This is a genomic window from Azovibrio restrictus DSM 23866 (genome assembly GCF_000429665.1).
Classification (GTDB): Bacteria; Pseudomonadota; Gammaproteobacteria; order Burkholderiales; family Rhodocyclaceae; genus Azovibrio; species Azovibrio restrictus.
On record NZ_AUCH01000002.1, the window covers coordinates 108,990 to 165,397 of the forward strand.

The 56,408-nt window shown below is 66.7% G+C and carries 51 protein-coding genes (2 of these 51 cut by a window edge); 20 read left to right on the forward strand and 31 right to left on the reverse strand.

The genetic code is table 11. From position 1 onward, the window contains the following. The 3 genes from G474_RS0102570 to G474_RS22370 all read left to right on the forward strand — a co-directional run. Positions 1-463: the 3' end of a FecR family protein gene (locus G474_RS0102570; RefSeq protein ID WP_169729484.1), read on the forward strand. The gene continues 479 nt to the left of window position 1, outside the view; only the last 463 of its 942 coding nucleotides appear in the window; its start codon lies off the left edge, out of view; its stop codon occupies positions 461-463. Positions 464-727: 264 nt separating this feature from the next. Beyond that, positions 728-1,132 (forward strand): RidA family protein, encoded by a 405-nt coding sequence (locus G474_RS22365; RefSeq protein WP_084513527.1) that lies wholly within the window; start codon positions 728-730, stop codon positions 1,130-1,132. 28 nt (positions 1,133-1,160) lie between these two features. After that, positions 1,161-1,868, forward strand: coding sequence for a class I SAM-dependent methyltransferase (locus G474_RS22370; RefSeq protein WP_084513528.1), 708 nt, complete (start codon positions 1,161-1,163; stop codon positions 1,866-1,868). 132 nt (positions 1,869-2,000) lie between these two features. Here G474_RS22370 and G474_RS23115 read toward each other — a convergent pair whose 3' ends face one another. The 17 genes from G474_RS23115 to G474_RS0102640 form a co-directional block, all read right to left on the reverse strand. Continuing rightward, positions 2,001-2,900: a hypothetical protein gene (locus G474_RS23115; protein ID WP_156919118.1), complete on the reverse strand. Its 900-nt coding sequence runs from the start codon at positions 2,898-2,900 to the stop codon at positions 2,001-2,003. Positions 2,901-3,096: 196 nt separating this feature from the next. Next, positions 3,097-3,597, reverse strand: a complete 501-nt coding sequence (locus tag G474_RS22375; protein ID WP_156919119.1) for a pilus assembly protein PilP — start codon at positions 3,595-3,597, stop codon at positions 3,097-3,099. Positions 3,598-3,833: 236 nt separating this feature from the next. Then, on the reverse strand, positions 3,834-4,397 hold the full coding sequence (locus G474_RS23120) for a hypothetical protein (RefSeq protein WP_156919120.1): 564 nt from the start codon (positions 4,395-4,397) through the stop codon (positions 3,834-3,836). A gap of 25 nt (positions 4,398-4,422) precedes the next feature. After that, positions 4,423-4,593, reverse strand: coding sequence for a hypothetical protein (locus G474_RS23125; RefSeq protein WP_156919121.1), 171 nt, complete (start codon positions 4,591-4,593; stop codon positions 4,423-4,425). A 79-nt stretch (positions 4,594-4,672) separates the two neighbouring features. Beyond that, positions 4,673-5,104 carry a tetratricopeptide repeat protein gene (locus G474_RS23740; protein ID WP_169729485.1) on the reverse strand — a complete coding sequence of 144 codons (432 nt, stop codon included), beginning with the start codon at positions 5,102-5,104 and terminating at the stop codon, positions 4,673-4,675. A gap of 369 nt (positions 5,105-5,473) precedes the next feature. Beyond that, positions 5,474-9,229 (reverse strand): translocation/assembly module TamB domain-containing protein, encoded by a 3,756-nt coding sequence (locus tag G474_RS24370; protein ID WP_026685617.1) that lies wholly within the window; start codon positions 9,227-9,229, stop codon positions 5,474-5,476. A gap of 9 nt (positions 9,230-9,238) precedes the next feature. Further along, complete coding sequence (locus tag G474_RS0102590) at positions 9,239-10,939, reverse strand: autotransporter assembly complex protein TamA (RefSeq protein ID WP_026685618.1); 1,701 nt, start codon at positions 10,937-10,939, stop codon at positions 9,239-9,241. Positions 10,940-10,993: 54 nt separating this feature from the next. Continuing rightward, positions 10,994-11,179, reverse strand: coding sequence for a hypothetical protein (locus G474_RS0102595; RefSeq protein ID WP_026685619.1), 186 nt, complete (start codon positions 11,177-11,179; stop codon positions 10,994-10,996). A gap of 25 nt (positions 11,180-11,204) precedes the next feature. Continuing rightward, entirely contained in the window at positions 11,205-11,582 is a 378-nt protein-coding gene (locus tag G474_RS0102600) for a ProQ/FINO family protein (RefSeq protein WP_245589290.1), read from the reverse strand. A gap of 226 nt (positions 11,583-11,808) precedes the next feature. Then, on the reverse strand, positions 11,809-12,498 hold the full coding sequence (locus G474_RS19200) for a hypothetical protein (protein ID WP_051281720.1): 690 nt from the start codon (positions 12,496-12,498) through the stop codon (positions 11,809-11,811). Positions 12,499-12,504: 6 nt separating this feature from the next. Then, positions 12,505-13,701, reverse strand: coding sequence for an ABC transporter substrate-binding protein (locus G474_RS0102610; RefSeq protein ID WP_026685621.1), 1,197 nt, complete (start codon positions 13,699-13,701; stop codon positions 12,505-12,507). Positions 13,702-13,866: 165 nt separating this feature from the next. Beyond that, on the reverse strand, positions 13,867-14,889 hold the full coding sequence (locus G474_RS0102615; RefSeq protein ID WP_026685622.1) for a hypothetical protein: 1,023 nt from the start codon (positions 14,887-14,889) through the stop codon (positions 13,867-13,869). 26 nt (positions 14,890-14,915) lie between these two features. Further along, entirely contained in the window at positions 14,916-15,818 is a 903-nt protein-coding gene (locus tag G474_RS19205) for a DMT family transporter (protein ID WP_051281722.1), read from the reverse strand. Positions 15,819-15,820: 2 nt separating this feature from the next. After that, the gene (locus tag G474_RS0102625) at positions 15,821-17,317 is read right to left on the reverse strand and encodes a bifunctional ADP-dependent NAD(P)H-hydrate dehydratase/NAD(P)H-hydrate epimerase (protein WP_026685623.1); all 1,497 of its coding nucleotides are present in this window, start codon (positions 17,315-17,317) and stop codon (positions 15,821-15,823) included. A gap of 81 nt (positions 17,318-17,398) precedes the next feature. Then, positions 17,399-17,902 (reverse strand): OmpA family protein, encoded by a 504-nt coding sequence (locus G474_RS21795; RefSeq protein ID WP_026685624.1) that lies wholly within the window; start codon positions 17,900-17,902, stop codon positions 17,399-17,401. A 199-nt stretch (positions 17,903-18,101) separates the two neighbouring features. Then, the gene (locus G474_RS0102635; RefSeq protein WP_026685625.1) at positions 18,102-18,584 is read right to left on the reverse strand and encodes a MarR family winged helix-turn-helix transcriptional regulator; all 483 of its coding nucleotides are present in this window, start codon (positions 18,582-18,584) and stop codon (positions 18,102-18,104) included. 66 nt (positions 18,585-18,650) lie between these two features. Then, positions 18,651-19,514 (reverse strand): thioredoxin family protein, encoded by an 864-nt coding sequence (locus G474_RS0102640; protein WP_026685626.1) that lies wholly within the window; start codon positions 19,512-19,514, stop codon positions 18,651-18,653. 123 nt (positions 19,515-19,637) lie between these two features. Here G474_RS0102640 and purL point away from each other — a divergent pair, with 123 nt between their 5' ends. Genes purL through G474_RS19220 form a run of 4 tightly spaced genes read left to right on the forward strand, consistent with a single transcriptional unit; the run spans position 19,638 to position 27,541 of the window. Continuing rightward, positions 19,638-23,576, forward strand: coding sequence for a phosphoribosylformylglycinamidine synthase (gene purL, locus G474_RS0102645; protein ID WP_026685627.1), 3,939 nt, complete (start codon positions 19,638-19,640; stop codon positions 23,574-23,576). Beyond that, positions 23,576-24,904, forward strand: a complete 1,329-nt coding sequence (locus G474_RS0102650) for an EAL and HDOD domain-containing protein (protein ID WP_026685628.1) — start codon at positions 23,576-23,578, stop codon at positions 24,902-24,904. The genes purL and G474_RS0102650 overlap by 1 nt, the downstream gene beginning before the upstream one ends. 16 nt (positions 24,905-24,920) lie before the next feature. Continuing rightward, positions 24,921-26,201, forward strand: coding sequence for a GGDEF domain-containing protein (locus tag G474_RS21800; RefSeq protein WP_026685629.1), 1,281 nt, complete (start codon positions 24,921-24,923; stop codon positions 26,199-26,201). 53 nt (positions 26,202-26,254) lie between these two features. Continuing rightward, entirely contained in the window at positions 26,255-27,541 is a 1,287-nt protein-coding gene (locus tag G474_RS19220; protein WP_245589291.1) for a DUF1615 domain-containing protein, read from the forward strand. Between the two features lie 27 nt (positions 27,542-27,568). Here G474_RS19220 and G474_RS19225 read toward each other — a convergent pair whose 3' ends face one another. Next, positions 27,569-28,291, reverse strand: coding sequence for a cysteine hydrolase family protein (locus G474_RS19225; RefSeq protein WP_051281726.1), 723 nt, complete (start codon positions 28,289-28,291; stop codon positions 27,569-27,571). A 187-nt stretch (positions 28,292-28,478) separates the two neighbouring features. Continuing rightward, a complete protein-coding gene (locus G474_RS0102670) occupies positions 28,479-29,501 on the reverse strand; it encodes a YeiH family protein (RefSeq protein ID WP_026685630.1) in 1,023 nt (340 codons plus the stop codon). A gap of 130 nt (positions 29,502-29,631) precedes the next feature. On the opposite strand from G474_RS0102670, the gene G474_RS19230 reads away from it, so the two are divergent. The 4 genes from G474_RS19230 to G474_RS0102690 all read left to right on the forward strand — a co-directional run bounded on the left by G474_RS19230 (position 29,632) and on the right by G474_RS0102690 (position 33,242). Next, positions 29,632-30,510, forward strand: coding sequence for a LysR family transcriptional regulator (locus G474_RS19230; protein WP_043462990.1), 879 nt, complete (start codon positions 29,632-29,634; stop codon positions 30,508-30,510). Between the two features lie 146 nt (positions 30,511-30,656). Then, complete coding sequence (locus G474_RS0102680; protein WP_026685631.1) at positions 30,657-31,163, forward strand: DUF2242 domain-containing protein; 507 nt, start codon at positions 30,657-30,659, stop codon at positions 31,161-31,163. A 65-nt stretch (positions 31,164-31,228) separates the two neighbouring features. After that, positions 31,229-32,053, forward strand: coding sequence for a hypothetical protein (locus tag G474_RS0102685; RefSeq protein ID WP_156919124.1), 825 nt, complete (start codon positions 31,229-31,231; stop codon positions 32,051-32,053). A 43-nt stretch (positions 32,054-32,096) separates the two neighbouring features. After that, complete coding sequence (locus tag G474_RS0102690) at positions 32,097-33,242, forward strand: DUF748 domain-containing protein (protein WP_051281728.1); 1,146 nt, start codon at positions 32,097-32,099, stop codon at positions 33,240-33,242. 24 nt (positions 33,243-33,266) lie between these two features. Here the strand turns inward: G474_RS0102690 and G474_RS0102695 are convergent, their stop codons facing one another. The 4 genes from G474_RS0102695 to G474_RS19240 are packed head-to-tail and all read right to left on the reverse strand — an operon-like array spanning position 33,267 to position 36,215. Further along, a complete protein-coding gene (locus G474_RS0102695) occupies positions 33,267-34,529 on the reverse strand; it encodes an ABC transporter permease (RefSeq protein ID WP_026685634.1) in 1,263 nt (420 codons plus the stop codon). Then, positions 34,526-35,227 carry an ABC transporter ATP-binding protein gene (locus tag G474_RS0102700; RefSeq protein ID WP_043462992.1) on the reverse strand — a complete coding sequence of 234 codons (702 nt, stop codon included), beginning with the start codon at positions 35,225-35,227 and terminating at the stop codon, positions 34,526-34,528. Before G474_RS0102700 ends, G474_RS0102695 begins: the two co-directional genes overlap by 4 nt. Then, positions 35,227-35,796, reverse strand: a complete 570-nt coding sequence (locus tag G474_RS19235; protein WP_051281730.1) for a ZrgA family zinc uptake protein — start codon at positions 35,794-35,796, stop codon at positions 35,227-35,229. The genes G474_RS0102700 and G474_RS19235 overlap by 1 nt, the downstream gene beginning before the upstream one ends. After that, positions 35,793-36,215, reverse strand: a complete 423-nt coding sequence (locus G474_RS19240) for a 6-pyruvoyl trahydropterin synthase family protein (RefSeq protein WP_051281731.1) — start codon at positions 36,213-36,215, stop codon at positions 35,793-35,795. The genes G474_RS19235 and G474_RS19240 overlap by 4 nt, the downstream gene beginning before the upstream one ends. Positions 36,216-36,293: 78 nt before the next feature. On the opposite strand from G474_RS19240, the gene G474_RS19245 reads away from it, so the two are divergent. Then, the gene (locus tag G474_RS19245) at positions 36,294-36,809 is read left to right on the forward strand and encodes a transcriptional repressor (RefSeq protein WP_051281733.1); all 516 of its coding nucleotides are present in this window, start codon (positions 36,294-36,296) and stop codon (positions 36,807-36,809) included. A 9-nt stretch (positions 36,810-36,818) separates the two neighbouring features. On the opposite strand, the gene G474_RS0102720 is transcribed toward G474_RS19245, so the two are convergent. Then, positions 36,819-37,127, reverse strand: a complete 309-nt coding sequence (locus G474_RS0102720) for a c-type cytochrome (RefSeq protein ID WP_043462994.1) — start codon at positions 37,125-37,127, stop codon at positions 36,819-36,821. 154 nt (positions 37,128-37,281) lie between these two features. Here G474_RS0102720 and G474_RS0102725 point away from each other — a divergent pair, with 154 nt between their 5' ends. Continuing rightward, positions 37,282-37,680, forward strand: coding sequence for a bacteriohemerythrin (locus G474_RS0102725; RefSeq protein WP_245589292.1), 399 nt, complete (start codon positions 37,282-37,284; stop codon positions 37,678-37,680). Here the strand turns inward: G474_RS0102725 and G474_RS19250 are convergent. The 3 genes from G474_RS19250 to G474_RS0102740 all read right to left on the reverse strand — a co-directional run bounded on the left by G474_RS19250 (position 37,644) and on the right by G474_RS0102740 (position 40,261). After that, positions 37,644-38,513 carry a UDP-2,3-diacylglucosamine diphosphatase gene (locus G474_RS19250; RefSeq protein WP_051281735.1) on the reverse strand — a complete coding sequence of 290 codons (870 nt, stop codon included), beginning with the start codon at positions 38,511-38,513 and terminating at the stop codon, positions 37,644-37,646. The two genes, G474_RS0102725 and G474_RS19250, sit on opposite strands and share 37 nt — an antisense overlap. Positions 38,514-38,518: 5 nt before the next feature. Next, entirely contained in the window at positions 38,519-39,748 is a 1,230-nt protein-coding gene (locus G474_RS19255) for a glycosyltransferase family 4 protein (RefSeq protein ID WP_051281737.1), read from the reverse strand. A 99-nt stretch (positions 39,749-39,847) separates the two neighbouring features. Then, positions 39,848-40,261, reverse strand: coding sequence for a diacylglycerol kinase (locus tag G474_RS0102740; RefSeq protein ID WP_051281739.1), 414 nt, complete (start codon positions 40,259-40,261; stop codon positions 39,848-39,850). A gap of 316 nt (positions 40,262-40,577) precedes the next feature. Here G474_RS0102740 and G474_RS0102745 point away from each other — a divergent pair, with 316 nt between their 5' ends. Further along, a complete protein-coding gene (locus G474_RS0102745) occupies positions 40,578-41,081 on the forward strand; it encodes a Dps family protein (RefSeq protein WP_026685639.1) in 504 nt (167 codons plus the stop codon). A 71-nt stretch (positions 41,082-41,152) separates the two neighbouring features. Here the strand turns inward: G474_RS0102745 and tpx are convergent, their stop codons facing one another. The 3 genes from tpx to G474_RS0102760 all read right to left on the reverse strand — a co-directional run bounded on the left by tpx (position 41,153) and on the right by G474_RS0102760 (position 43,375). After that, complete coding sequence (gene tpx, locus G474_RS0102750; RefSeq protein ID WP_026685640.1) at positions 41,153-41,656, reverse strand: thiol peroxidase; 504 nt, start codon at positions 41,654-41,656, stop codon at positions 41,153-41,155. A 103-nt stretch (positions 41,657-41,759) separates the two neighbouring features. Continuing rightward, positions 41,760-41,894 carry a hypothetical protein gene (locus G474_RS24375; RefSeq protein WP_281171695.1) on the reverse strand — a complete coding sequence of 45 codons (135 nt, stop codon included), beginning with the start codon at positions 41,892-41,894 and terminating at the stop codon, positions 41,760-41,762. Between the two features lie 272 nt (positions 41,895-42,166). Then, the gene (locus G474_RS0102760) at positions 42,167-43,375 is read right to left on the reverse strand and encodes a glycosyltransferase (RefSeq protein ID WP_425386866.1); all 1,209 of its coding nucleotides are present in this window, start codon (positions 43,373-43,375) and stop codon (positions 42,167-42,169) included. Between the two features lie 223 nt (positions 43,376-43,598). On the opposite strand from G474_RS0102760, the gene G474_RS21805 reads away from it, so the two are divergent. The 6 genes from G474_RS21805 to G474_RS19265 all read left to right on the forward strand — a co-directional run bounded on the left by G474_RS21805 (position 43,599) and on the right by G474_RS19265 (position 53,933). Continuing rightward, complete coding sequence (locus G474_RS21805; RefSeq protein ID WP_051281741.1) at positions 43,599-45,068, forward strand: CHAD domain-containing protein; 1,470 nt, start codon at positions 43,599-43,601, stop codon at positions 45,066-45,068. 126 nt (positions 45,069-45,194) lie between these two features. Continuing rightward, complete coding sequence (locus G474_RS0102770) at positions 45,195-48,866, forward strand: DUF2339 domain-containing protein (RefSeq protein WP_043462998.1); 3,672 nt, start codon at positions 45,195-45,197, stop codon at positions 48,864-48,866. Next, positions 48,863-50,257 carry a DUF3999 family protein gene (locus tag G474_RS0102775; RefSeq protein ID WP_026685643.1) on the forward strand — a complete coding sequence of 465 codons (1,395 nt, stop codon included), beginning with the start codon at positions 48,863-48,865 and terminating at the stop codon, positions 50,255-50,257. Before G474_RS0102770 ends, G474_RS0102775 begins: the two co-directional genes overlap by 4 nt. A 145-nt stretch (positions 50,258-50,402) precedes the next feature. Further along, the gene (locus tag G474_RS0102780) at positions 50,403-51,008 is read left to right on the forward strand and encodes a hypothetical protein (protein WP_026685644.1); all 606 of its coding nucleotides are present in this window, start codon (positions 50,403-50,405) and stop codon (positions 51,006-51,008) included. A gap of 190 nt (positions 51,009-51,198) precedes the next feature. Continuing rightward, entirely contained in the window at positions 51,199-52,224 is a 1,026-nt protein-coding gene (locus G474_RS0102785) for an extracellular solute-binding protein (protein ID WP_156919126.1), read from the forward strand. Next, complete coding sequence (locus G474_RS19265; protein WP_051281743.1) at positions 52,224-53,933, forward strand: sensor domain-containing diguanylate cyclase; 1,710 nt, start codon at positions 52,224-52,226, stop codon at positions 53,931-53,933. The genes G474_RS0102785 and G474_RS19265 overlap by 1 nt, the downstream gene beginning before the upstream one ends. An 80-nt stretch (positions 53,934-54,013) precedes the next feature. Here the strand turns inward: G474_RS19265 and G474_RS19270 are convergent, their stop codons facing one another. Continuing rightward, positions 54,014-56,408, reverse strand: the 3' portion of a protein-coding gene (locus G474_RS19270; protein ID WP_084513535.1) for a M48 family metallopeptidase. The gene runs 461 nt beyond the window's last position; 2,395 of the gene's 2,856 nt are visible here — the last part of the coding sequence; its start codon lies off the right edge, out of view — the gene reads right to left on this strand; the stop codon is at positions 54,014-54,016.

The following is a 56,408-nucleotide window of genomic DNA, read 5'->3' on the forward strand; positions in this document are numbered from 1 at the left end:
CTTCGAGGTGCTGGCCGGGGGCGGGGTGGTGCGCGACATCGGCACCCGCTTTGCCGTACGGACCGATGTCGGCGGCACCCGGGTGACCGTGGCCGAAGGCCGGGTGGAAGTGGAGCTGCCCGCCCTGGGCCTGCGCTCCCCCGTCATCGGGGCCGGGCAGCAGCTGGAATTCGACGCCCGGGGCCTGAGTCCGGCCCACCCGGTGGACGCGACGGCGGCCCTGGCCTGGAGCCGGGGCCAGCTGCTGTTTGATGCCGCCCCCCTGGCCCAGGTGGTGCAGGAACTGAACCGTTACCGCCGCCAGCCCATAGGCCCCCTGGACCCCACCCTGGCCCATATCCGCATCAGCGGCGTGTTCCTCCTGGATGACGAAGCCGGAATGCTACGGGCCCTCGAACAGGTGGCCCCAGTCCGGTTCGTGTTCCGGGAGGGAAGGCTGGAGGGGCGGCTGGGGGGACGCTGAAGCGCACCGCCACCGTCAGTCCCCCCGGGCACTGCCAGGCCCGGCCTTAGCTTATTCCTGCCCGGTGGCTGTCCAAACGACCGGGACCATCGCATTTCAAGGCGCTCAAGACACAAGCCTTTTGACATTACAATCCAGCGCAATCCACCGGCCCTCCAGCAACCTTCAATGCAAGGGTTTCCCTGGGTTTTCCTCTTTCCCGCAGCCGACGTTCTGTGGTTTATCGTTTCATTCGCTAGATCATTACCTTTCAGAGAAAGTACGATGAATTCAATTGTCCGCCTTAATCCCTCGACATTACCAAACGCTGGCGAAATGGGTTATTCGCAAATTTCAATCGTTGAGCCTGGGCGGATGGCATACATCTCAGGGCAGGTCGCTTGGCGGCCTGATGGTCAGGTGGTTCCCAATAACTTGGCCGAGCAAATGAGCATCGTCTCGCTCAACGCAAAAGCTGCCCTGGATGCAGTCGGAGCGGCTCCGCATGATGTGGTGATTGCACGTGTTTATGTGGTCAACCTCACACCTGAAAGACTGGAAGAGCTCATGCCACCGTTTCTGGCAACTTTTTCAGGAGCGCAACCTTGTATTACTGGTGTTGGCGTAGCGGCGCTGGCGGCGCCAGATCTTCAAGTCGAAATGGAACTGGTTGTCAGACTACCTGACTAACTGCACAGTTCACCGGAGCTACTGTTACATGAATCAGGAAGAACTCAAGGCCGTTTTTGACAAACAAGCGTCAGGCTATGAGGCGCAGCAAAAGAAACTCGCACCAATTCACGAAGGGCTCTACTTTCAACTCGAATGGATTTTTTCAGAGCTGCCACAGGATGCCCGCATACTTTGTGTTGGATTAGGCGCTGGCGCGGAGCTTTCCTATTTGGCCAAAAGGTTTCCGAACTGGAAATTTACTGCGGTAGAACCCTCTGGTGCGATGCTTGATGTATGCCGCCAAAGAGCCAAAAGCGAGGGCTTCATCTCTCGCTGTGACTTTTATGAAGCTTACGTGGAGTCATTGCCAGACATAGAACTTCATGATGCCGCGACTTGTTTTATGGTCTCGCAGTTCCTACTCGACCAGCAGGAACGATCCAGATTCTTTCGCGCCATTTCGGCGAGACTGAAACCCAAAGGAATATTGGTGAGTGCGGATTTGTCATCGACGGTCGGTTCACCGGAATATCAAGCACTGCTGAAAGCATGGGTAACGATGCTGCATGCCGCAAACGTCCCCGCTGATGCCATCGATAAAGTACATTCAGCGTGGGAAAAAGATGTGGCGATTCTTCCGCCTGATGAGCTTAAACAAATCATCAAGCGCGGCGGCTTCGAATCACCGGTTCAGTTTTACCAGGCAGGTTTTGTTCATGCTTGGTTTTCCGTACGCTCATCCGGTATTTCTTGAGCGGTTTTTCTACAACGCCGTTAGCGCATCGCTACCCATCGTGTCCGGAATGTGCCGAGTGATCAGTTGAAGCGACGCAGCGATGGCACAGTTTTGTTCGCGATTGATAGTTAAATGTGGCTTGATGGATGACTATGTTTTGGTGTGTTTGTTGTTCTGGTTTTCGCTAATTAAATACTGAAGTAGCGTCATGGCTAGGGTCTCCTGTTGTTTCAAGAGATTGTTTATCGTGGTGTTTTGTTCTTTTTCTGTGCCTCCATCTTTGCTGTCAGTGAGCCATCTGCCAACGCCATTGATGGATACATAATCAGGCTTGAATGAGGTGTAGTAGGTATTTACTTCGGTCGATACACGGGTAACAATTTCATTGGGTCCGCCAATGTAGGATTTGAAATCTTCGCCGGAATAAGTGTTGCTTTTGGCTTCATTGGCGGGTAGCTCGTGTACCATGAGTTCAAGGAATTCAAACTTAACTGCGTGGTTAGGTTTTGAGCTGTCTAAAACCCACTCAAGGAATCCGCGGTCAATTCGTGTTTCGTTTGCTGCGGCGCTATTTTTGATTCTGTCTGCAATATTTCTTTCAGCATCAGTAAAGTCAAATGTTACTTTGTGTCCTTCCAGATCGTAGATATCTCCGCGAGTAACAGATTTTGTATATCGGTACATGGCCATGTCGCTGGCAAGGTCGTCTACATACCGTAAGTCGATTCCGTTCGCGTTGGCATACTCGTATGCTTTTTCTAGGGTGGTGCGATCTTCGTTTGTCAGCCAGTGAACGATGCTTTTGCTTCCAGTTATTGCAGAGTCTGTTGTGTTGGTCTCAACAGGAATTTCCGTGTTTTCATTGTTTTGGTTAAAGAGCCGGGAGAGCATCAAGGCTCGGCCACTGATTTTTATGCTCGGAATGCTTTCGGCATCTGCTTGGTGCTCTACTTCTCTTGAGCCTGCCTTTTCTTTGGTGATTGTATTGTATTTTGCTGCGGTTATCTGGCTGCTCTGGCTTTTTGGGGGTGATGTGTTGATGTTTGTCATGTTAATCACCAGGCTTAGGATGTTTGCTCACTTGTATGTAACGGCAGTTTTTTAGCAAAGTTTAGTGAATTATTTTGTGCCATGGGCGCTTTGGTCTGATGGTCTGTCGCGATGAATCCGAAGACCGCAGGACGCCGGCAGCGGGCAAGTCACGATTTCCGGGCGTTGGATCACAAGCAGTTCGAAGTCTTCTTTCTTAATTTATTTTTTGGAATTTGTCGTTGCTCCAGTCGCAGGGGGATTGGGGGGGTTCTTTTGATTTTGGCCAGATGAATTTGTATTCAATCCAGTCGCCGCCGTTTACTTGGCGTAGCTGGTTTATGGTTATACTGTTTTTTCCGATTGAGGTTATTATTGCTGAATCTTCTCCTACCCCTTGTCCAGCTTTTGCGATCAATTTTTTCCCATCTGGTGTTTCGATGCAGGCAAGCCATGATTTCCTGGTTTTTGTTGTTTCCAATAACGTGAGTTCGCGTATTTCATATCGTTGTAATTGATATTTTTCCTGGTCGGCGCCTGAGGGAGGTGGCGCAAAAAAAAGTAAAATAATAAGCAGGGCTTTTATGTGTTTTTGTGATTTTTTGCTGCTGAAATTTTGCTGCATTCTATATGTTGTGGTGCTTGGGGTTTGTTGGCTGCTGGTTTTTTGAAGTATTTTAGAGCCGGTGGTGTGAAATGACTTGTGGTCTGCTTTCAAGAGATTTTTGCAATATGTCTCGTTTTGTCTCTTGGTGAGTTTTTGGGGCTTCTGTTTTTTTGTTGGGCTTTTAAGTACTCCAGTATTTTAGAACGAATATCCCGCCGACGATCAGTGCTATTCCCCAGAAATTTGACTCCCACCGACTCATCGGTGTTGTCTCTTTGGAGCTGAATATAGCACACCCCTTGAAGAGGTAAAATATCCCAAGAGTGGGGCGGCTTTTTTGAGGTGCTCTAAAAAATAGCTGGCACTTTCTCACTCCTGAGCAATATTTTCGAGATATTTTTCCGCAGCCCTTCAATGAAACTCACCACCACTGTGGTTTCACGGCTGGTTAATACAGTGGGCAGCAATTCATCTGGAGCAGTACTATCCAACACATCGGCGCCATAGAAAACATTTTCATATGCTTTTTGTATTGCTCGCCCCTCTCCTCGAGATAGCAAGTCATTTCGGATGCCAAATGTTCGCGCAAAATCCTCCATTACATTCCAACCATTTAATATGGCTCTACAAGCTTCTTTTGAAAGAGGCTCCCCATTTTTCAAGTGCATAAGATGCCGCCAAAAATCATCAAAGTCGATTACTACCGGTTCCTCAGGAGCGACCGTCAGTTTCATCTCTTCAGCAAATGATAATAGTTCCTCATGTTTTTCGGTTATCAATAATGCTCGGTCGGGTTTTGACAGAACAAATCGATCCCCAAACTCAGCACTCGGCTGCCATAACAAATAATATCGAACTCGATTGAAAACAAGACATGATGCATAACAAATTGTGGTTATACTGTTGACCATAAGCGATGCCTCCTGTAAGCCTTTTCTAGTTGACTATACGGCGCCCCTCCTCTTTGGGTAATTCGGGAGCTGAAGCTAAAACCCATGAATTCAAACTTGCTGCCTCTGACAGTTTTGTTTCCACCAAAAAAATCAAGCCCGCACCAAAAACGATCATGGCAAGGCTGATAAATTTTGATTCTGTTGCATCGCTCATTGATGAACCTCCGCTCTGCTAGTGGATATCTTGGGCTTGTTCTGTTTCATATCTATGCAGTTCAATGATTCTGTACGGGTCATTCCTGGCAACCCAGGTCTTCGCATTGGCGTTTTGCTTCACCATTCCCATGCTGGGCTGCTGCGCGGAACCAAGCTTTTGCTGTCGTGATGTCTTTAGGGGCTCGCGTGCCATATAGGTAGTCGTTGCCGATATCCAGCATTTGTTTTCCCGCGTCATGATAATTAAGTTTGCTTAGCCATTTTTTGGCTAGCTCAAAGTCCGGTGCGGTACCTATTCCGTAGGCGTAGATTGCTCCTAGCATTTCTTGTGCATCGGTGTCTCCTAAATGCGCAGGAATAAAAAGGCAGTTGATGGCAGTTGCCGCGTCCTCTGCCTTGATTGAGCTGCCGCCGCAATCAATTAGTGCTTGTCGTGTTATTACCGATATTAAAGATGCCATCAAGGCGAGCAATAAAATAATGGTTGTCCGGATGGTTGTTCTGCTCACGCAATTTCCTTCAAGTGATTGTTGCCTTATTCGCTGCGCAATAAATTGTCGATGGCTTCCTGTTTCGGCAGCGTAGTTGGATCGTGCTTGTCTGCAATGATGCATCCCCGGGAATCCGCTCCCGGAACCTTTGCACTCGGACGTCATATTACAGGCAGATCGTGCCTCGATGAACTCCTGGACCTGCGGGAGGCTGGCAACGGCACACGGGACGATTTTCGGGAGATGTGAGGGATCGCCAGCTGCGCCAGCCTTTGCGGCATGGATATCAACGATCAACGGGCTCCCTATCGTCCGTTTCAGCCATTACCCTGCTGCCGCCAGGCGGGCGAGCCTGTCGGCAGAGGAGGGCTCTTTCCTGGCGGGTTCTCAGTCTGCCCTGGCCTCTGGCCGGGGTGTTCGATCCGTGCCCCCGAAGCGGAAGTTGTAGAACAGGTCGATGGCGTTGTCGGTGCCGGCCTGGCCTACCAGGGAGAGGCGGCGGCCCAGGGCCAGGGTGAGTTTGACCACGCTCTCGGTGCCCGCCAGGGATTGTTCGTAGGACAGGGTGAGGCCGCTGCCCAGGCGGGTGCCGACCCGGAGCACCTGGCCCGTGGCGGTGCCGTCGCTGCTGCTGGAGCCGAAGCCGGCGCTGCTGGCCACCTGGCTGGTGGCGGCTGGGCCGTTGCTGCCCCGGGCCAGGCTGACATTGACTCCCAGGGCCTTCTGCAGCTCGGCCAGGATGCTGCCGGGGCCCCGCTCCTGGCCGCCCAGGATGGCGTTGGCGGCGGTCAGCAGGGTGCCGTAATCGGTGCCGCTGCGCTGCTCCGGCGCTTCTCCCAGGACCAGCCAGGAGAGCTTTTCCGCGTCCGGTACGTTGGGGGTGGAGACCAGCTTGATCACCGGCTTCCGGGCCGTGCCGGTGATGCTTACCCCGGCTTCCACCGCCTGGTTGCGGCGCATGGCGCGGATGTTCAAGCCCGGGTTCTGCACCAGGCCGTTGAAGCTGAGGATGCCCTGGTCGATGTCCAGCTGCTGGCCGTAGGCGTCGAAACGGCCGTCCACGGTGCGGATGGTGCCCGTGGCCCGGGGCGGTTCCTGACCCTTGCCCTGGAGCCGCAGGGCGCCGCGCAGCCGGCTCTTGACCCCGGCCCCGGCGAAGTGGAAGGCCCGGCCCAGGTCCACGCTCAGGTCCAGGCTGGTGTTGAAGCTGCGGGGCACCGGGGCCGGGGCGGAGGCGCGCCGCACCACCACATCGTCGGAAAGCTGGGGTGCCCCCGCGTCGGCCAGCTGCCAGTAGGCGCCGTCCACCTGCAGTTGGGCTCCGGCTTCCAGGGCCTGTCCCGTCAGGCGCAGCTGGCCCTGGCCCGAGAGGGCCACCCACTGATCGGGCTTTTGCACCACCCCCAGGCGTTCCAACCGGAATTCCAGCTCTCCCCCGGTGTCGCCGCCGAAGCGCAGCTGGCCTTGGCCGGTGATCCGGCCCGGGCGGGCGCTGATGGCTTCCAGGGCCTGCTGCTGGTCCCGGTCCAGGGCCCGGGGCAGGGGGCCGTGGGGGCTGGCGAAGGCGAATTGTTCCAGGCGCAGCTGTTGTTCATCGAAGACCAGGTGCAGCTGGCCGGATTCCAGCCGCAGGCCCTGGTCCAGGGCACGCAGGTGCAGGGCCTCGCCGCGCAAGCTGCCCTGCAGGCGCGGCTGCCGGGGCGTGCCGGCCAGGGTGGCGGCGGCCTCCAGCCGGCCGCCCAGCTGGAAGGCCGGCCCCAGGAGCGGGGAGAGCCAAGCTAGGTCGGCCATGCGGGCGTCCACCCGGCCGCTCCAGGGGCCGCCCAGGGGGTCCGTGGCGGCGAGCCGGGCGCTGGCCTGCAGCTGGCCCAGGCGTTCTCCGCTGGCCTGGAGCTCCAGCCGGGGCTGGCCTTCCAGGTTCAGGCCCAGCTGCAGCCGGCTGAGGCCCAGGGCGGTGCCGGGGCCGGCGCCCAGCTGCAGGTCCCCGTCCCTGCGGCTCAGGCGCAGGCTGCCCTGGGGCTTGCCGCCCAGGGCCAGGTCCCATTCCCCGTCCAGGCGCAGGCTGGTCCGGGCTGGCGGCGGCAGGACTCGGGCCAGGAGCGAGCCCAGGGGCAGGGCCTGGAGCTGGCCGGCGCTCTGCCAGCGCTGGCCCTGGCGCTCCAGGCGGGTGAGCCGGGCCTGCCAGGCGGCGCCTTCGAGCTGGCCGTTCAAGAGTGCCGGGCCGAGGCTGAAGCGGCCGGGGCCCAGGCTCAGGGGGGCGGGGGCCGCGAGCTGCGCCAGAGGCGGCTGGCCCGCTGGAGTGAGACGGAGCTGTTCCAGCTGGCCCTGCCAGCTGGTTTCCTTGAGGTTTTCCCTGAAGCTGCCGCTCGCCGCGGCCTGGAGCCTGGCTGCGCTGAGCGGGGATTTACCTTCCAGTTGCAGGTCCGCCGCCAGCTCCAGCCGGTGCTGGCGGCGTTGGCCGCTCAGGTTCAGCTGCAGCTGGCGCAGACGCCCCTGGGGGCTCTCCAGGCTGTCGAGCTGCAGCCGGGCTTCGAAGGGATCGCCGGGCTGGCTGCCCAGGCGGGTTTCCAGACTCAGTTCCCGGGTCTGCAGGCCTCCGGGCAGGGTGAGCCGGTGGCTGCGGGCGCTGCCGTTTGCCAGGGGGGCGGCGAGGGCGCCGCTCAGTTGCAGCCGGGCTTGCAGGTCGCCGCCCAGTTGCCCGGGTAGCCCCAGACTGTCCAGGCGGGGGGCCAGGATGTCCAGCTGCAGCCGGTCTTCCCGCCGGCCCAGGTCGCCCCGGGCGGTGGCCCGGTTGGGGCCGGCCGCCAACTGCAGGTCCACGCCCTGGAGCCGCTCCCCGGCCAGTTCCAGGCGGCCCTGGCCGCTGCAGGCCTGGCCCGCCAGGCGGCTGTTCTGGAGCTGGAATTCCAGGGCCAGCCGGCTTTCTGCCCAGCTCGGGGCCAGCTGCATGCGGCTCGCGAAACTGCCTTCCAGGCGGCCCCGGGGCCAGGCGGCGGACAGCCGGGCCGGGTCCAGCCCTGCCAGCTGGCCGCTCAGGCTGAGGGTGCGCTCCTGTTCCGGAGGCTTGCCCAGGTCCAGGGCGAGCTGGCCCCGGTAGCTGCCCTGGCCGGGGAAGCGGACTTCCAGGTCCTGCAGCGCCAGTTGCCGGCCCTGCCAGTGGAAGCCGGCGCGCAGGCTGCTCAGGGGCAGGCCCTGGCGGTCCAGGCCGGCGGGCTGCTGGTTTTCCAGGCGGATTTCGCCGCCCAGGGCGAGCTCTGCGCCGTTCCCCTGCCGGGGTTGCAGGTCCGCCTCCAGGTCCAGGCGGGCTTGAGGCGCGCCGGCCTGCCAGCGGGCCGGGTCCAGGCCCCGGAGGCTGAGCTTGAGGCGCTCCAGGGGCTGGGGGGCAAAGGGGGTGAGCAGGGCTTCCAGCCGGCCGGTTTGCAGTTCTTTGCCGTCGGCCTGGAGTTCGCCCTGGAGGGGCAGCCGGGCCAGGGGGCCGGCCGCAGTCAGGGTGAGCCCCAGGGGATGTTCCGCCAGCTGGCCCGTGAGCCGGGCCTGGGCCTGGAGTTGCATGGGCGCCTGGCCTTCCAGCTGGCCCGAGGCGCTGAGGGCCAGGCTGCCCGCCTGGAATTCCAGCTGCGCCAGATGGTGTTGCTGGCCGTCGCTTTCCAGCCGGGCCTCCAGGGCGGTGATCAGGGGTGTTTCGTCTTCGCCCAGGTACAGGGCGCCCAGTTCCAGGCTATCTACCTGCAGGCCCAGGGGCAGTGTGAGCTGTTCCGGCGGTGGCGCATTGCTGGCGGGGCCCGGGGTCAGCCGCAGGGCGCCCAGGCCCAGGCGCTGGATTTGGACCTGGCCGGCCAGCAGGGCCTCCGGGCGCCAGTCCAGTTCCAGTGCTTGCAGCTGGACCTGGTCCTGACCGTGCCAGCGCAGCTGCTCCAGCTGCAGGGGACCCCGGAGCCGCCCCCGGGCGCCCTCAACCTGCAGCTGCCCGCCGCTCAGCTGGCTGGCGGCGCCCAGGGCCGCCTGCAAGCCGCTTTCCGTGCCCAGCAGCCAGGCGCCGCCGCCGGCCAGGGCCAGGCTGCCCAAACCCAGGGCGGCGGCCAGCCGGGGCAGGAGGCGGCGCTTCTGGGGCGGGGTGGGGGGAGCGTTGGGGGTCTGGTCCATGGGCGTGCTTCAGAAGGGAATGGCCAGGGCGAAGTGCAGGTGCCAGTCTTCCCCGTAGGCCAGGTCCACTCCCAGGGGGCCGGCGGGGCTCTTCCAGCGGGCTCCCAGGCCGTAGCCGACCTTGAGCTTGAAGGTTTCCTTGTCGTCCCCGGCGTTGCCGGCATCCACGAAAGCGGCGATGCCCCAGGGGCTGTCGGCCAGCCAGTGGGTGAATTCGCCGCTCACGGTGAGCAGGTAGCGTCCCCCCAGGGTGGTTTCCCCCTCCTGAACCCCCAGGCTCTGGTAGGAGTAGCCGCGCACGGAGCCCGTGCCCCCGGCCCGGAACAGGAAGTTCTGGGGAATGCCCTGGCGGGAGTCGGCCAGGACGATCCCCCCTTCCGCCCGCAGGTTCAGGGTGTTGCGGGGCCCCAGGGCGAAGGCCTGCTGATGGCGGCCGTAGAGACGCACGAAGTTCTGGTCGGACACGGGCTTGATGGAGCCGCCCAGCTGGATCTGGCTGGCATAGCCCTGGCTCAGGTCGCTCTGGCCCCGGAACGGGGTCCAGGTCCAGCTGCCGTTCATGGTCAGGGCCCGGGTGCGGCGGCTGTCCTGGTCCTTGGGGGTCTGCTTTTCGGCGATGTAGCCCAGGCTCAGGGTCATGTCGATGCTACCCCGCTGGTGGCTGCGGCTCAGTCCCAGGGACTGGGTCTGCAGCTTCAGGTTCTGGATGTCCGAATTCTCGAACAGCACCCCGAAGGCATGCTGGTACTGGTCCCGGGTAGGCGGCAGGAAGATGTCGGCGTAGAGGGACTGCTTCAGCTGCTCCAGGCGCAGGCCGCTGTGCAGCTGCCAGGCCCGGCGGAACAGGTCGGCGCTGCGGTAGTTGAGCTCCACCCGGGCGCCGGTGTTGGAACTGGCCCCGACCCCCAGGCCCAGCTGGTGCGGTGCCTGCTCCCGCAGTTGCACCCGCACCGGGGCCACCAGGCTGCCTTCCGGCCCGGGTTCCAGGGCTTCCTGGTCCAGGCTGACGAACACGGAGCCGAAATAGGGGGTGTTCTCCAGGCGGCTCTGCAGGCCCAGGAGCCGGCCTTCCTCGTAGTGTTCGCCGGGTTCCACCTGGGTGTTGTAGCGCGCCACCAGCTCCGGGGAATAGCGCAGCAGGCCGTCGATCTTCAGCTCCCCGAAGCGGTAGGGCGGACCGCTATGGACGGTGACTTCCAGGCGCACCTGCTGTCGGTCCGCGTCCACCTGGGCCGCGCTGTGGGTCAGGCGGGCGGCGGGGAAATCCCGCTCCAGCAGGTCCAGCAGCAGCTGTTCCTTGGCCTGGCTCCAGTCCGCCTGGCGAAAAGGCTGGCCCGCCTTCAGGGACCAGGCCTGCTGCAAGGCCTGGCGGCGGGCTTCGGGCACCGGGCCGTCCAGGGTCAGCTGCACCGTCTCCACCAGGCTGCGGGGCCCCGGCTCCACCTCCAGGACGAGCTGGTCCAGGGATGCTCCCGCCAGGTTCAGGCGGGCATCGAAATAGCCCTCGGTGGCCAGCAGCTCGCCCCCCTCCCGGCTCAGGCGGCTTTCCAGGGCCTGGCGCTCCACCTCATCCCGGGGCTCCTCCAGCTTCAGGTAGCGCTGCAGCAGGGCATCCAGGGGCGCCGGGGCGGCGATGCGCGGGGGCGCCGCCTGGGTCGGCAGGCTGAGGACCAGCAGCAGGGCGAGCGGGACAAGACGGGACCGGCGCATGGGGCCGATTGTAGCCGCAGCCCCGGGGCGGCTGTGTGCGCGAGCGTGACGGGGTCAGGCCCCGGGGCGGGGCGGCTTGGGCTGGAAGGCGAGGCAGGGGGCGCCGCTGGCTTCCAGCACGTCCAGGGCCGGCTGGCGCCGGCTCTTGAAATCCATGGCGCGGCAGCCGTAGGGAAAACTCACATCGTGGGTGATGTAGTAATGGATGCAGTCCCGGCAGTTGGGGCTTGATTCCGGCATGGGGAATCCGGCGGGGCCGGGGGAATTACTTGCGCGAGAACTTCTCGGCCAGGGCCGTCAGCTTCTCGGTCCGGACCCGGGCCGCCTCGGCTTCCTGCTCCGCCTTCTGCTGGGCCCGACGCTCCTCGGCCTGTTTCTTCAGCCGTTCGCGGATGGTGTCGGAAGCATGCTTGCGGTGTTCCTCGGTGAGCGCCTCAGCCTGGTTGCCATCCAGATCGAAGCGGTGGCTGGCCTTTTCCGTGGCGCGCAGGTAGCGCATGGAATGGGTGTGCAGGGACAGGGCGATGCGCAGGACCTTCTTCTCGATCTCCGGCATGCGGGCCAGCAGGGCCTTGTCGATGCCGATGGCCAGGGGCAGGCAATCGCGGAAAACCGGAAACTGCTCCTGCAGGGATTTCAGCAAGGCGCGGGGGCTTTGGGCGGGACTGGCAGGGGCATTCATCGGCGGTAGAACGGAAACGGGTATCGGGGCGGGAAGGGTATCACAGAGTTTGTCCAGGGGAGCGGAGGGTGATCAGGAATCTCCGTTGCTGGAGCGGGAAACGTGGTGTGGATGCCAATGGTAATTGGCATTCGATGATTTGGGCCGGCTGATCAGGGCGGCAGTATGGCTTTGCTGCCTTTCGCCCCTAGCGCTGTCGCTTCCCCAGTGCCCTGGCGATTTCCCCGTCGCAGCTGGCGGCGACCCGGGTGTATTCCTCGGGGGTGTCGATGGCCCGCTGGATGGGTTCCACCTGGTCCAGCATCAGTTTCACGTAGGGGACCCAGCGTTGTTCCAGTTCCTGGCGCAGCTGCTCGGGGATCTGGTGGGCCGGGCCGCGCCAGGGGCCCTGGCCGGCAAAGCGGCTTTGCAGGGTGGCCCGGATTTCCGCTTCGATGCGCCGGGCGTGGGCCTGGTAGGCCTCCACGTGGCGCTGTTCGTGGGCGAGGATTTCCTTGTGGGCGCAGCTTCCCGGGGGGAATTCCCGGGCCACGTAGATGGTGATGGGGCGGTAGCCGTAGCGCAGGGTGAGCTGGGGGCTGGCGCATTCCCAGCGGCCGCTGGCGTCCAGGAGCCGTGGCAGTTTCACTTCGTAGCTGACCACGGCCTGCCCCCGGGTCAGGCCCAGTACCAGGTGTCCGGGGCGGCTGGCCTGAGCGCCCAGTTTCTGCAGGGCTTCCAGGCCGTGGCGGTGGTGGCTGCTGGCCGGCACTTCCAGCCGCTCCAGGGTGACGCTGGCGGGGGGCAGGTCGGCGCAGGGATCGGCCTGGGCCGCTCCAGCCAGGACGCCCAGGAGCAGGGCGGCGAGGCCGGGGGCGGGCAGGGGGCGGCGGCCCACGGGGCCTTACCGGGCTCGCCGGGCGGCCTGGGCGGCTTGTTCCTCGTCCTTGTAGGCGTAGACGATCTTGCCCTTGCGGATTTCGCCCATGACCACCATTTCGGCGGTGATGGCCTCATGGTTGGTGGCGCTGAAGGGGTGGTTGAAGCGGGCGATGACCGTGGATTGGCTGGGCTGGTCTATGCGTTCCAGGGCTTTCTGGAGCTCCTCGCTCTTGCTGCAGTTGCACAGGGTGAGGGCCATGTAGAGCAGGCGCAGGGCGTCGTAGGTCTGGGCGGCGGCAACGCCGGAGGGAATGAAGCGGGTGTTGTTGATGCGCTGGTAGTTGCGGCTGAATTCGTGGCTGACGCCGCCCAGTTCGTTCTCGATGTAGGTCACCGCCATGCGGGTGCCTTCCACGGCGCTGCCGCCCAGTTCCAGGAAGGAGCGCTGGGAGGCGGTCCAGGTGGCCACCACCGGCACCTTCCAGTTCATGCGGGCCAAGCTTTTCATGACCATGGCGCCTTCCGCCGCCAGGCCGTACATGGCGATGGCTTCGGCGCCGGCCTGCTGGGCCCGGGCCAGCTGTTCGCTCATGTCCGTGTCGCCCACCTTGAAGGCTTCCACGGCCACCGGATTCATTTGCCGCTGTTTCAGGTCGTCCAGGGCGTTCTGCCGGCCGGCTTCGCCGTAGGGGGAGGTGTCGTGCAGGATGGCGATTTTCTTGTATTTGTGGCGGTCCACCAGGTCCTTGAACATGGCCCGGGTCTGCAGGGCATCCCGGCCCACCAGGCGGAAGATGTAGTTGGGGGTGCCGGGGGCCAGTTTCTGCTGGCGAGTGATGTCGCCGCCGGCCGAGGCGGAGACGATCAGGGGAATCCGGGCGTTCTGGAACAGGGGGGCCGCCTGGGCGAGGACGCCGTAGTTGGCGAAGCCCACCACGGCCACCACCTTCTCCTGTTCGATCAGTTCCTTGCTGCGGGCTACGCCCACGTCGGGCTTGGCCTGGTCGTCCTTCTCCACCAGGACGATCTTCTTGCCGAGCAGCATGCTCAGCTGGTTGGCTTCTTCCGCGAAGACGCGGGCGCCGCCCTTGATGCTTTCGCCCATGTCCACCGAGGACTGGCCCGAGAAGGGGCCGATGACGCCGATGCGGATGGTGTCTTCCTGGGCGCCGGCCACGCCGGCCGCGGCCAGGAGCAGTGCTAGCAGGTATTGCTTCATGGATGTCTCCCCCTGAGGTAACTGTTTACGTTCCTGTTGGTGTGCTGTTGTGTGTCGGGGCGGGAGGTAAAGCAGGCCGCCCGCCGGGTGATTGTGGGGCGTCAGGCCCCGGCGGGCAAGGGGGGAGTTGTTTCTTTTCAAGCACCTGGCCGGAACGGCCAGGGCTCAGCCGTAGAGGCGTTCGATTTCCCGGGTCAGGACGCTGCGGGGCAGCACCTCGGCCACCGGGTAGCTGACCCGCAGGATGACCCCCTGGCGGGGGTGGGGGGCGGTGAAGCGGAAGTGGCAGAAATGCAGGTCTTCCCCGGGCTGGCCGGGGCCCACCAGCTGGTTGACGCTGTCTACCCGGTAGTCGAGCACATCTACGTCTACTAGGTCCTCGGGTTCGGCCAGGGTGTCGGCGATCCAGGCCAGGGTGTCGTCCAGGGTCAGCAGCTGACGGCGGGACTGGCTCAGGGCCTCCTGTCTGGCCTTGAGCCGGTCGGCCAGGCGGGCGGCCAGATGGGCACAGCTTTCCCCCTGGGGTTCGCCGCCGTCGCCGCAGAACACCTGGCCCAGGCCCTGGTGTTCCAGGTGGGCCAGCTGGGTGCGCAGCAGGGCGATCTCTTCTTGCAGATCGGCCTGGTTTTCCTTCATGGCCGAGAGCCGGGCCAGGATTTCCAGGCCCAGCTGGTCGAACAGGGCCCAGACCAGGTCATGTTCCAGCTGCGCCGCTCCGCTGCTGGGCAGGTACAGGCGGTGATTTTCGAAATTCAGGGTGGTGACGGCCACGTCGTGTTGCAGGGCGTCGCCGTTCAGTGCGACCCCGAAGCCCTTCTTTTCCTGCAGCACGGCGCCGAGGATGGCGTACAGCATGGGCTCGCCGGGATGCTGTTCCAGGTGTTCCTGGACTAGGGCCTGGCGGCTGAACACCTGCTGCAGCTCGTCGGCCCGGGCGAACAGGGCGCGCAGCTGGGGCGATTCCCGCCAGTGTTCGGGGGAGGCATCCAGGGGGCCGGGCAGGTCGGCCACGCTGCGGCGGCAGAATTCCAGGGCCCGGGTGACGCTCGGACCCAAGCGGGCGGCGGTGCCCGAGAGGGCTTTCAGGCGCGGGTCTATGGCCTGGACCAGGCGCTCGATGCCGGCCTCCTGGTCCGGGTCTTCGGGGGGGCGGGCTTTGCCCGGTAGCAGCCAGTCAAACAGGCCCATGTGGGGTACTCCAGAGTGCCAGGGGGCTATCTTAGTCCAGCCCGGAGCCGGCGGAAATGCTGACGCAGGTGCGCGCCGAAGGCTAGCCAGGCGCCGCTGGCGACGATGATGCCCATGCCCAGGAAGGAAAGGCCGTCGGGCCAGTGGCCGAAAAAGGCGGCCCCGAGCAGGGTGGCCCAGAGGAGCTGCACGTAGAGGAAGGGCGAGAGCAGGCTGGCAGGGGCGTTGCGGAAGGCATGGATGAGCAGCAGGTGGCCGCTGCCGCCGAGGATGCCCAGGGCGATGGTGGCCAGGATCACCCAGAGGGGAGGCCAGCTGCCCGGCCAGAACCAGGGCAGGCCCACGGAGGCGCCCAAGGTGCCCACCAGGGCGGTGTAGAACAGCAGGGTCAGGGGCGGGGTGCGGCCTGCCAGCTGCCGGGTGAGCAGCTGGTAACAGGCGTAGCAGACGGCGCCCCCCAGGGCCAGGGCGATGCCGGCACTGGTGAGGCCCGCGTGGGGCCGGGCGATCAGCAGGATGCCGGCAAAGCCGGCCAGGGCCGTGAGCCAGCGCTCCCGGGTCAGGCGTTCCCCCAGCCAGGGGCCGGCCAGCAGGGCGACCAGGAGCGGCGCCGTGAAGAAGATGGCGGTGGTTTCCGCCACCGGCATGCGCGCCAAGGCGGCAAAGCCGAAACCGGTGCAGCCCAGGAGCAGCAGGCCGCGCAGGATCTGCAGCGGCAGCTGGGGCGCGCGCACCAGGGCCAGGCCCTGACGGGGCGCCAGGAACAGCAGCATCAGGGCCAGGTGGGCGCTGTAGCGGCCCCAGACCAGCAGGGGAATCGGGGCGTGGCTGGAGAGGTGCTTGACGGTGGTGTCGAGCACGGCGAACAGGAGGATGGCGCCGAGCAGGAACAGGATGCCCCGGCCCGGGTGCTGGCTGGTCGGTGGCAAGGTCAGCGCAGGTTGCCCAGCCAGCGGTTGTAGCGGGAACGGGCGGCGTCGGCCAGTTCCCCGGCGCAGAGGCCCACGGGGCCGATGCCGGCCACCACCAGGTCGTCGGCGGCCTGGCCGTGCAGGTGGCAGGCCGCCAGCAGGGCCTCGCAGGGAGGCCAGCCCTGGCCGAGCAGGGCGGTGAGAAAGCCGGTGAGCACATCGCCGGAGCCGGCGCTGGCCAGGCCAGGGTTGCCCGTGGTGTTGATCCACCAGCGTCCTTCCGGGTCGGCGATCACGGTGCCGCAGCCCTTCAGGGCCACCCAGGCCCGGTAGCGGCGCGCCAGTTCCAGGGCCATGTGAATCCGGTCCTGCTGGATGTCTACCGCCTGCAGGTCCAGGAGCCGGGCGGCTTCTGCCGGATGGGGGGTGAGCAGCACCGGCGCGGGGCGACGGCGGGTGACGGTCTGCAGGGCTTCTTCAAAGGCCAGGATGTTGAGGGCGTCCGCATCCAGCACCAGGGGCAGTTCCGTGGCCAGGGCCCGCTCCAGGAGCTCCGCCGCATGGACGCTGCGCCCCAGGCCGGGGCCGCAGGCCAGGGCCGAGAGCTCCGCATCGAAAATCCCTTCGGGCTTGCGCAGCATCAGTTCCGGCTGGGCGAAATCAACGCCGGGGGCCTGGGGGTCGAGCAGACCCAGGAACACCCGGCCGGCCCCCAGCTTCAAGGCGGCGCGGCCGGCCAGCAAGGGGGCGCCGAGCATGGAGTGGGCGCCGCCGATGACGCCGATGCTGCCGTGGCTGCCCTTGTGGCTGTTGTGGCGCCGGGGCTTCAGGTATTGGGCAAAGCTTTCCCGGGAAACCAGCCGGCCGTTAGGGGGGGTATCCAGGGGGTAGCCCAGGCCCAGGTCATGGACCCGGATCAGGCCGCAGTGGTCGGGGCCTTCGGCCGTGTACAGGCCGGGCTTGCCGCCCAGGAAGGTGAGGGTGTGGCTGGCATTGATGGTGGGGCCGTGACAGAAGCCCGAGTCCGCATCCAGGCCCGAGGGACAGTCCAGGGCCAGCAGGGGGCAGTGCAGGTGCCGGGCCAGGATGTTGGCGGCCTGGACCAGCTCGGCGTAATGCCCTTCCAGGGGGCGGTTGAGGCCGATGCCGAACAGGCCATCCACGATCAGGCCCCAGGCGGTGGCCGGGGGAATGGCCTCCAGCAGGCGGCCTCCTTCGGCCAGGAAATGGTGGTGGGCTTGGGCCGCGTCCACCGGCAGCTGTTCCAGCTGGCCCCGGAATACCACTTCCACAGGGATGTCCCGGGTGCGCAGCAGGCTGGCCATTTCCAGGGCATCGCCGCCATTGTTGCCGGGGCCTGCCAGGACCAGTACCGGTGCGGGCCGGGGGGCCAGCAGTTCCATGGCCCATTCGGCCGCTGCTGCGCCGGCCCGGATCATCAGGCCGGCATCGGCGTGAGTCTGCTCCACCTGGCGCAGGGCGGCGGCAAAGTAAAGGGTGTTGTCAGGGCTGTCCATGGCCGGATTCTATGCCCGATTGCCGCTTTGATGATGCTTTTTGGATGGACGGCCATGGGGCCGGAATCAGTGGTGCCGGGCTCAGCGGGGCAGGGGGATCAGGAACAGTTCCACCCGCCGGTTGTTGAGCTGGGGCGAGTCCGGATGCTCTTCTCCCAGAGGGGCCTGCTTGATGCGGTAGGAGGGGACCCCCAGCTCCACCAGCCGGCGCCGCACCCGTTCCACGGCGGAGCTGGAGAGGCTGACATTCATTTCCCGGCTGCCGCCGCTGGGGACGTAGCTTTCCAGGCGGATCACCAGGTCCCGGTTGGCCTTCATGCGGGCGGCGAATTCCTGCAGGGACTGATTCACCGGGGAGGGCAGGCTGTCGCTGCCCGGCTCCAGGGTGTAGACCGCATCGGGCGTGGCCCGGCTGGATGCGGCGGGCTTGTGGCTGGCCGGGGGCTTGCTCTGGGCCCGGGGGGGGGCGGGAGCCGGCGGCTCCTGGCGGATCAGGGGCAGCTGCACACTGGTACAGCCGCCCAGGAACGTCAGGGACATCAGGGTGAGCAGGGAAAGTTTTTTGAAAACAGCAGCTTGTCTCATGGTTGCAACCGGGGTCTCCAGCCCTTGGTGAAAGTTTTGTTTCATCAAAGATTTATAGAAATGTATAATCGCCTACCCTCGCTCCTGGAGCGAGGGGTTTTTGCTCATCTTGTTGGGAAGACGAAAACACCCCAATTTTCATGGCGCCTGGCGATCCCGGGCGCCATTTTTTTGCCTGCCGGGGTGCCTGGCAGCACGTTCAGATTTCCGAAAGGGGAACGTGCTTGCCCGATTCCTTGGCCTGCAGGATGGCCAGCAGTTCGTCCAGAAGGTCGTGAAGCTGGGATAAATTTTCCGGCGAGAGCTGGGTCAGGGCTTCGGGCAGGACCCCTTCCACCGGCTGTGGCGCCTGGCCGATCAGGTTCACCCCGGCGGCCAGGGGGAACAGGTGCACCACCCGCTGGTCGTTCTCGGAGCGGCGCTTTTCCACCATCTTCAGTTCCACCAGCCGTTCCACCAGGTTGCTGGTGGTGGATTGGTGTACGGCCATGGCCTTGGCCAGTTCCGAAACCCGCAGCCCCGGTTGCCGGACGATCACGGCCAGGGCCCAGAGCTGGGCGCCGCTGACCCGGCAGGCAGCTTCCACCTGCTGGAAATGCTGCTTGACGGTGTTGAAGATGGAGCGGAACTGCTTGAGTACGTCCATGGGGGCCGGAGAGGGGCGACTGTCGCTGGCGGTCATTTTTCAGGTTCGGTTTGTCCAGGGGATGCACGGCAGGGGGCTGCCGTGAATCCTTGGTCAACGCACTCAATTCAAAGTGGCTGACAGGGTGCGCCGATATTTTCGTACCAAGTCATCGTAGTGTTCGTTGCCGCCCAGGGCCTCGAAGAATTCCAGCAGCACCCGGCGACCGGCGCCGCTGTCGAAGAAGCGGTCCCGACGCACCACTTCCAGGGCGGCTTCCATGGCGGCTTCGTACTGGCCGTTGCCGGCCAGGGCCTTGGCCAGTTCCAGGCGGGCGGCGTGGTCGTCCGGGTTGGCATCCACCTTGGCCTGCAGGGGGGCGGTATCGACGGCATTGGCGGCCAGGGCCAGGCGGGCCTTGAGGGATTGGGCCCGGTCGGCTTCGGCGCTGTATTCGAGGCCCAGAAGCTGTTCGGCTTCTTCCTTGCGCTCCAGTTCCAGCAGGGCTTCCACCGCGTCCAGGCGGGCCCCTTCGTCGTTGGGGTTTTCCTGGGTGGCCTGGATCAGGATCTGCAGGGCGCCGTTCCAGTCGCCGGTCTGGGCCAGGGCGGCGGCCTCGGCGCGCAGGTCGGCGGCCGGCGGGGGGACAAAACGGTCGATGAAGGCCCTGAGTTCGGATTCGGGCAGGGCGCCGGTGAAGCCGTCCTGGGGCTGGCCGCCCACCAGCATCACCACGGTGGGAATGCTGCGCACGCCGAAGTACTGGGACAGCTCCGGGTTGGTGTCCGCATTGACCTTGGCGAGCAGGAAACGGCCCTGGTATTCCTCGGCCAGCTTTTCCAGCATGGGTTTGAGGGTCTGGCAGGGGCCGCACCATTCGGCCCAGAAATCCACCAGCACGGGAATTTCCAGGGAGGGTTGCAGGACCCGGGCTTCGAAATCCTGCAGGGAAACGTCAAAGTGGAAGGCGGGAGTGGCGTCGGACATGGGATTCGGCGAGTGGTTGAATAGTCTGCCATTTTAGCCCAGCCCGGGTCTTGAAACGGCCCCTGAATCAGGCAGATGTACCGGTATAATGCGCGATTCCCGTTTTCCCGGTTTTTTCCCGCCATGGCCGATTTCCTTTTCCTGCGCGGCGCTGCCGCCTTTTCCGCTTTCCGCCTGCAACGCCTGGAGGCCCGCCTGGCCGCCAGCCTGCCGGAGCTGGCCGCCGTCACTGCCGAGCACTGGCACGTGGCCGCCCTGAAGGCGCCGCTCACGGAAAAGGAACGGGTCCAGCTGGCCCAGCTGCTGGAAGAGCAGCCCGTGACGGCTGCCGAGGGCGAACTCTTTTTCGTGGTGCCCCGCATCGGCACCATCTCCCCCTGGTCCTCCAAGGCCACCGACATCGCCCATAACTGCGGCCTCACGAGCATCGAGCGCATCGAGCGGGGCGTGGCCTTCCGCATCGCCTTGAAGGGTGGCAAGGCCCTGAGCGCCGAGCAGAAGCAGGCCGTCGCGGCCCTGATCCACGACCGCATGACCGAATCGGTGCTGGATTCCCTGGAAGCTTCCGCCGCCCTGTTCCAGCACTTCTCACCCAAGCCCCTCACCACCGTGGACATCCTGGCCGGTGGCCGGCCTGCCCTGGTGGAGGCCAACGGCAGCCTGGGCCTGGCCCTTTCCGAAGACGAAATCGACTACCTGGTGCAGATCTTCACGGATGCGGGCCGCAACCCCACCGACGTGGAACTGATGATGTTCGCCCAGGCCAACTCCGAGCACTGCCGCCACAAGATCTTCAACGCCTCCTGGGTGGTGGACGGGGAAGCCAAGGACAAGACCCTGTTCGGCATGATCCGCGACACCCACAAGGCTCACCCGGAAGGTACGGTGATGGCCTATGCGGATAACGCTTCCATTATCGAAGGGGCCACCATTCCCCGCTTCTACCCGAATGGCGAAGGCACCTACGGCTACACCGAGGAACTGACCCACATCCTCACCAAGGTGGAAACCCACAACCACCCCACGGCCATTTCTCCCTTCCCCGGTGCTGCCACTGGCTCCGGTGGCGAAATCCGCGACGAGGGGGCCACCGGCAAGGGTTCCAAGCCCAAGGCTGGCCTGTGCGGCTTCTCCGTCTCCAACCTGAACATCCCCGAAGCCGTGCAGCCCTGGGAAACCGACGCGGGCCGTCCCGGCCGCATCGCTTCTGCGCTCGACATCATGATCGAGGGGCCCATCGGCGCCGCCGCCTTCAACAACGAATTCGGCCGCCCCAACCTGACCGGCTACTTCCGCGCCTATGAGCAGCCCGTGGGTAGTGACGAAAATGCGATCGTGCGCGGCTACCACAAGCCCATCATGATCGCTGGCGGCCTGGGCAACATCCAGGCCGAGCAGTCCTTCAAGGAGCCCGTGTTCCCCCCTGGCACCAAGCTGGTCCAGCTGGGCGGTCCCGGCATGCTGATCGGCCTGGGTGGCGGTGCCGCTTCCTCCATGAGCGCCGGGGTGAATACGGAAGACCTGGACTTCGCCTCCGTGCAGCGGGGCAATCCGGAAATTCAGCGTCGCGCCCAGGAGGTCATCGACCGCTGCTGGCAGATGGGCAAGCACAATCCCATCCTCTCCATCCACGACGTGGGGGCGGGCGGCGTCTCCAACGCCTTCCCGGAACTGGCCCATTCCGGCGAGGCCGGCGCCTGGTTCGAACTGCGCCAGGTGCCCACCGAAGAGCCGGGCATGAGCCCCGCCGAAATCTGGTCCAACGAGGCCCAGGAACGCTATGTGCTGGCCATCCCCGCCGAGCGCATCGCTGACTTCGCCGCCTTCTGCGAGCGGGAGCGCTGCCCCTACGCGGTGGTGGGCGAGACCACCGCCGACGGCCACCTGACCGTGGCCGACAGCCACTTCGGCAACAAGCCCGTGGACATGTCCATGGACGCCCTGCTGGGCAAGCCGCCGCGCATGACCCGGGAAGTGACCCACCAGAGCGTCGAAGCCCTGCCTTTCGACCCGGCTTCCATCGACCTGAAGGATGCCGCCTACCGGCTCCTGAAGCTGCCCACCATCGCCGACAAGACCTTCCTGATCTCCATCGGCGACCGTTCCGTGGGCGGCATGACCGCCCGGGACCAGATGGTGGGCCCCTGGCAGGTGCCCGTGGCCGACGTGGCCGTCACCTGCATGGGCTACCAGGGCTACCTGGGTGAAGCCTTCGCCATGGGCGAGCGCACCCCCGTGGCCGTGCTCGACGCCCCCGCCTCCGGCCGCATGGCCATCGCCGAATCCATCACCAACCTGGCCGCCGCCGACATCGGCGACCTGGGCAAGGTCAAGCTCTCCGCCAACTGGATGGCCGCCTGCGGCTTCCCCGGCGAGGATGCCCGCCTGTTCGACACGGTGGAAGGCATCTCCCAGCTTTGCCAGGCCGTGGGCCTCTCCATCCCCGTGGGCAAGGATTCCCTCTCCATGCGCACTGCTTGGGAAGAGGGCGGCCAGCAGAAGCAGGTGGTTTCCCCCCTGTCCCTGATCGTCACCGCCTTCGCCCCCGTGGCCGATGTGAGGAAGACCCTGACCCCGCAACTGCAACTGGACCAGGGCGAAACCGAACTGCTGCTCCTGGACCTGGGCAAGAACCGCCTGGGCGGCTCCGCCCTGGCCCAGGTGTACAACGCCACCGGCGATGACGCTCCGGACGTGGATGATCCCGCTCAGCTGAAAGCCCTGTTCGACGCCGTTCAGCAACTGAACCGGGACGGCCTGCTCCTGGCCTACCACGACCGTTCCGACGGGGGCCTCTTTGCCGCCGCCGCTGAAATGGCCTTCGCCTCCCACGTGGGCGTGACCCTGGACATGGACGGTATCTGCTTCGACGAGCAGGCCCTGGATACGGATGGCGCCGAGAAGCGTCCCGACCTGATGGCCGGCCGCAGTCAGGAAACCCTGGTGCGCGCCCTGTTCAATGAAGAAGTGGGCGCCCTGATCCAGATCCGCCGGGCCGACCGGGAAAAGATCACCCCGGTGCTGCGCAGCCTGGGTGTGCCTTACTTCTTCGTGGGCTACCCCAATACCAGCGACGAAATCCGTGTGGTCAGGAACGCCAAGAAGGTGCTGCGCGAAAGCCGCATCGACCTGCACCGGGCCTGGTCCGAGACCAGCTTCCGCATGCAGTCCCTGCGCGACAACCCGGAATGCGCCCAGCAGGAATACGACCGTATCCTGGACAAGGAAGACCCGGGCCTCAGCCCCAAGCTCACCTTCGACCCCGCCGACGACTTCACCAAGGTGTATCTCTCCCTGGGTGCCAAGCCCAAGATGGCCATCCTGCGCGAGCAGGGGGTGAACAGCCACTACGAAATGGCCGCCGCCTTCGACAAGGCCGGCTTCGAGTCGGTGGATGTGCACATGAGCGACATCATCGCCGGGCGCCGTAGCCTCAAGGACTTCAAGGGCCTGGTGGCCTGCGGCGGCTTCTCCTACGGGGATGTGCTGGGCGCCGGCCTGGGCTGGGCCCGCACCATCCTGATGAACGAGCGCTGCCGGGACGAGTTCTCCGCCTTCTTCCACCGGGCCGACAGCTTCGCCCTGGGGGTCTGCAACGGCTGCCAGATGATGAGCGCCCTCAAGGACTTGATCCCCGGTGCCTCCGCCTGGCCCGCCTTCCGCCGCAATCTGGTGGAGCAGTTCGAAGCCCGCTTCGTGCAGGTGGAAGTGCTGGATTCCCCGTCGCTGTTCTTCCAGGGCATGGAAGGCTCGGTGCTGCCCATTGTGGTGTCCCACGGCGAAGGCCGCGCGGTATTTGAAAACAGCACACCGGATCAGGTGGCCGCGTCGTTGCGCTACGTGGATCACCGGGGCCAGCCCACCCAGGTCTATCCCTTGAACCCCAACGGTTCCCCGGACGGCCTCACCGGCGTCACCACGGCGGATGGCCGCTTCACCATCATGATGCCGCACCCGGAACGGGTGTTCCGCACCGTGCAGATGTCCTGGCATCCCAAGGACTGGTCTGAGGACAGTCCCTGGCTGCGCATGTTCCGCAACGCCCGTCGCTGGGTGGCCTGATGGCCCTGGGCTTCTTCCGCCGCCTGTTCGGGGGGAGCGAGCCCGCCGGGGTCCATGCCGACCCCTTCCAGCGGGAGGCCCCGCCTCCGGCGGCCGTGTTGGTGCCGGAGCCCGCGCCTCCCCGTCCCCTGGTGGCCCGGGACGAGATCATCGATGCCCAGACCCGGATCTGCGGTTACCGCTACCGGGTCAGCGACCAGGGCGCCGCTCCCGCCCAGGTGGTGCAGGCCCTGGATGAGGCCGGTATGGGCCGGATGGCGGCACGCCGCCTGGCCCTGCTGCCCATGGACGGGGAGCGCTGGCGGGGGGCGTCCTGCCGGGCTCTGACCGGACCCGGGACCCATTACCTGTTTGCCAGCCTGGCGGCGGCGGAGCCGGCCCTGCTGGCGGAGATCAAGGCGGCCGGCGGCCGCTCTGCCATCCATGTCACCGAGGTGAACCTGGCCCTGCGCGCCCGGCTGGGAGACTTCGCCCTGGCCTGGGTGGATTGCACGGCCTTTCCCCTGGAGGCTTTCGAGAAGCTGCTGCGGGAACTGCGCCGGGTGGCCCCGGCCCTGCCCATTGCCGTGGATGGCGTGGCCAGCTGGCCCGAGCGGCGCCTCTGCGATGCCCTGGGGGTGAGTTATTGCCTGGGGGGCTTTGTCGCCAGCTTCGACGAGGCCCAGGCCCAGGAGAAACTTTCGGAAAGCCGCATGGTGCTGCTGGAGATGCTCAATCTTCTGCGCCAGGACGGCGAACTGGAGGATCTGGCGGAACTGGCCCGGCGGGACCCGGCGGTATCCGTGCAACTGGTGTCCATGGCCAATTCTCCGGCCATGGGGCTGGATCGCCAGATCACCGGGGTGGAGCAGGCCATGCTCATTCTGGGACGAGCCCAGCTCTACCGCTGGCTGGCCCTGGCCATGTTCCGGGTGGGCGGCAGCCGGGGCAAGGACGAGTCCCTGCTGGAACTGGCCCTGGCCCGGGGGCGTTTCCTGGAACTGGCCTTCGCGCCGCTGCTGCCGCCCTCCCAGTGCGACGAACTGTTCCTGGTGGGACTCCTGTCGGTCTTTGACGCCCTCCTGGGGCAGCCCATGGCCCGCATCCTGGCGTCCATGCATCTGCCCGATGCGGTCCAGGCCCTGCTGCTGCACAACGAGGGGGCCTATGTGCGGCCCTTCCTGCTGGTGATGGCCGTGGAGCGGGGCCGGCTGGAGCAGATGGAACGCCTGGCGGCCCAGCTGGAACTGCCCCTGGAGCAGGTTCAGGCCTGCAGCCAGGCGGCCCGGGACTGGGCTGACGCCGCCATGGGGTTTGCCGCCGGCGCTCCAGCCGGGCCGGGACTTTGACGAGGAGGGGCGGCGAGTGAAAGTCTGGAACGAAGTGGAAACCAAGGCCCTCGTCATGCGTCTGCTGCAGGAGTTCGACGAGCGCCTGCTGGATACCCCCATGGACGAGCTGCTGGTGGTGGACAGCATCAGCGTCTCCTGGCGGGAACTGATGCGCTGCCTCCAGGATGCGGTGCAGCATCACCACCACCTCCACTGTCACGAGCTGATCGAGCGGCTGGGGGCGGACAACACGCCCTTCATGCTCTTCATCCACGAGTTCGGCATCCTCAAGAACCACCTGGTGCGGTTGAGCCTGGAGCGGGACGCCCTGGACGAGGTGCGTACCATCTTCGCCTTGTTCGACGAGCTGGAAGACGAGTTCGCCGGGGTTTATCTCAAGCATTTCATCGCCCGCCTGGGGCTGCGCAACCACCTGCGCCTGAGCCATATCCAGACCCTGAGCGAAAAGAACATCCTGGTCTATTTCGAGAGCCACCTGGTCTGGACCGATCAACTGATCAAGGCCGTGGAGCAACGTAATCCAGACCTCATGCCGGAGCTGGACCACACCCGCTGCGAGTTCGGCAACTGGCTCCTGGAGCAGGCGCCGCAGCTGATCCGGGACCGCAGCCACATCGAGCAGATCAGCAGCATCCACAAGTCCATGCACGATGTGGTGAACGAGGTCCGGGCCCGGATGCAGCAGCCCCGCGCCAACGGCCCCCTCTATGCGCTCCTGAAGAAGACGGAAACCTATTCCCTGGAGCTGGGCAACGAGATTTCCCTGCTCAACAGCATCATCATCATGAGCGTCTACAACAAGGACCCCCTCACGGGCTTCCTGAACCGGCGCTTCCTGGACCGGGTGCTGATCAACCAGATGGAAATCGCCAAGGCCACCGAAACCGCCTTCAGCCTGGTGATGTTCGACATCGACCACTTCAAGAAGCTGAACGACAAACACGGCCACCAGGTGGGGGACCGGGCCCTGGAGCATGTGGCGGCCATCGTCCGGGAAACCCTGCGCCAGTCGGACCTGGTGTTCCGCTACGGCGGCGAGGAGTTCCTGGTCATCCTGCCCTCCACCCACCTGGAGTCGGCCCGGGGGCTGGCGGAACGTCTGCGCCAGCGCCTGGAGGAGCAGCCCCTGGCCATGGGCGCCCGGCTGATCCCGGTCACCGCCAGTTTCGGTGTCACCGAGGTGGCGCCCAGCGGCTACCTGGTGATCGACAACAGCCTGCTGCGCGAAGTGATGGCCGAATGCGACGGCCGGCTCTACATGGCCAAGCACCGGGGCCGGAACCGGGTGGTCTGAGCCTTGAGATGGACCTCATGATGATGCATCGTCCCAGCTTGGGAACCCCTGTCTTGCTCTCCGTCCTCCTGCTGGGAGGCTGCGGCACCCTGCTGCAATCCGCCCAGGGACCGGCGCCCGTGGAACGCCGGCAGGAACAGCCCTCCGCCCGGCCGCCCCAGCCGGCCAGCCCGCCCGAGGCGGCCACTAGTCCGGTGAGCCAGCCCGGGGTGGCCCAGCAGCCCCTGCCGGAACTGCCGCCCCCGGTCCTGCCCCCGCCTGCGCCGCCCCTCATCCCGCCGCCCGTACCGCTCCCCCAGGCCCTGCACGGACGGGCCCTGGCCGAAGCCCTGCTGCCCCCCGCAGTACGGGATCGGGCCGGCTGGGCGACGGACATCGCCGCCGCCGTGGAGGCCCTGGGCCTGCCGGGCAACGGCGAGAACTACTGTGCCGCCATGGCGGTCACCGAACAGGTCTCCAGCTTCCAGGCCGATCCGGTGGTGCCGGGCCTGGCCGCCATCGCCTGGAAGGAAATCGAAACCCGCCGGCAGCGTTACCACATTCCCAAGCTGGCCCTGGATGCGGCCCTGGCCCGGACCTCCCCCAACGGCCGCAGCTACCGCCAGCGCATCGACAGCCTGCGCACGGAAAAGCAGATGAGCCTGCTCTACAGCGACATCATCGAAGGCCTGCCCTTCGGCCGGCAACTCCTGAGCGGCTACAACCCGGTGCGCACCGGGGGCCCCATGCAGGTCAGCGTCGCCTTTGCCCGGGAGCATGCCCGGGACAACGCCTATGCCGCCGCCCTGGTGCGGGAGGCCGGGGGGGACGTGCGCAGCGCCGTATTCAGCCGCAAGGGCGGCCTGTATTTCGGCATTGCCCACCTGCTCGATTACCCGGCCAGTTACCGGGAGGCCCGCTACCGCTTCGCCGACTTCAACGCCGGGCGCTACAGCAGCCGCAACGCGGCCTTCCAGCAGGCCCTGGTGCAGCTGACCCGGGTGGAGATGGACCTGGACGGGGACCTGCTCGATTACGGCGGCAAGGCCAGCGCCACCTGGCAGGCCGCTCGCAAGCTGGCCCGCCGCCTGGGGCTCAGCGACGGGGAAATCCTCGCCAGCCTGAAGCTGGAAAAGAGCGAGGCCTTCGGCCGCACCCAGCTCTACCAGAAGGTCATGAGCATGGCTGACGGGGCCGCCGGCCGGCATCTGCCCCGGGAAATCCTGCCCCGCATCCGGCTGCAGAGCCCAAAGATTCATAGCAAGCTGACCACCGCCTGGTTCGCGGAAAAGGTGGATGGCCGTTATCGGCAATGCCTGCAGCGGGCGGCCAATCTGGCCGAGGCCGCCCGGGAGCGTTGAGCCGGAGTACGGCTTCTGGCGCAAAGTTCAGCGGCTGATGGCCTGCACCGCTTCCGCCGTGGTCAGCACGCCGTTGGCGATCATGCCGTAATTGACCAGCGCCGCCTGGTAGGCCTCCTTGCCGGGGGCGGCGACGGCGTCCTTGACGACATAGACGCGGAAGCCGTTTTCCATCAGCGCGCGCAGGTGCGAATCGACGCACAGGTTGGCGACCATGCCGGCGAGGACGACGGTGTCGATGCCGCGGCTGCGCAGCTGGTAGATGAGGTCGTTGCTCTCCGGCCCGTAGAGCTTGTGCGGCGCGACGACGATGGTCTTGCCGTCGAGGATGTAGGGCTTGTAGGGCGCGTAGAAGTCGGCGCCGGAGCCCTCGAAGCCCTGCGGGTCGTTGAGTGCGGTGCGGTGCAGGGCCTTCATGTCGAGCAACTGGCGCTGCAGGGCGCCGGCATGCGTCCATTTGCCGTCGAGGGCGGTATACACCAGCGGATCGACGGCCAGGGCGACGCCACTGGCCTTGGCCGTGCGCATCAGCTTGTCCAGGTTGGCGATGGTGCCGAGTTCGGCGAGGTTGTCCTTGAGCAGGCCGTAGAGCTTGCCGTCTTCGCGCAGGAAATCGTTCTGCGGGTCGGTGACGAGGACGGCGGTGCGCGCCTTGTCGAGCACCGGTAGCGGCGTGCCGCCGGCGCCGGCAGGCAGGGCGGCGATCATCAGGGAAACAGCGCAAAAGAGTGAGGCGAAACCTGTTTTCATGGCAGTACCTTTCCTGAGTAATGAAGGATGTCGCCCGGCATGGGCGACGGCTGCATTCTCGGAAAGTCTTCCGGCCCGCTCTGTAGCTTTGGCTACACAAGGCTGCTTTAGCGCATGTGTCTGATCACGTGCGTCCATCCCTCCCCGCGCCACCCAGGCCTTCCCCGTTGCTGGCCGTGAGCATGCCCTAGGCTGTCAGCCACCAGTTGATCAGGCCGCCCACCAGCACCAGGTGCAGGAACAGCAGGGCCCCCAGGAGCAGGGGCCGGGGCCCGGCCCGGCGCATGCGGGCCCAGGTGGTCTCCAGGCCCAGGGCTGCCATGGCCCCGGTGAGCAGCAGGGCCGCCAGCTGCCTCAGGAGCTCCACCCCGGCCGGGGGCAGCAGGGCCAGGGAATTGAGCCCGACGCAGGCGATGAAGCCCAGGGCAAACCAGGGAATGGTGATGGCCGGCCGCCCGGTTTCCCGCCCCTGGCGGCCGGGCAGGGCGCTCAGGAACAGCAGGAAGGGGATCAGCAGCAGCACCCGCAGCATCTTCACCACCATGCCGTCCCGGGCCACCTGTTCCCCCAGGCTGTGGCCTATGGCTACCACCTGGGCCACTTCATGCACCGTGGAGCCCACGTAAATGCCGAAGCCCGGATGGTCCAGCCAGACCCAGCGGGCCAGCAGGGGATAGAGCAACATCGCCAGGGTGCCGAACAGCACCACGGTGGCCACGGCCACAGCGGTTTTCTCGGCGGCCCGGGCCTCCTCCAGGCGCAGCACCGGCACCGTGGCCACCACCGCCGCAGCGCCGCAGATGGCGCTGCCGGCGCTGGTGAGCAGGGCCGTCTCCCGGTCCAGACCCAGCCAGCGGGTGCCGAGGAAATAACCCAGTCCCAGGGTGCTACCGACCACCAGCAGGTCTGCCAGCAGGCCGCTGCCGCCCACCTGCAGCAACTGCTGCAGGCTCAGGTTGAAGCCGGACAGGGCCACCCCGAGGCGCAGGAACTGGCGCTGAGCCAGGCGCAGGCCAGGCTGGTTGCCGGGCGCCTGGAGGCGGGGGAGCAGGTTGCCCAGGAGGGCGCCCACCAGGATCGCCAGGCTCAGGGGGCCGAAGCCCTGCTGGCTCAGGCTCGTGCCCGTGGCGAGCAGGGTGGCGGCCAGCCCGACAGCGAGGATCAGGCTCAGGCCGGGCAGTAACAGCCGGCCGCTGCGCAGGGGGTTCATGGGAATGCTCCGCAAGGAATATGGGCGATACCTTATGGAGCTGGGTTGAATAGGTAAAACTGATATTTCTTATTCTGTTGATCTGTTTTTCTGATGTAATGCTGTCGTCTTTATTCCCGAGGCTAGCGCCATGAAAGTCACCCTGCGTCAGCTGGAAGTGTTCGCTGCCGTGGCCAGCCACGGCCAGGTCACCCGGGCCGCCGATGCCGTCGCCCTGAGCCAGGCGGCGGCCAGCATGGCCCTGGCGGATCTGGAGCGGCAGCTGGATGGGCGGCTGTTCGACCGGGTGGGCCGGCAGCTGCTGCTCAATGAACAGGGCCGGCGCCTCCTGCCCCGGGCCCTGGAAATCCTCGACCGGGTGCGGGATCTTGAGTCGGCGGCCCGCAGCGGCGGCTCCGCCTTCGACCTGAAACTGGGGGCCAGCCTCACCATCGGCAACCATCTGCTGCCGGGTCTGCTGGCCGGGATGCAGCAGCGCCATCCGGGCAGCCGTCTGGGCCTGGCCCTGCACAACACGGCCCAGGTGGTGGCCGAGCTCCTGGCTTTCCGCATCGACCTGGGCTTCGTGGAAGGGCCGGTGCAGGAAGCGGCGATCCGGCGTCTGCCCTGGCACCAGGACCGGCTGGTGGTGTTCGCCGGCCCCGGGCATCCCCTGGCCGGCCGGGTCGTCACCCAGGCGGAGCTGGCGGGGGCCGGCTGGGTGCTGCGGGAGCGGGGCTCAGGGACTCGGGAGGTGTTCGAGCGGGCCATGGCCAATGCCACCCTGAGTCCGCGTCTGGCCCTGGAACTGGAGCAGCCGGAGGCCATCCGCCAGTGCGTGCGCCGGGGCCTGGGGCTGGGCTGCCTGTCCCGCCTGGAACTGCAGGAGTCCTTCGACCAGGGCAGCCTGCTGCCGGTGCACACCCCTTTTCTCGACCTGGGCCGGGAGTTCCTGATCCTGGTGCATCGGGAGCGGCACCTGAGCCAGGGCTTGCTGGCCCTGCTGGCCCTGTGCGGGCTGGAAATCTGAGGCCGGGCCCCGGCCCGGGGAGGCCGGCTGGAGGGGCGATTGCAACAAAATTTAAAACCCTGGGGTTGCCGGCCGGGTGCGGGTAAACTAAGCCCCCGGAATCAGGGGCCGCGGCTCCTTTCCCCCATGAATTTTCCTTGAGTCCCATGCGTTCCTCGATCCTTTTCTGCCTGAGCCTGATCGTCCTGCTGGCCGCCTGCGCCAAGCCTGCCCCGGCTTACCGGGACGAGGCTTTCACCGCGGAGTCGCCCTTCGAATACCGTTCCACCCTGGAGCCCCTGGACAATTGCCAGGTGGGGCAGCGGGCCCTGCTCAGTCAGGGCTACCAGGTGGAGATGGGGCGTCCGAACTCGGTCAAGGGCAGCAAGTTCTTCCAGCCCGAATCCGGGCATCAGACCGAGCTTTCCATCACCCTGGTGTGCCTGCCCTCGGGCAGCGGCGGCAGCGTGCTCTACGCCAGCGCCGTGCAGAGCCGCTATGAGCTGAAGTCCGCCTCCAGCAGCGCCGGGGTGAGCGTGGCGGGCATGGGCTCCATTTCCCTGCCCTGGATGGCCAACAAGGAGGCCATGGTGAAGGTGGCCGACGAGACCGTCACCGATCCGGATTTCTACAAGCGCCTGTTTGCCCTGATCGGCAACCTGGAAGGGGAATAGGGTAAAGCTTGGCTCTCCATGGATTGCTTACAAAAATGAAGTGTTCATGGAAAAGTGCGGGTTTTGTGTCCAGTCCTGAGGTCTCCATGGTTTTCCTGGTGCTGCGCCGTTTCCTGTTGCTGCTGTGCTGCTGTCTGCCCCTGGGGGCCGGGGCGGCCTGCCCCGAGCATCCCCTGACGGACCCGGCCAGGGTGCGGCTCAAGGGGGAGTCGGTGATGATCGTCACCCATGCCAGCTCCACCTACGATGCCCGTTACACCAGCAAGCGCGGTGTGGACGAGGCGGTGCGCTTCGCCCGGCAACAGGGCATTCCGGTCATCTACCTGCAGGATGACAGCCCCCTGGCCTTCTATTACATGGAGGATTGCCGGCCCGATTACTGGGTTCATTCCGGCGGCGGCGAATTCAGCTTTCCCCTGCCGGTCTCCCATGTGTATCTGGTGGGCGGGCATCTGGAGCTCTGCCTCTCGGCCACCCTCAACGACATCCTGCTGGCCTGGTCCCGCCAGACCCCGGGGAACCGCCGCATCACCCTGTTCATGGACGGCATCTACTCGAACGGCAAGAGCGTCGAGCCGGAGGACCCCTTCTACGGGGATTTCCAGCGTTTCATGGGCATCGTCACCCGGGGTCGGCCCCAAGGGGAACACTGGCCCAAGCTCAACCTGCTCGAAACCATGGGGGTGATTCAGCAGGAAGAGCACGAGCTTGAATACCTGAAGAAGGTGCTGCCCCGCTACGACACCACCTTGCCCGATTACCGGGTGGAGCTGCAGCTCAACGATTCAGTGCTCAAGGTGCTGCAGCCGGCGGATGGCTGGAAGCCTCCCACCCTGCGTTTCCATTTCCTGGATTCCGCCGCCAACCTGGACTTTCCCGCGCACCCCTGAGGCCGGGCTGGGTAGAATCTTCCCTTTCCGTGGAGCCCTGTCCATGACCCCGGTATCCGCCCCGCGCCGTTCCTGGCCCCTGTTCCTGCTGGGGGGGCTGCTGCTCCTCGCCCTGCTGGGTTTTGCCGCTTTCCAGGTGGCGGTGCATCTGCTCCAGGGACAGGTGCTGGCGGCCCTGGGGCCCCGGGCCGAGCTCAGGGAGCTCCGGGTCGGGTTGGGCGGAGTGGAAATCCTCGGCCTGCGCCTGCCGGCCGAGCCGGGGGCCGGCAAGGGCGCCTGGCCGGCCCCGGACCAGTTGCGGGCCGAGCGGGTCCTGGTGGTGCCCTCCCTGGCCGACCTGCTCGGCGCCCGGGTGGTGCTGAGCCGGATCCGGGTCGAAGGGGCTTATCTCTCCCTGCTGCGCACCCGGGACGGGCGCCTGCGGGTCCTGCCCGGCCTTACCGAGGGCAGGCCCCAGGAAGAGGGCGGGGGCCGGGAGGAGGCTGACGGAGCCGCATCCGGCACCCCGGTGAGCGTAGGCAGCATAGAGCTGGTGGATGGTGCCGTGGAGTTCTTCGACGCCTCGGTGCGCCAGCCGGCCCTGAAAATCCGTCTGGAGCAGCTGCAGGCCCGGCTCGACGAGCTGCGCCTGCCCGACCTGGGCGGGCGCAGCCGGCTGCAGCTGGATGGGGTGCTGAAGGGCCAGCGCCAGGATGGCCGCCTGCAGCTCGAGGGAGAGGTGGAGCTGGCGAGCCGGGAATCCGACCTGAAGCTGCGCCTGCAAGGGGTGGATCTGACCGCCCTGCAGCCCTACCTGATCAAGGCGGCGGAAACCGGCGTGCGGCGGGGCAGCCTGGACCTGGATGTGCATAGCGTGGTGCGCCAGGGGCGGCTGCGCGGCCCGGGCACCCTGACCCTCCAGGACCTGGAGCTGGCTCCGGGGGGCAACGCCTTCATGGGCATGCCCCGCCAGGCGGTGGTGGCCATGATGCAGGACCGGCGCGGCCGCATCAGTGTCCAGTTCGTCCTCGAAGGGGACATCAACGATCCCCGCTTTTCCCTCAACGAGAACCTCATGACCCGGGTGGGCTCTTCCGTGGCCGGGGTCCTGGGCATCAGCCTGGAGGACCTGGCCAAGGGAGTGGGCAGCGCCGGGGGCAGTATCGCCAGGGGGCTGGGGGAATCCCTGGGCAAGCTCCTGGGGCGCTGAGGCGGCCTTGCCCCGGGGCTGTGCTCAGAGGCGGGGGGTGAGGCCGTCGGTCAGGGCCTGGCGGTAGGCCAGGGCGGCGGGCAGCAGGCTGGCCAGGACTCCGGTGAGGAACACGGCGCCCAGCAGCTTCAGCTCCGCCGGGCTGACTTCCTGGAGCGCCAGGGTCAGCCCCAGGCGGGCCTCCAGGGTGGGGCCGGCGAGCCAGGCGGCCAGGTTCAGGAGCAGCAGGCCCAGGCCCAGGCCGGCCAGGGTGATGCTGGCCCCTTCCAGAGCCAGCAGGGCGAGGATGTGCCGGGGCCCGGCGCCCACCGAGCGCAGCACCGCCAGCTCCCGGCGCCTTTCGTTGAGGCTGGCCAGGATCACCGCCACCAGTCCGGCCAGGCCTACGGCCACCACCAGCACCGAGATGCCGAGCAGGGCTTGTTCCACCATGGCCACCACCCGCCACAGCTCGTCCAGGGCCACCCCGGGCAGCACGGCCAGCAGGGGCTCCTTGGGGTAGCTGTTGATGTGGCGCTGCACCTTGAACACGGCGGTCCGCTGCTTGAGACCGATCAGGGCGGCGGTGATGGTCTTGGGGCTGAGGTCGAACTTGCGCACCTGTTCCGGGCTGATCTGCACCCCGGGCATGGGAGCGCCCCCCTGCCAGTCCAGGTGGATGGCTTCGATGGCTTCCAGGCTGACGTGCACCGAATGGTCCACGGGGGTGCCCGTGGGCGCCAGGATGCCTACCACCGTGAAGGGCTTGTCCCCGTGCTCGGACTGCTTCAGCTCGCCGCTGCCGTGGCTCAGGGTGATCGCCTGATCCAGGCGGTATCCCAGGCGCCGGGCCACCTCGGCCCCCAGCACCGCCTCGAACAGGCCGTCGAAGGGCCGGCCCTGGGCGAAAGAGAGGCTGCGCCCGCGGCCATGGCGGAAGTGTTCGAAGTAGGCCGCGTCGGTACCGATCACCGGGAAGCCCCGGTGCGAATCCCCCAGGGCGATGGGAATGCTCCAGGCCACGGCCGGGTGGCGGATCACGGCCTGGTAGCTGTCCCAGCCGATGTTGTTGGTGGCGCCGCCCATGCGGAAAACGCTGTAGAGCATCAGCTGCACGGGGCTGGTACGGGCCCCCAGGACCAGGTCGGCCCCGGAGACGGACTGGGAGAAACTGGCCCGGGCCGCCACCCGGGTGCGCTCCACCCCGAGCAGCAGGGTCACCGCCAGGGCGATGGAGAGCAGGGTCAGGCCCAGGGTCAGGCGCCGGTTCCAGGCGCTTTTCAGGGCCAGGCCGAACAGGGCGTTCATGGGCGGGCTCCGTTCAACTGGACCAGGGAGAGTTCCCGGGTGAAGTGGGGGGCGAGCCGGTGGTCGTGGCTGACGAACAGGAGCGTGGTGCCCTGGGCGGCGCATTCCTGCAGCAGCAGTTCCAGGAAGTCGTCCTGGCGGTCCGCATCCAGGGCCGAGGTGGGTTCGTCGGCGATGATCAGCTCGGGACTGCCGATCAGGGCCCGGGCCGCGGCAACCCGCTGCTGCTGGCCCACCGACAGCTGGCTGGCCTGGCGTCCCAGCTGCTCCCCTTCCAGGCCTAGGGCCTCGAGCAGGCGGCGGGCCTCCTGGCGTCCATGGTCCTGTCCGGCCCGGGCCCGCCGCCGGGCGGAGAAGCGGCAGGGCAGCAGCACGTTGTCCAGCACCGGCAGGTAGGGGATCAGGTTGAACTGCTGGAAGATGAAGCCGATGTGATCCACCCGGAATCGGTCCCGGCCGCTGCCCGAGAGGCGGGCCAGATCCTGGCCCAGGACTTCGATGCGGCCGCTTTCCGGTTGATGCACGGCGCCCAGCAGGCCGAGCAGGGTGCTCTTGCCGCTGCCGCTGGGGCCGTACAGGAACACCCGTTCCCCGGCCTGGATGTCCAGGGCCGGGATGTCCAGGCACAAGGGTGCCTGCCGCTGCCAGCGAAAGCGCAGCTGCTCTAGGAGGATGGCCGGGCCGGGCAGGTCGCGCATCAGTCCAGCTTGATCCGGGGCTGGGCGGGGTTGAGCTGCCGGGCGGCCTGTTCTTTCTCGCTGACGATTTCCACATTCAGGCGCTGCAGGCCCTTGAAGTGTTTGAACAGGCGCACGTCTATGGTCCTGGGCGGGTTCTGGCACTGGTAGCTGGCCTCCACCTCCAGGTCCCCGTGGCCGGCATCAGCCGCGCCCGCTGCCGGGGCGGCCTGATTCCCCTGCAGCAGGCTGGCGGGCAGGACGGCGGAGTTCAGCTGCGTCCGCTCCAGCTTGCAGCCGGCCTGGGGATCGAAACTCAGCAGGGTGTCCGGGGTCTGCAGGGCCTTGGCCATCTGCCGCACGGCCTGGCGCTCCTTGTCCGTCCTGGGGGCGTGCTCGAAGCCCAGCAGATTGTCCAGGGGGGATTCCAGGGTGGCCTGGACCAGGCCCTTGTCCACCACCAGCAGCAGCGTTGCCTGGCCGTGGACGTGGGCGGCATGACCTTGGGAATGGTCGTGCCCGTGCTCATGGGCCCAGGCCGGGGCGGTGGTGGCCAGGAAGAGGGCGGTGGCAAGCAGGGATTTCTTCATGCGAGTTGGCTCCATTGTTCGAGAAGGCTTGCGCCGGTGCCCGGGGCGGGGCTGGCGGGGTCGGGCCAGTAGCAGCAGCTGTCGCCGCTCAGGTCCCGGCTGACGGTCACCCGGACCAGGCCGGGCAGTTCCGGGGCCAGGGCGGCGTAGATGAAACGGCTCAGGTTTTCCAGGGTGGCGGGTCCCAGGCCGGGGACCTCGTCGAGGAAGTGGTGGTCCAGGCGCTCCCTGATCCGGCCCAGGGCCTGGTCGAAATGGCCCAGGTCGAGCAGCATGCCGCTGACCGGGTCCGGCTGGCCGGCCAGGGTGGCCGTGGCCCGGTAACTGTGCCCGTGGATGCGGCGGCTGCCCTCGGCCTGGATGTCCCTTTGCAGGGTATGGGCGGCTTCGAAGATGAAGGAACGGGAGAGTTCGTGCATGGGTTGGGGGCAGGTGGCTTTTGTTCGTTTTTGCAATGTTATAACATCGCACCTGTTTGCCCAAGTCTGTGGATGCCCATGCCTGCTTCTCTTTCCCTTGCCGAAACCGGCCTTTGTCCGTCCGGGGCGGAGCCCGCCCTGCTGGATGAACTGGCCCTCTGGTGCCGGGAGCGGGGGGCGAGCCTGACGCCGATCCGGCGCCGGGCCCTGGCCCTGTTGCGGGCGCATCCGGGGGGGCTGAAGGCCTATGAGCTGCTGGCCCTGATGCAGGCGGAGCAGCCTAATGCTTCTCCCCCCACCGTGTACCGAGCTCTGGACTTTCTCATCGAGCAGGGGCTGGCCCACAAGATCGGCCGTATGAACCTGTTCGTGGCCTGTGCCCAGGCGGCCCATCGGCAGCCCAGCCTGTTCCTGATCTGTCCCAGCTGCAACCGGGTGACGGAACTGCAGCAGGGCGGGGCCCTGGAGGCCCTGGCCCAGGCCCTGGCGGCAGAAGGTCATGAGCTGGACCAGCCGGAGGTGGAGATCAGCGCCATCTGCCCGGCCTGTCGCGGCAAATGCAAAGGGCCGGCTGGGCCGGCCCGGGAGGACTGAGTCGGGGGCCTACTGGGTCAGGACCCAGGCCACCAGCTTTTTGGCTTCCGCTTCGCTGAGATTGGTGGACGGGGGCATGGCCATGGTGCCCCAGACGCCGTTGCTGCCCTTCATGACCTTGCCCACCAGCATGGCCTCGGCATCCTTCTGCCCCTTGTACTTGGCGGCGATGTCCTTGTAGGAAGGACCGATCAGTTTCTTTTCCAGGGCATGACACCCCATGCAGTTCTTGGCGGTGGCCAGGCCCTGGTCAGCGTGGGCCAGCAGCGGAGCGGCGAACAGGGGCAGGCAGAGGAGCAGGGGGCGGGCAGAACGCATCGGTGAATCTCTCCGTGTTGTTTTATCCACGTCATTCTGATGGGATAAACCCTGCCAGGCAAGCCCTGGGGCTTTCCCTGGGCGCGGGATGATGGCATCCTTCGGCCCATAAGGAGCAGCAGCTCCAGAAATGGGAGGAATCAACGTGTCTTTTATGCCATGGTCCGATGAATTCGTGCTCGGTATCGAATCCATCGACACCCAGCACCGCTGGTTGGTGGAGGCCACCAACCGTCTGTACGACCAGATCGAATCGCAACATCCCGACACCAAGGTGGTCGGCGAGATCCTTGAGGGATTGGTGGATTACACCATGAACCACTTCATTCTCGAGGAAGACCTGTTCAACCGCCTGGGCTACCCGGAAACCGAAGCCCACAAGCGGGAACACGACAGCTTCACCAATCAGGCCATGAAGCTCCTGCTGGATTTTGACGGGGGGGAGCCCGTCACCGAAGACACCATGGAATTTCTCAAGGCCTGGCTGATCCACCACATCCTGCGGGTGGACAAGGCCTACGTGCCTTTCCTCAAAGCCAACGGGGTCGTCTGATCCTGCATCAGGGCCGGCTGGGGCAGCGCTAAGGGCAGCTCCTCCGGCGCCTCCTCGCCGCTGGCCGGAGCCATTCCGGCCCGGGCTTCGGCCCCCACCGGGCTGTGCCAGTGCACCAGTTCCATGCGGCCGTCCAGATGTTCGATGATGGCCGTGCAGCTATCCACCCAGTCGCCGCAGTTGATGTAGGTCAGCCCCTGCATTTCCCGGATTGCCGCCCAGTGGATGTGGCCGCAGATCACCCCGTGCAGGCCCCGCTGGCGTACCTCGTGGGCCACCGCATCCTCGAAATCGAAGATGAAGTTGATGGCCTTCTTCACCTTGCGCTTGGCGTAGCCGGCCAGGGACCAGTAGCCGGGCCGGCGCAGCTTGCGGCGCAGCCAGGAGAGGAGGATGTTGGCGCGCACCAGGGTGTTGTAGGCCATGTCGCCGATCACGGCGATCCAGCGGTGGCAGTAGGTGATCTGGTCGAATTCGTCTCCATGCACCAGCAGGTAGCGGCGCCCGTCGGCCGCCGTATGCACCCATTCCCGCTCCACCCGGATGTCGCCGAAGGCGGTGCCCACGTATTCCCGCAGGGCCTCGTCATGGTTGCCGGGAATCAGCATCACCTGGTCCCCGTGCCGGGCCCGGCGCAGGATCTTCTGGACCACCGTGTTCTGGGCCGGGGTCCAGTGGATGCCCCGGCTCATGGCCCAGAAATCCACGATATCCCCCACCATGTACAGGTACTCGGAGGGATATTCCTTGAGAAACTCCAGCAGCGGGCCGGCCTGACAGGCCCGGGTGCCCAGGTGCAGGTCGGAGATGAAGACGGCGCGGACCTGGGGCATGGGCTCTAGTCCGGGACGATCTGCAGGAAGTGGTTTTCCTGGCCCGGCAGGCGCTGGTGCCGTCGCACGATGTGGAAGAAGGCGGATTCCAGCCGGTCGTGGATGCATTCCCAGTCTATGGGCTCGACCCGCTCCCGGGCGGCGCGGCCCAGGCGGTGGCGCAGGGCCGGGTCGGCGGCCAGGCGGCGGGCGGCGGCGATGAAGTCCTGTTCCCGGCCCGGTTCCGCCAGCAGGCCCGAATGGCCGTCCTCGATCACCTCGGCGGCGGCAGCGGAGCGGTAGGCCACCACCGGCAGACCGCTGGACATGGCCTCCAGGGTCACGTTGCCGAAGGTCTCCGTGAGGCTGGGAAACAGGAACAGGTCGCCGGAGGCATAGTGGCTGGCCAGATCCTCGCCGCTACGCATGCCGGCAAAGTGGGCCTGGGGCCAGGACTGGCTCAGGGACTTGCGGGCCGGGCCATCGCCCACCAGGATCAGGCGGGCATCGGGGCGTACTTCCCGGATGGCCTGGAAGGCCCGCAGGGCCAGGTGCAGGTTCTTTTCCGGGGCCAGGCGGCTGACCACCAGCACGGCCAGCTGCTCCGGGGCCACCTGCCATTCCTGGCGCAGGGCTTCGGAGCGGCGGGCCGGATCGAACAGCTGCCGGTCCACGCCCCGGGCCAGCACCTGCAGATTGGTGTAGCCCTGGCCACCCAGGTCCCGGGCCATCTCGGCGGTGGGCACGAAGGTGGCGGCGGTACGGTTGTGGAAGCGTTTCAGGTAGCCGGCCACGGGCTTCTTCAGCCAGCCGAAGCCGTAGTGGCGGCTGTAGTGGTCGAAATTGGTATGGAAGCCCGAGGTCACCGGCAGCTTGAGCTTTCTGGCGGCGGCCACAGCAGACCAGCCCAGGGGGCCCTCGGTGGCCACATGCACCAGATCCGGCCGGCTGCTGCCCCAGATCTGTCCGAGCCGGGATTGCAGGGGCAGGCCAAAACGCAGGCCACCGTAGCGGGGAATGGGCACCCCGGGAGCCAGGGTTTCCTGGAAATGTTCTTCCTGGCTGGCCACGTCCGCGCTGCCCTGGCGCGGTCGCACCAGCTGGATGGAATGGCCCCGGGCCAGGAGGCCACCGACCATGCGGCCCAGGGTCATGGCGACGCCGTTGACCTCCGGGGGGAAGGTTTCCGTCACCATGGCCACCCTCAGGCGGGGCGTGCGGGCCAGGTGCTGGACGATGATGTCGTCTTGGTTCATGGGGGCGATGGTGGCGCCCGGGGAAGACAGGGAGTTGACGCTTTTGTGATGCTTTTTTGAAGTGGGAAGCCGCCAGGGGCCAGGGCGGCTCCCCCAGGCTCAGGGCGCGCCCAGCAGCACCAGGCCCCAGACCAGGGCCACGTTGATCAGGCTGATCAGCACGGCGGCGCTGCCGATGTCCTTGGCCCGCTTGGCGAGCCGGTGATTTTCCAGGGACACCCGGTCCACGGTGGCCTCGATGGCCGAGTTCAGCAGTTCCACCACCAGCACCAGGAGGACGCTGGCCACCATCATGGCCTTGCCGACCCCGGTGACCGGCAGCCACAGGGCCAGGGGAAGGAGCAGGGCGGCCAGCAGGACCTCCTGGCGGAAGGCATCTTCATGACGATAGGCGGCCGAGAGGCCGGCCAGGGAGTAATGCAGGGCGTTCCAGACCCGGCGCAGGCCGGTCTTGCCCTTGTAGGGGCTTTCCTGGTGGGTGGTTTCCGTTCCCGAAGGCGGCGGGGTGGTCACAAGAACTCTCCTTGGCTGAGGTGGCAAAGCCCTGCACCCTAACAGTCCCGTGTTGAGTATTTGTGGCATTCCCATGACGTCCTGAAGACCGCTCCAGGCTTGCCCCGTCCCCATTTACGGGGTACAAATGGCGTCTGTCCGGCCTGCCGTTTTTCCCGGTACATCCTGAAACCGCATCCAGAACCGAAACGTCCCCAGGAGCTCAGCCATGAACAAAGCCCCCAGCAAGAAGGCCCCCGCCAAGACCCCCGCTGCCCCGAAGACCACCCCTGCTGCAGCCAAGCCTGCCGCGGCCAAGAGCACGGCCACCAAGGCCGTGGCGGCCAAACCCGCAGCGGCCAAGCCCGCCGCCGGCATCGATATCGGCATCAACGAGAAGGACCGGGCCAAGATCGTCGAAGGCCTGTCCCACCTGCTGGCCGACACCTACACCCTGTACCTGAAGACCCACAACTTCCACTGGAACGTCAAGGGTCCCATGTTCAACACCCTGCACCTGATGTTCGAGGCCCAGTACAACGAACTGGCCCTGGCCGTGGACCTGGTGGCCGAACGCATCCGCGCCCTGGGTTATCCCGCTCCCGGCACCTATAGCGAATTCGCCAAGCTCACCTCCATCCCCGAGCCCGTCGGCGTGCCCAAGGCCGAAGAGATGATCGCCCAGCTGGTGGAGGGCCAGGAAGCCGTGGTGCGTACCGCCCGCAAGATGTTCCCCGTGGTGGATGCGGCCAACGACGAACCCACCGCCGACCTGCTGACCCAGCGCATGCAGGTTCATGAAAAGACCGCCTGGATGCTGCGCAGCCTGCTCGAAGCCTGAGGCTCTGCGGTAAACGGCAAATGGGCGGGAATTCCCGCCCATTTGCCGTTTACCGGGGACTTTTCTGCGAATCAGGCCAGAGCCGCCAGGGCCGCCGCGTAGTCGGGCTCCTGCTTGATTTCCGGCACCAGTTCCGCGTGCAGCACCTGGTTGTTCTCGTCCAGCACCACTACGGCCCGGGCGGCCAGGCCGGCCAGGGGGCCGCTGGCCAGGGCTACCCCGTAGGCCTTGAGGAATTCCCGGCCCCGCAGGGTGGACAGGGAGATCACGTTGTCCAGGCCCTCGGCGCCGCAGAAGCGGCTCTGGGCGAAGGGCAGGTCGGCGGAAATGCACAGCACCACGGTGTTTTCCAGGCGCGCGGCGGCGGCATTGAAATGGCGCACCGAAGCGGCACAGACGGGGGTGTCCACGCTCGGGAAGATGTTGAGCACCTTGCGCTTGCCCACGAAGTGGGTGAGGGGCACGTCGGCGAGATCCTTGCCCACCAGGGTGAAGGGCGCGGCCTTCTGGCCCGCCTGGGGAAAGAGACCATCCACCTGCACCGGGTTGCCGCCCAGGGTTACCGTGTTTGCCATTTGCTGATTTCCTTTCGGGTTGAGAGTTGCTGATCTTGATATGACTGACCTTAGTTGCTGTCACGGCGGGAAAGTTCGCGCCCCGGCCCGAGAGCGAATCTGTTCAGCCCAGGTGGGCCAGGGCCTGCAACAGTTCCTGGAGCAACAGCACCAGGCCGGTGGCGGCAATGCCCAGACCGAGGCAGAACTGCAGGCGGCGGGGCTTGGAGTGAGGCAGGGGCAGATGGATGGTGCTCATGATGGCGTCCTCCGGTAATGGTTCAGTGCCATTACAGCAGGTACGGCATCATTGCTGAAATTGATTGCGTGTATTTTTGTTATTGTTGTTGGCTATGATCGCCGGGGGAGGGGGTGCCGGGCGGTACATGCCGCCCGGCTTTCTGCTTCTCTGTCGGGATCGGGGTTGGCACCGCCTGGGAGGTTGCGGTGCAGACCTTGACGATCTAACGGGTCGATTGTCCCGCAGGGCGGGGCGCGGGAGCCAATTGCTTCTGTATATCCGGGGAATAGTCAGGGACTATTGAGGGCCCGGGGCAGAGGGCTGGGGGCGGGCAGGGGCAGGCGACCGGCAGTCCGGTGGCGTTCCGTCAGCTGGGTATAGAAGGCCGCCAGGCGATGGGCCATGGCCTGGTCCGACCATTCGGCGGCGTAGGGAACGGCGGCTGCCGCCAGGGCCTGCAAGCGTGCCGGATCGCCCAGCAGGGCCGCCATCTGCCGGGCGAATCCGGCCACATCGTCCTGGCCCACCACGGCGCCCCGTTCGGGCGCCAGGATGTCGGCGGTGCCCATGGCGGCCAGGCCCAGGACCGGCAGGCCGGCGGCCATGGCCTCCAGGAGCACCAGGCCCTGGGTCTCGGTACGGGAGGAAAAGACGAACAGGTCAGCCCCGGCATAGGTGTCCGGCAGCTCCCGTTCCCGGTCCAGGTAGCCCAGGAACAGCACCTGGGCGGCGATGCCCAGTTGCTCCGCCTGCCGTTCCAGGGCGGGGCGGGCCGGCCCTTCGCCGGTGATCACCAGGAGCAGCTCGGGCTGTTCTTCCAGGGCCAGACGGGCAGCTTCAAGCAGGAAGCCGATGTTCTTCTCATGGGCCACCCGCCCCACGAACAGGGCCACGGGGCGCTCCGGGGCAATGCCGTAGCGTTGCCGGAAAGCCTGGCGGTCTCCCTTGGCGAAACGCTGCAGGGGAATCCCGGTGGGCAGGACTTCCGTCTCCACCTGCACGCCGTACTCCGTCAGCCGCTCGGCCATGGCCCGGGAAGGGACGATGACGCCGGCCAGCTCATTGCACTGCTGCCGGGAAAAGCGGCGGGCCAGGCCGCGCAGCCATTCCCGGGGCAGGAAGGAAATGTAGTGGTAGAGGTATTCCTCGAACAGGGTGTGGTAGGTGGCCACAGCCGGCAGGCCCAGCTTGCGGGCCAGGGCCACGCCCGCGTAATGGGCCACGAAGGGGGTCTGGATGTGGATCAGGTCGTACTGTTCCCGGGCCAGCTGGGGCGCCAGGGCCAGGGCCGCCCGGTAGGACATCAGGCGATCCTCCGGGTCCAGGGGGATGGCGCTGGCGGGCAGGCGGATCAGGTCCAGGGGTTCCTCGGTTTCCTCCCGGCCATAGCGGGGGGCCATCAGGGTCACTTCGACCCCCGCCTGGCCCAGGCATTTGCGAAAGGTCTCGATGGAGGTGGAAACCCCGTTGACCCGGGGAAAGTACACATCGGAAATCATCAAAATGCGCATGGCGTAAAAGGAGGGGGGCGACAAAACCCCCATGCTAGAGGCCTGGTATGACAACTTGAAGACAGTCCCAGGCTTGGACCCGCCCCGGGGCCGGGGTAAGATGCCGGGGCCGCCCAGGACCTGGCAAGGTCTTGATTTGTGTCATAAAAATGTAACAAAGCAGAGCCGCCGGGCTGTCCCGGCGGCGCGGTCCATCACCGTGAGGTCAGCCATGTTTCACTACGAGCTCGCTCCTGGCGAACTGCGCCAGCTGCGCCTGCACCGGGCCCTGCCCAGGGCTGCCGGCCAGCGTCAGGAACGTCATCTGGATTATTTCGACACCCCGGACGGGGCTCTGGCCCGTAAGGGCCTGCTCCTGGCCCGGGTGCGCTGTGGCTGGGAATGGCGCCTGGAGCTCTCCGGCCGGCCCGGGGGACCCCAGGGGAGTGGCGCTGGCGGCCTGGGCTGGCGGGCCGAGTTGCTGGGGGCCGAATACTGCGGCCCCAGCGGTTTCGATTTCGCTTTCCTGTCCGACAAGGCCCTGCGGCAATGGCTCACCGGCCTGGCTGCCCGCCTCGAGCCGGTCTGCAGCGAGCACATCCGCGAGGAGCGGCTGCTGGTGGATACGGCCGCCGGGGCCGCCGGCCTCCTGCTGGAGCGGGTCGAACTGGTGGCCGGGGAACAGCGCCTGAGTTTCGGGCGCGTGGGCCTGCTGCCCCTGGAGGGCAGTGGCGACAACGTGCTGATGCTGGCTCGCAGCCTGCTGGGGGCCTTTGCCCTGCAGCCCTGCCTGCTGGGGCCCGTGGACCGGGCCCGGCAGCTGGGCCATCGGCCGGCGGCGGCCAAGGCCCGGCCTTCCCTGCCGGCTGGCCAGGACGGGGGGGCCGCGTTCCAGCACATCGCCCGCAACTGCATGGTCCACCTGTGCCTCAACCTGTCCGGCCTGCAGACCGCCGACGAGCCGGAGTTCGTGCACCAGGCCCGGGTGGCCATCCGGCGTCTGCGTTCGGCCCTGAAACTGTTCGCCCCCTGGCTGCCGGCCGAATTCGTGGCGGAGTTCAGCGAGCGCTGGCGGGACCTGGCCAATGCCCTGGGAGATTGCCGCAACCTGGACGTGTTCCTGGCTGAAACCCTGCCCCTGATGCGCCGGGAGCTGGGTGACGACGGGCTGGCGGACAAGCTCCAGGCCCAGGCGGAAAAACGGCAGCGCCAGGCCCGCAAGCACGCCCGGGACATCCTGGCGGCGCCCGCCGCCCGGCTGCTGCTGCTGGACTTCGAATGGGCCCTGATCCATCTGCAGTTTGCCGAGGCCATGCCGCCCCTGGTGAAACTGGCCCGCCGCCGCCTGGTGGGCCGGGCCCGGCAGGTGACCCGGCTGGGCGAGGCGGTGCGCAATCTGGACCCGGAGGCCAGGCACGAACTGCGCATCGCCTTCAAGAAACTGCGCTACGCCCTGGAGTTCTTCGCCGGCCTGTTCGGGGAGCGCCGGAGCGCCCGCTACCTGGCCGGACTGGTGGATCTGCAGGAAGTCCTGGGGCACCTGAACGATCTGGCCACGGCCAGCAGCCTGGTTCCCGAGCTGATCCCCCCGACCGGGGCGCGGCTACCCCAGGCCTGGCTGGCGGGCCGGGTGGGCGCCCTGGTGGATGCCCTGCCCACGGCCATCGGCCATTTCCTCCAGGCCGAGCCGCCCTGGGAGTAAGCCCGCGCCAGGCCCCGGCCGGCGGGCTCTGATCCCTGTGTTAACATGTCGGCCGGATAAATCCTGGCCGCTGTCGGCCCGGGCGATGAAAAGAACCTGCCCAGGGCAGGCAAGGGAGGACAGGCCATGTGGTTGGGCATCGTGATCGGACTCATGCTGGGGGCCCTGTTCGAGTCGTTTCAGGCGGCCATGGGCCTGGGCATTGCCGGGGCGGTGCTGGGCGCCCTCCTGACGGGGCGGAAAAAAGCGCAGCCGGATGACGAACGTCTGCAGGAACTGCGCCTCCAGATCAACAAGCTGTTCTTCGAGCTCAAGCAGACCAACTCGCGCCTGGAAAGCCTGGAGCAGCAGCTGGCCGGGAAAGCGGCGGTGGCCGATGCCGACGCCCGAGCCCCGTCAGCGGCAGCGCCGGAACAGCAGCAGGAGCCGGCCCCGGCACCCGCAGCGCCACCGGAATCGGCTCAGACCCTGCCGGCCCTGGAGGAGGAGCTGGAACGGCAGGCCCTGGCGGCAGCGCTTTCCTTCCCGGAGCGGAGCGGGCCGGTGTCTGTGGCAAGCCCGCCGGAAGCGGTGCCCGTCAGGCGTTCCCGGGAGGCGCCGGACGATTTCCTGACAGGGGCAGCGCCTGCCGCTGCGGCCACCCCGGCCCGTCCGCAGCCTGCTCCCCGCCCGGAATCGCCGCGCCGACCCGTGCGCCCAGCACCGCCCGCCGAACCCTCCTGGCTCTCGGCCTTTGTGGCCCGCTGGGTGATCGGCGGCAATCCCATCGTCAAGGTCGGGGTGTTGATCCTCTTCCTGGGCCTTGCCTTCCTGCTCCGCTATGTGGCGGAAAACACCACGGTTCCCATCGAGTTCCGCTACGCGGGGGTGGCCCTGGCCGGGATAGGCCTGCTCGTGACTGGCTGGCGCTGGCGCGGCAAAGCGGACAGCTACGGGCTGATCCTGCAGGGGGCCGGGATAGGGGTGCTGTACCTGACCACCCTGGCGAGCATGAAGCTGCATCCCCTGATTCCCCCCAGCCTGGGCTTTGCCGTGCTCATCGGCGTGGCGGTCTGCGCCGTGCTGCTGGCGGTGCTCCAGGATGCCCTGGCCCTGGCGGTGGTGGCTTCCCTGGGGGGCTTCGCGGCCCCGGTGCTGGCCTCCACGGGCAGTGAGCAGCATCTGGCCTTCTTCAGCTACCTGGCCCTGCTCAACCTGGGCATCGCTGCCATCGCCTGGTTCAAGGCCTGGCGCGTCCTCAACCTGCTCGGCTTCGTCTGCACCCTGTTCCTGGCCAGCAGCTGGGCTGACAAGTATTACCAGCCCACCCTGTTTTCCCTGGCCGAGCCCTTCCTGCTGTTCTTCTTCGTGCTCTACGTGCTGATCGCCTTCCTGTTTGCCCGGCGCACCCTGGGAGAGGCGGAACCGGAGGAGGTCAGCGGCTTTGCCGACCATGTGCGCCAGGCCCTGCCCCAGGTGGCCTATGTGGATGCGTCCCTGGTGTTCGGCGTACCGATGGCGGCCTTCGCCATGCAGTACCTGCTCACCCGGGAGTTCCAGTACGGTCCGGCCTTCAGCGCCCTGGGCTTCGGCTTCCTCTACATCTGCCTGGCCTTCCTGCTTTTTCGCCGTACCGGCATGCGCTACGCCCTGCTCAGCGAAACCATGATCGCCCTGGCGGTGATCTTCGGCAGTCTGGCCCTGCCCCTGGGCCTGGAAGGGGAGTGGACCAGCGCCGGCTGGGCCATCGAGGCGGCCGGCGTGTATTGGCTCGGGGTACGCCAGCAGCGGCTCCATGGGCGGCTGTTTGCCTTGCTGCTGCTGGCCGGTGCGGCCCTGTTCTTCCTCCTGGAGCTGCAGCCCGGCTTTGACAGGGTCCTGGCTGGTTCCCCCCTGGGGGCCCTGATCCTGGTCCTGGCCCTGGCCTGGACCTACCGCTTGCTGCGCCAGGCGCCGGCAGCCCTGCTGCAGGCCTTCGAGCCAGGCCTGGGGCCCTGGCTGGCGGGACTGGCTGGGCTCTTTGCCGGGCTGCTGCCGTTCCTGCTGTGGCCCATGAACTGGGCCGCCACGGCCCTGGCCCTGGTGGGGACTGTCCTGCTGTACCTGGCCCGGCGTCTGCCGGAGCGGTCCCTGGTCGGCCTGGGCAGCCTGCTGCAGCTGGCCGCTGGCGGCCTGTTTCTGAGCACCTTGCAGCGTTCCGGCGGGGGCAGCGTGCTGGCCGACGGCTGGTCTGGCCTGCTGGCCGCCGGGCTCATCGGTGGGGCCATGCTGGCTGGTGTGTTCGCCGCCCTGGGGGCCCTGCGCCAGGGCAGCCGGGCCGATGGCGAGGGCAGTGCCTTGCTCGCCCCGGTGCTGCTGGCGGGGCTGGCCTTCATCAACCTGACGCCCCTGTTCGTCCTGCCCTGGCGCCTGGCGGCCCTGGTCTGGCCCCTGACCGGCACCGTCCTGCTGGCCTGGGCCCTGCTGTCCGGACAGCGGCTGGTGCTGGCCTTCGCTCTGGTTCTGCAGTGCCTGGCCGGGCTGGTGGTGCTCTCCGGCCATGGGGCCTGGGGCTGGAGCGGGCTGGCCCAGGCCGGGGACCCGGCTTTTGGCCATGCGGGCTTCTGGGGCCCGCTGCTGATTGCCTTGGCGGCCCTGGTGGGGGCCCGCCTGTTGCAGCGCCCCGACACCCGCGAGGGGGAAACCCGCCTGGGCTGGGGCGCCCTGGTCTGGGCCGGCGCCTGGTGGGCCCTGGCCTGGAGCGACGAGCTGCTGCGCCTGCTGCAGCCGGTTCCCGCCAGCCTGGCCCTGGTGCTGGTGGCCCTGCTGACCGCCACTGGCGGGCAGGAACTGGCTCGTCGCCTGGACTGGCGCCAGGCCGGCCAGGCAACCTTGGCTTACCTGCCGGTGCTGGCTCTCCTGCTGGCACTGGAAATGGTGGCGGGGGCCGATCGTCCCATGACCGGCTGGGGGCTCCTGGTCTGGCCCCTGGCCCTGGCGGTGCATCTGCGCCTGCTGCGGGGCCAGGAAGACTGGCTGGAGCCCCGGGTGCAGTCCTGGACCCACGGGGCCGGGGCCTGGCTGTTCATCCTGCTGGCAACCCTGGAAACCCGGGAGCATCTGGCCGGGCTGGCGACGCAGCCGGCCTGGGCCTGGTTCAGCTGGCTGCCCCTGCCCCTGTTCTGTCTGTGGAGTCTGACCGACCCCCGCCTGATCCGGCGCTGGCCCTGGTGTGCCGCACCCCGGACCTACCAGCTGGCGGGGCTGGCGCCGGTGCTGGCCTGGCTCCTGGCCTGGTGCTGGCGGGGCCTGGCGCTGGCGGACGGGGCGGTGCTGCTGCCCTATGTGCCCCTCTTGAATCCCCTGGAGCTGGGCCAGATCGCCATCCTGCTCGGCATGTTCCGCTGGTGGCTGGCGGTCCGGACCCAGCCGCTCCTGCAGGGCAGCGCCCCGGCCCTGGCCGGCCTCCTGGGGGTGACGGCTTTCGCCCTGATCAGCAGCCTGGTGCTGCGCAGCTGCCACCAGTGGGGCCTGGTGCCCTGGGAGGCCGATGCCCTGGCCGCCTCCATGCTGGCCCAGGCCTCCCTGTCCATCGTCTGGAGCCTGCTGGCCATCGGCCTGATGCTGTTCGCCCACCGCCGGGCTCAGCGCTTCGTCTGGCTGCTGGGCGCGGCCCTGATGGCCGTGGTGGTGCTCAAGCTGTTCCTGGTGGAGCTGGCGGCCAGCGGCAGCCTGGAGCGCATCGTCTCCTTCATCGTCGTCGGCCTGCTGCTGCTCCTGGTCGGCTATTTCGCTCCGCTACCGCCCCGGCGCGACAGCGGGGCCGAGGTTCAGGCATGAAAGCCTTGCTTGCCCTGCTGCTTGGTTTGCTGGTGAGCGGGGCTCCGGCGGCGGAGCCCCGGCCCGGGGATGCGCTCCATCGGGCCGAGATCGTCACCACCGGAACCGGGCCTTTCCACCGGCTGCCCCTGCCGCTGACCGTGTACCAGGGGGCGGCCCGGGCCGATCTGGGGGATCTGCGGGTGCTCAATGCCCAGGGGGAGGTTCTGCCCCATGCCTGGTGGTGCCCGGAAGCGACCCGGGCCGAGCGGGTGCAGCAGAGTCAGGTACCGTTCTTTCCCCTGCCGCCGGCGGCAGAACCGGGAACCGGGGCCCTGGAGGTGTACGTCCGCCGCCAGGGGGACGGCACCCTGGTGGCCGTGCGCCCGGGGCGGGAGATGGCCCCGGTGCCGGGGACGGGGGGCCTCATCATCGATGCCACCCGCCTGCCCGGTGCCCAGTTCCTGCACCTCTCCGCAGCAGCCGGACCCCAGCCCTGGCATGCCTACACCCTGGAGAGCAGCGACGATCTGGAGCACTGGCTGATGCTCAAGGGCGATGCCCTGTTCGTGCAGCTGGAGCACCAGGGGCAGCAGCTGGAAAGCGCCGGCAGCCGCTGGAGCACCCCGGCGGGCCGTTACCTGCGGCTGCGCTGGCGCGATCCGGCCACGGCCCCCAGGGTGGAGGCGGTGAGCCTGGGGCGCAACAGCCAGGAAATCACCCCCCCGGAACCCCTCTGGTCGGCGCCCCTGGCGCCCCAGGACGAGGATGCCCAGGGCTTCGTCTATGAATTGCCCGCCCAGCTGCCCCTGGAGCAGCTGCGCATAGGTCTGCCCCAGCTCAACCTGCTCTTGCCCTACACCCTGCAACGGGAGCAGTGCCAGAGGCGGGAGCAGCGCCTCCGGCGTCAGCCGGCCTGTATCTGGCAGACCCTGGCCAGGGGGGTGGCCTACCGCCTCCAGTCCGGCGCCGGGGAGGTGGAGTCCGGTGCGCTGCAGCTGGACGGGACAGCCGGGGCGGGGCGCCTGCGCCTGCGGCTGGATGCCGCTGCCGGTCTGCTCGGCACGGCCAGGCCCACGCTGCAGATCGGCTTTGTGCCCCGGGAGCTGGTATTCCTGGCCCGGGGGGCGGCGCCCTACACCCTGACCTGGGGCGGCAGCGGCCTGCCCGCCGACCTGCCCCTGGGTACCCTGCAGCCCGGCCTGGCTCCTGGTCAGCCGCCCCTGGCGGCGCCCGCTTCCCTGGCGCTGACGGCGGCGGAGGCCAGCGGAACCCAGGCAGCGCCGCCCGGCGCCGCGTCCGAACCGTCCCCATGGCTGCTCCGGGGCGCTTTGCTGCTGGGGCTCCTGGTGCTGGGCCTGATGGTCCGGGCCCTGCTCCTGCAGATGCGCGGGGCCGGCGGGGCAAAGTAGCGCCTGCCCGGCCGGGCCCTGGCCGGCTGCGGAAATCCCGCCGGATTTAACCCCCTTGTAATATTGGGCGGTTAGCTTAAGCTTGAACTCGATTTGCTGCGCTGCAGCAGATTGCCGAGATCAATCTTAGGACGGGAGCCTAGCCATGTATCTTTCCTCTTCAGAAATCGCCCTGGGGCACCAGCACACCCTGAACAACTTCCAGACGGCTTCGGCGGCCTGCGTCAGCGCTTCCGAGCGCCTGACCGACCTGTTCATGCGCCTGAGCCGCAGCCAGCTCAACCACCTGGCCCGGCAGCAGCCCGGCCTGCCTTCCTCCGGTCTCTGGCTGAGCGGCATCCAGTCCCAGTCTGCGGTGCTGCTGGGGGAACTGCTGCACATCATCGGCGACACCCAGCAGACGGTGATCATTGCCGCTGCCGCCCAGACCCGGGTGCTGGACAACCTGCTGGTCACCACCCTGGAGCGGGCCCGCAACACCAGCCCGGTGGAAGTGCTGCCCGCCATCAGCAGCCTGAAGCAGAGCATCGAACAGACGGAACAGACCCTGAGCAGCTGGGCCGACGCTGCCCGCCAGTCGGTGGCCCTGCTGGAAAACCGCTTCGGCCAGCTGACCGGGACCCCCGGGGAAGAGGCGCCGGCCGCTGCCGAGGCCGCCGCCCCCGCCGGCGACGAAGCCGAAGCCGGGACCCCGGAAGCTCCGGCCGGCAAAGCCCGCAGTTCCAGGAGCGCTTCCCGCAATCTCCAGTAAGCGCCGGCTCCAGGCAGGGGAAGCGCCAGTTCCAAAAGGGGCTGCAGCGGTCACCCCTAGCCCTGGCAGCCCCCTGTCCGCCAGCACTGCCACTGGCTGCAGGGCTTGCAGCCTCTCTCAGTCTCTCCTTGGCCCCGGACCCTCCGCCGGGGTTTTTTTTTGGAGCGTCGGCGGGGGAAGTCCGTTTATCATGGGCCCCATGATGCGGTGCCTGCTGCTCTCCTTCCTGCTCCTTCTCAGCGGCCTGGTCCAGGCAGGCGAAGTCCTGCGGGTCCTGGCCTGGCCCGGTTACGCGGATGCGGATCTGGTGCGCCAGTTTGAGGCGCGCCACCGGGTCCGGGTCGATGTCATCACCGTGGATTCCGACGACGAGCTGTGGCGGCGCATGCGCGCCAACGAAGGCCGGGACATCGACGTCTTCGCCGTCAATACCGCCGAACTGCAACGCTACATCAACGAGGGCATCGCCCTGGCCCTGGACCCGGCCCGGATTCCCCGCATCCAGTTCCAGCAGCCGGCCTTCCGGGATGCGGCGGCGATCCCCGGCCTGACCCGGGGCGGCCGGGTGTATGGGGTGCCCTATGCCCATGCCTCCATGGGGCTGATCTACAACCGCAAGCTGGTCTCGACGCCGCCGGATTCCATCAACGCCCTCTGGGACCCCCGCTACCGGGGCCAGGTGCTGGCCTTCGACGGCAGCAGCCACAACTTCTCCCTGGCCGCCATGGCCCTGGGCAAGCCGCCCTTCAAGCTGGCGGCCGGCGACTGGCGCCCGGTCCTGGAAAAGCTCATCGGCCTGCGCCGCAATGTGCTGACCTTCTACGCCCAGCCCGAAGAGGCGGTGGAGCTGTTCCGCAGCAATGCCGTGGCCCTGGTGTTCGCCAACTATGGCAGTCAGCAGGTGCGCGCCCTGGAGGATGCCGGGGCCGACATCGCTTACGTGATTCCCCGGGAAGGGGCCCTGGCCTGGCTGGATTGCTGGGTGATCAACAGCGCCAGCCTGCGGCGCAAGCTGGCCGAGGCCTGGATCGATTTCAGCCTGGAAGCGCCCATGAGCCGGGCCCTCACCGAGCGGCACGGGCTGGCCAATACCCTGGACCCGGATAAGGGGGAGCCCGGTGGCGGGCTCATCTGGCTGCAGCCCGTGGAAGACGTGGAGCGGCGGACCCGGCTGTGGGAGAAGATCCGGGCCGGCGACCGGCTGGAGCGCTTCTGATGCAGATCGGCATCGCTCCCCGCCTGGCCCTGGTGCTGGCTGTGTTTGCCGTCCTGGCCTCGGGGCTGACCGGCTACTACGCCTATGACACCAGCCGGCGCCTGCTAGTGGAGCGGGCCGAGAAGAACCTGCTCACCGCCACCCAGGTGCTGGGCCAGCGCCTGGTGGTGGCCCTGGGCAATGCCGCCAAGGATGCCCGCCTGCTGGCCAGTCAGGCGGGCCGGGAGAGCGGCGGCGAGGAGGTCCTGGCCCGTGCCGCCCTGGCCCTGCTGCAGGTGCATCCCGAGTATTTCCAGGTGCGCCTCATCGACGGGCGCCAGCATGGCCTGGAGCGGCTGCGCCTGGATCGGGACGGTCAGCGCATCACCCGGGTCCAGGGCCTGGAGCTGCAGGAAAAGGCGCATCAGCTCTACGTCTCCCAGACCCTGCGGCTGACCCCCGGGCAGGTGTATCTGTCGCGCATCTTCATCAACCGGGAGACCGGCGCCCACGCCGGCTTCGAGCGGCCCACCCTGATCGTGGCGACGCCGGTGCCCCTGGCCGACGGGGTCAGCCACAGCGGCCGGCTGGCGGTGATCAACATTGACCTGGAAACCCTGTTCCGGGACATGCGCATGGAACTGCCCGGGGACCTGAAGGTGTATCTGACCAACGAGTGGGGGGATTTCCTCATCCATCCGGACCCGACCCAGACCTTTGGTTTCGACCAGGGGCGGCGGGTGCTGCTCCAGGATCATTTTCCCGATGCCCGGCCCATCGTGGCCGGGGAAATGGACAGTGTCGTGGTCAGCAGCGGAGAAGGGGCCCAGGGGGGGCTGGTGGCCGCCTTCCACCGGGTCCAGCCGCCGGATTTCGCCAGCCAGCGCTTCTTCATCATGGGTCTGGCCGAGCCTCTGGACTACGTGCTGCGGGAAGCCCGGCTGCTGGCCGACAACATGTGGCGCATCGTCCTGAGCTTCAGCTTCCTGGCCCTGCTGCTGGCCTGGCTGGTATCCCGGGCCGTGACCCGGCCCCTGGAGCAGATCCTCCTGGCAGTGCGCCGCTTCGCCGCCGGGGACAGCGGCGGCAGTGCCCCCCTGCCGGTGCAGCGGCGGGACGAGGTGGGCCTCCTGGCCCGGGGGATGGAGGACATGCAGAGCCAGATCCGCAGCCAGGTGGAGGCCCTGGAGGAAAGCCGTCAGGCCATGGCGCACCTGGCCCACCACGACGCCCTCACCGGCCTGCCCAACCGGGTGACCTTCTTCGACCGGCTCGAGCATGCCATGGCCCAGGCCCGGCGCCAGGGGCGCAAGCTGGCGGTGCTGTTCCTGGACCTGGACCATTTCAAGGAAGTGAATGACCAGTACGGGCACCAGGTGGGGGATCAGCTGCTCCAGGCCGTGGCGCGCCGGATCCAGACCGGGGTGCGGGAGAGCGACACGGCGGCGCGGCTCTCGGGGGACGAATTCGTGGTGCTCCTGAATCCCGTGCATAACGGGGAGGAAGCCCGGCTGGTGGCGGAAAAACTGCTGCAGCGCTTCCGCGAGCTGCTGGAGCTGGAGGAGCTGGCCCTGCCGGTCCAGGTCAGCATCGGCATCAGCCTGTTCCCGGACCACGGCGTTTCTGCCCAGGCCCTGGTGGATGCGGCGGACGGGGCCATGTACCGGAGCAAGAACGCCGGGCGGGACACCTGTTCCATGGCCGAGCCCGCCTCCCCGCCGGCGGCTTAGACGCGCGCGCCGGGCTGCCTGGAGCCCGGGGCGTAAGGCCGGGCAGGGCCTGCCTCCAGTACGCCTTTTCTCCGTTTGGCTCAGTGCTGCAGCTGTGCGGCCAGTCGTTGCCAGGTCGGCGTACCGGGCGCGGCCGCGCTATCCCAGCGGGCATGGGCCTGGATCATTGCGGCTCGGGCCTGATCGCTGCGCAGGATGCTCAGCATCTGTTCGGGGCTCGTTTCGGGGCCCACGCCGGACAGGACCGAGCGTACCGCACCGGAGCCCTTGGTGCTGACCGATGCGGGCGGTTTGTCGAAGTAGATGTCCGTATGGGCGGTGCTCCAGCGGGGAGCATCCAGACGGACGGGTTCGCGTTCCGCATAGTTGCCGTAAACCGCATACCACTCGATCAGGGGACTGCCCGAGGCGATGTTGTAGATATAGTGCTTGCGGCGGCCTTCCAGAACCGGTTCGAATTGCTCCACCAGCGTGCCGTCCAGGGTGTGCGCCTCGATCCGGGGTGCCGTGCCGAGGGCGAGCTCCGCATGGTGAGCGGCATAGGGGGCGATGGTGGCGACCGGGGTGCCATCCAGGCTCACCTGCATGGCCTGGCTGAAACCGTTGTAGATGGATACGGGGGTACTCAGGGTTCTCATGCTGCTGAAACCCAGCACGCTGCCGACGATGGTAACGGCCACCACCAGCCGGGCGGTGGCGGGCAGCCAGCCGTCGGCGATCTGGAAGCGATCCCACAGCCCCAGCTTCTTCTGGCGTTTGCGTTCCGTCCCCGTGAGCAGCCGGGTGTATTTTTGCGGTGCCCGGCTGGGGCTGGGGGCCGCGTCCAGGGGCAGGCCTTCGCTGAGATGGCGGGCGATCTGTTGTTCGGTGCGCAGCAGCTCTTCCAGACAGATGCCACAGAGGGCTGACAGGGGCGCGGTCATCGAGGCCACCCAGCCGTTGATGGCGTTCATCCAGTCGTTGATGTTGCTCTTGTCCGCCTCGGGCAGCGTGAACTCCCCCAGGGCTTCGCTCAGGGTCTCCACTTCCATATGCTGCTGCAGGGCCGGGGACAGAACGACGCCCCGGGCCGATTGGTAGATGTCCACCATGACTTCATGGAGCTCGTTGGCCGTCTTCAATAGCCGCTTGAGTTCCCGGGCACTGACCTTGCCATCGGCGGTGACCACGGCCACCACATTGGCCAGCAGGCCATTGGCGTCCTCCAGGTTGGCAAGGCTGTGTTCGGCGTAGTGCTGCAGCTGGATGAGTCCGATGAGATAGTCCCGCCAGGCAGGGGAAACCTGTTCCGCCGCAGCCAGGTGCGTGGCCCGGCAGCGGCGGTCGTGGGCCAGGATGCGCCCGTTGATGCGGGTGATGTCGGCTTTGACCTTGTCGATGGCTCCGGGCAGCTCCCGGCGGCGGATGGTCCTGCCCCGGAAGGTGAGCTGTTTGCCGCTCGTTTTCAGGACGCCCGCCTGCAGACCCTCAAGCAGCGCCAGTTCCTCGTTCAACTCGTTGAGTTGCTGCAGATCGATGCCGAGCTGCCGGGGGTACAGGGCCTGCAGGGCTTCCAGCAGGCTGCCCTGGGACAGGGTGTCCTGGTACAGCTCGGCGGGGTCCTGGGCATGGCGCGTCATCATCCGCCCCAGGTAGGCACCCCGGTAGCGGGTTTCGTATCGGGTACGGGCATAGTCCGCATCCAGCCGGGCCAGCGTCTCCTCCAGGCTGCTGGGGCTGGCTTCCACGTGGCCCATGAGATGTTCGTTGATGCGCTGCCGGACCGCTTGCGGATCGTCAAACAGCAGCCAGGCGCTGCGTGAATCGTGGGGGGCCGCCAGGTAGTGCTGCTTGGCATTCTGTTCCCTGTCGGCATTGGCCGGATGGGTGGACCACATCTGCGGCGGCTGGGCGAACAGGTTCTTGAAAATCCGCTGCTCCTTGCCGCTGTTGCGGGGCATGCGGCCGTAGTCCGGTTTGTCGAGGATTTCCCCCAGCCGTTCGATGATCCGGGTCTGTACTGCAAACAGGTCGGCCGGCTTTTTCTGCTCGGCCAGCATCCTGTTGGCAAACTGGACGCTGCGCTCCCAGGCGTCGTCCGCGGCCTGGAGCTTGTGCAGGGCGTGGATCAGCTCGTCGCTGCCGGTCAGCGAAACCGCCACCAGGTCGGCCTGGAATTCCATCTGCCGGGACAGGGCGCGCTGGGCCAGCACCACGCCGGAGAACACCGTATCCATCAGGGAACGGATGGACCAGACAATCAGCGACAACAGCCAGCCTATCCAGGCGACGCGCAGGTCGAAGTGGGACAGGCCGGCCAGGAACTTGTCCAGGGCATCACGTTTGGCAATGACATGGCCTGCGATCTGCTGGGCGATATAAACCCAGGTGCCGATGGCCATGGAACGCTGGGCAAAGTGGCCGAACTCGTGGGCGAGCACGGCCTTCAATTCGCTCAGGGTGAGACAGTTCACCAGGGGCAGGCCGATTTCCAGG

Bases quoted from the DNA above. Each gene is read 5' to 3' on its own strand.
- G474_RS22365 (WP_084513527.1), top strand. From the start codon at position 728: ATGAATTCAATTGTCCGCCTTAATCCCTCGACATTACCAAACGCTGGC.
- G474_RS22370 (WP_084513528.1), top strand. From the start codon at position 1,161: ATGAATCAGGAAGAACTCAAGGCCGTTTTTGACAAACAAGCGTCAGGC.
- G474_RS23115 (WP_156919118.1), bottom strand. From the start codon at position 2,900: ATGACAAACATCAACACATCACCCCCAAAAAGCCAGAGCAGCCAGATA.
- G474_RS23120 (WP_156919120.1), bottom strand. From the start codon at position 4,397: ATGGTCAACAGTATAACCACAATTTGTTATGCATCATGTCTTGTTTTC.
- G474_RS23125 (WP_156919121.1), bottom strand. From the start codon at position 4,593: ATGAGCGATGCAACAGAATCAAAATTTATCAGCCTTGCCATGATCGTT.
- G474_RS24370 (WP_026685617.1), bottom strand. From the start codon at position 9,229: ATGGACCAGACCCCCAACGCTCCCCCCACCCCGCCCCAGAAGCGCCGC.
- G474_RS0102590 (WP_026685618.1), bottom strand. From the start codon at position 10,939: ATGCGCCGGTCCCGTCTTGTCCCGCTCGCCCTGCTGCTGGTCCTCAGC.
- G474_RS0102595 (WP_026685619.1), bottom strand. From the start codon at position 11,179: ATGCCGGAATCAAGCCCCAACTGCCGGGACTGCATCCATTACTACATC.
- G474_RS0102610 (WP_026685621.1), bottom strand. From the start codon at position 13,701: ATGAAGCAATACCTGCTAGCACTGCTCCTGGCCGCGGCCGGCGTGGCC.
- G474_RS0102615 (WP_026685622.1), bottom strand. From the start codon at position 14,889: ATGGGCCTGTTTGACTGGCTGCTACCGGGCAAAGCCCGCCCCCCCGAA.
- G474_RS0102625 (WP_026685623.1), bottom strand. From the start codon at position 17,317: ATGGACAGCCCTGACAACACCCTTTACTTTGCCGCCGCCCTGCGCCAG.
- G474_RS21795 (WP_026685624.1), bottom strand. From the start codon at position 17,902: ATGAGACAAGCTGCTGTTTTCAAAAAACTTTCCCTGCTCACCCTGATG.
- G474_RS0102635 (WP_026685625.1), bottom strand. From the start codon at position 18,584: ATGACCGCCAGCGACAGTCGCCCCTCTCCGGCCCCCATGGACGTACTC.
- G474_RS0102640 (WP_026685626.1), bottom strand. From the start codon at position 19,514: ATGTCCGACGCCACTCCCGCCTTCCACTTTGACGTTTCCCTGCAGGAT.
- purL (WP_026685627.1), top strand. From the start codon at position 19,638: ATGGCCGATTTCCTTTTCCTGCGCGGCGCTGCCGCCTTTTCCGCTTTC.
- G474_RS0102650 (WP_026685628.1), top strand. From the start codon at position 23,576: ATGGCCCTGGGCTTCTTCCGCCGCCTGTTCGGGGGGAGCGAGCCCGCC.
- G474_RS19225 (WP_051281726.1), bottom strand. From the start codon at position 28,291: ATGAAAACAGGTTTCGCCTCACTCTTTTGCGCTGTTTCCCTGATGATC.
- G474_RS0102670 (WP_026685630.1), bottom strand. From the start codon at position 29,501: ATGAACCCCCTGCGCAGCGGCCGGCTGTTACTGCCCGGCCTGAGCCTG.
- G474_RS19230 (WP_043462990.1), top strand. From the start codon at position 29,632: ATGAAAGTCACCCTGCGTCAGCTGGAAGTGTTCGCTGCCGTGGCCAGC.
- G474_RS0102680 (WP_026685631.1), top strand. From the start codon at position 30,657: ATGCGTTCCTCGATCCTTTTCTGCCTGAGCCTGATCGTCCTGCTGGCC.
- G474_RS0102690 (WP_051281728.1), top strand. From the start codon at position 32,097: ATGACCCCGGTATCCGCCCCGCGCCGTTCCTGGCCCCTGTTCCTGCTG.
- G474_RS0102695 (WP_026685634.1), bottom strand. From the start codon at position 34,529: ATGAACGCCCTGTTCGGCCTGGCCCTGAAAAGCGCCTGGAACCGGCGC.
- G474_RS0102700 (WP_043462992.1), bottom strand. From the start codon at position 35,227: ATGCGCGACCTGCCCGGCCCGGCCATCCTCCTAGAGCAGCTGCGCTTT.
- G474_RS19235 (WP_051281730.1), bottom strand. From the start codon at position 35,796: ATGAAGAAATCCCTGCTTGCCACCGCCCTCTTCCTGGCCACCACCGCC.
- G474_RS19240 (WP_051281731.1), bottom strand. From the start codon at position 36,215: ATGCACGAACTCTCCCGTTCCTTCATCTTCGAAGCCGCCCATACCCTG.
- G474_RS19245 (WP_051281733.1), top strand. From the start codon at position 36,294: ATGCCTGCTTCTCTTTCCCTTGCCGAAACCGGCCTTTGTCCGTCCGGG.
- G474_RS0102720 (WP_043462994.1), bottom strand. From the start codon at position 37,127: ATGCGTTCTGCCCGCCCCCTGCTCCTCTGCCTGCCCCTGTTCGCCGCT.
- G474_RS0102725 (WP_245589292.1), top strand. From the start codon at position 37,282: ATGCCATGGTCCGATGAATTCGTGCTCGGTATCGAATCCATCGACACC.
- G474_RS19250 (WP_051281735.1), bottom strand. From the start codon at position 38,513: ATGCCCCAGGTCCGCGCCGTCTTCATCTCCGACCTGCACCTGGGCACC.
- G474_RS19255 (WP_051281737.1), bottom strand. From the start codon at position 39,748: ATGAACCAAGACGACATCATCGTCCAGCACCTGGCCCGCACGCCCCGC.
- tpx (WP_026685640.1), bottom strand. From the start codon at position 41,656: ATGGCAAACACGGTAACCCTGGGCGGCAACCCGGTGCAGGTGGATGGT.
- G474_RS24375 (WP_281171695.1), bottom strand. From the start codon at position 41,894: ATGAGCACCATCCATCTGCCCCTGCCTCACTCCAAGCCCCGCCGCCTG.
- G474_RS0102760 (WP_425386866.1), bottom strand. From the start codon at position 43,375: ATGATTTCCGATGTGTACTTTCCCCGGGTCAACGGGGTTTCCACCTCC.
- G474_RS21805 (WP_051281741.1), top strand. From the start codon at position 43,599: ATGTTTCACTACGAGCTCGCTCCTGGCGAACTGCGCCAGCTGCGCCTG.
- G474_RS0102770 (WP_043462998.1), top strand. From the start codon at position 45,195: ATGTGGTTGGGCATCGTGATCGGACTCATGCTGGGGGCCCTGTTCGAG.
- G474_RS0102775 (WP_026685643.1), top strand. From the start codon at position 48,863: ATGAAAGCCTTGCTTGCCCTGCTGCTTGGTTTGCTGGTGAGCGGGGCT.
- G474_RS0102780 (WP_026685644.1), top strand. From the start codon at position 50,403: ATGTATCTTTCCTCTTCAGAAATCGCCCTGGGGCACCAGCACACCCTG.
- G474_RS0102785 (WP_156919126.1), top strand. From the start codon at position 51,199: ATGGGCCCCATGATGCGGTGCCTGCTGCTCTCCTTCCTGCTCCTTCTC.
- G474_RS19265 (WP_051281743.1), top strand. From the start codon at position 52,224: ATGCAGATCGGCATCGCTCCCCGCCTGGCCCTGGTGCTGGCTGTGTTT.